Origin of the sequence: Phaeovulum sp. W22_SRMD_FR3 (genome assembly GCF_052113705.1) — a bacterium.
In the GTDB taxonomy this organism is placed as follows: domain Bacteria; phylum Pseudomonadota; class Alphaproteobacteria; order Rhodobacterales; family Rhodobacteraceae; genus JBGQOG01.
In genome coordinates this window covers 1-56,383 of sequence record NZ_JBGQOG010000002.1, presented here as the reverse complement: position 1 = coordinate 56,383, position 56,383 = coordinate 1, and the positions used below count along the sequence as shown (strand labels likewise).

Annotated in this window: 52 protein-coding genes (1 of these 52 cut by a window edge); 26 read left to right on the top strand and 26 right to left on the bottom strand. The window is 64.0% G+C overall.

The genetic code is table 11. The features are described from left to right. Positions 1-478: the 5' portion of a flagellar biosynthesis protein gene (locus ACEN2S_RS02530; RefSeq protein ID WP_441861982.1), read on the bottom strand. 125 nt of this gene lie to the left of the window's left edge; only the first 478 of its 603 coding nucleotides appear in the window; it begins with the start codon at positions 476-478; its stop codon lies beyond the left edge, outside the window. After that, positions 478-2,163 (bottom strand): flagellar basal-body MS-ring/collar protein FliF, encoded by a 1,686-nt coding sequence (gene fliF, locus ACEN2S_RS02525; RefSeq protein ID WP_441861979.1) that lies wholly within the window; start codon positions 2,161-2,163, stop codon positions 478-480. The genes ACEN2S_RS02530 and fliF overlap by 1 nt, the downstream gene beginning before the upstream one ends. A gap of 92 nt (positions 2,164-2,255) precedes the next feature. On the opposite strand from fliF, the gene ACEN2S_RS02520 reads away from it, so the two are divergent. The 10 genes from ACEN2S_RS02520 (at position 2,256) to ACEN2S_RS02475 (ending at position 13,298) form a co-directional block, all read left to right on the top strand. Next, on the top strand, positions 2,256-2,759 hold the full coding sequence (locus tag ACEN2S_RS02520; RefSeq protein ID WP_441861976.1) for a flagellar basal body-associated FliL family protein: 504 nt from the start codon (positions 2,256-2,258) through the stop codon (positions 2,757-2,759). Between the two features lie 10 nt (positions 2,760-2,769). Next, on the top strand, positions 2,770-3,177 hold the full coding sequence (locus ACEN2S_RS02515; RefSeq protein WP_441861973.1) for a hypothetical protein: 408 nt from the start codon (positions 2,770-2,772) through the stop codon (positions 3,175-3,177). Further along, on the top strand, positions 3,174-3,998 hold the full coding sequence (locus ACEN2S_RS02510; protein ID WP_441861970.1) for a MotE family protein: 825 nt from the start codon (positions 3,174-3,176) through the stop codon (positions 3,996-3,998). The genes ACEN2S_RS02515 and ACEN2S_RS02510 overlap by 4 nt, the downstream gene beginning before the upstream one ends. A gap of 62 nt (positions 3,999-4,060) precedes the next feature. Continuing rightward, a complete protein-coding gene (gene motA / locus ACEN2S_RS02505; RefSeq protein WP_441861967.1) occupies positions 4,061-4,927 on the top strand; it encodes a flagellar motor stator protein MotA in 867 nt (288 codons plus the stop codon). Continuing rightward, positions 4,924-7,827, top strand: coding sequence for a hypothetical protein (locus ACEN2S_RS02500; protein ID WP_441861964.1), 2,904 nt, complete (start codon positions 4,924-4,926; stop codon positions 7,825-7,827). Before motA ends, ACEN2S_RS02500 begins: the two co-directional genes overlap by 4 nt. 138 nt (positions 7,828-7,965) lie before the next feature. Further along, a complete protein-coding gene (locus ACEN2S_RS02495; protein WP_441861961.1) occupies positions 7,966-8,976 on the top strand; it encodes a lytic transglycosylase domain-containing protein in 1,011 nt (336 codons plus the stop codon). Continuing rightward, on the top strand, positions 8,976-11,063 hold the full coding sequence (flhA, locus tag ACEN2S_RS02490; RefSeq protein ID WP_441861958.1) for a flagellar biosynthesis protein FlhA: 2,088 nt from the start codon (positions 8,976-8,978) through the stop codon (positions 11,061-11,063). The genes ACEN2S_RS02495 and flhA overlap by 1 nt, the downstream gene beginning before the upstream one ends. Beyond that, positions 11,060-11,839, top strand: coding sequence for a flagellar biosynthetic protein FliR (locus ACEN2S_RS02485; RefSeq protein ID WP_441861955.1), 780 nt, complete (start codon positions 11,060-11,062; stop codon positions 11,837-11,839). The genes flhA and ACEN2S_RS02485 overlap by 4 nt, the downstream gene beginning before the upstream one ends. Continuing rightward, positions 11,836-12,921 carry an EscU/YscU/HrcU family type III secretion system export apparatus switch protein gene (locus ACEN2S_RS02480; protein ID WP_441861952.1) on the top strand — a complete coding sequence of 362 codons (1,086 nt, stop codon included), beginning with the start codon at positions 11,836-11,838 and terminating at the stop codon, positions 12,919-12,921. The genes ACEN2S_RS02485 and ACEN2S_RS02480 overlap by 4 nt, the downstream gene beginning before the upstream one ends. Then, a complete protein-coding gene (locus ACEN2S_RS02475) occupies positions 12,918-13,298 on the top strand; it encodes a hypothetical protein (protein WP_441861949.1) in 381 nt (126 codons plus the stop codon). The genes ACEN2S_RS02480 and ACEN2S_RS02475 overlap by 4 nt, the downstream gene beginning before the upstream one ends. A 117-nt stretch (positions 13,299-13,415) precedes the next feature. On the opposite strand, the gene ACEN2S_RS02470 is transcribed toward ACEN2S_RS02475, so the two are convergent. Genes ACEN2S_RS02470 through ACEN2S_RS02430 form a run of 9 tightly spaced genes read right to left on the bottom strand, consistent with a single transcriptional unit; the run spans position 13,416 to position 18,037 of the window. Then, positions 13,416-13,967 carry a flagellar basal body-associated FliL family protein gene (locus tag ACEN2S_RS02470; RefSeq protein ID WP_441861946.1) on the bottom strand — a complete coding sequence of 184 codons (552 nt, stop codon included), beginning with the start codon at positions 13,965-13,967 and terminating at the stop codon, positions 13,416-13,418. Between the two features lie 7 nt (positions 13,968-13,974). Beyond that, positions 13,975-14,700 (bottom strand): flagellar basal body L-ring protein FlgH, encoded by a 726-nt coding sequence (gene flgH / locus ACEN2S_RS02465; RefSeq protein WP_441861943.1) that lies wholly within the window; start codon positions 14,698-14,700, stop codon positions 13,975-13,977. A 12-nt stretch (positions 14,701-14,712) separates the two neighbouring features. Then, positions 14,713-15,111: a flagellar basal body P-ring formation chaperone FlgA gene (flgA, locus tag ACEN2S_RS02460; protein ID WP_441861941.1), complete on the bottom strand. Its 399-nt coding sequence runs from the start codon at positions 15,109-15,111 to the stop codon at positions 14,713-14,715. Between the two features lie 32 nt (positions 15,112-15,143). Beyond that, positions 15,144-15,929, bottom strand: coding sequence for a flagellar basal-body rod protein FlgG (gene flgG, locus ACEN2S_RS02455; RefSeq protein WP_441861938.1), 786 nt, complete (start codon positions 15,927-15,929; stop codon positions 15,144-15,146). 16 nt (positions 15,930-15,945) lie between these two features. Then, the gene (locus tag ACEN2S_RS02450) at positions 15,946-16,662 is read right to left on the bottom strand and encodes a flagellar hook-basal body complex protein (protein ID WP_441861936.1); all 717 of its coding nucleotides are present in this window, start codon (positions 16,660-16,662) and stop codon (positions 15,946-15,948) included. 4 nt (positions 16,663-16,666) lie between these two features. Next, the gene (locus ACEN2S_RS02445) at positions 16,667-16,936 is read right to left on the bottom strand and encodes a flagellar biosynthetic protein FliQ (RefSeq protein ID WP_441861935.1); all 270 of its coding nucleotides are present in this window, start codon (positions 16,934-16,936) and stop codon (positions 16,667-16,669) included. Continuing rightward, positions 16,936-17,229: a flagellar hook-basal body complex protein FliE gene (gene fliE, locus ACEN2S_RS02440; RefSeq protein WP_441861932.1), complete on the bottom strand. Its 294-nt coding sequence runs from the start codon at positions 17,227-17,229 to the stop codon at positions 16,936-16,938. Before fliE ends, ACEN2S_RS02445 begins: the two co-directional genes overlap by 1 nt. 17 nt (positions 17,230-17,246) lie before the next feature. Then, positions 17,247-17,639, bottom strand: a complete 393-nt coding sequence (gene flgC / locus ACEN2S_RS02435; RefSeq protein WP_441861930.1) for a flagellar basal body rod protein FlgC — start codon at positions 17,637-17,639, stop codon at positions 17,247-17,249. Positions 17,640-17,650: 11 nt separating this feature from the next. Beyond that, positions 17,651-18,037 carry a FlgB family protein gene (locus ACEN2S_RS02430; protein ID WP_441861928.1) on the bottom strand — a complete coding sequence of 129 codons (387 nt, stop codon included), beginning with the start codon at positions 18,035-18,037 and terminating at the stop codon, positions 17,651-17,653. 80 nt (positions 18,038-18,117) lie between these two features. Here ACEN2S_RS02430 and ACEN2S_RS02425 point away from each other — a divergent pair, with 80 nt between their 5' ends. Beyond that, complete coding sequence (locus ACEN2S_RS02425) at positions 18,118-19,461, top strand: FliI/YscN family ATPase (RefSeq protein WP_441861926.1); 1,344 nt, start codon at positions 18,118-18,120, stop codon at positions 19,459-19,461. Positions 19,462-19,533: 72 nt separating this feature from the next. Here ACEN2S_RS02425 and ACEN2S_RS02420 read toward each other — a convergent pair whose 3' ends face one another. The 6 genes from ACEN2S_RS02420 to ACEN2S_RS02395 all read right to left on the bottom strand — a co-directional run bounded on the left by ACEN2S_RS02420 (position 19,534) and on the right by ACEN2S_RS02395 (position 23,348). Beyond that, positions 19,534-20,382: a DUF1217 domain-containing protein gene (locus ACEN2S_RS02420; RefSeq protein ID WP_441861923.1), complete on the bottom strand. Its 849-nt coding sequence runs from the start codon at positions 20,380-20,382 to the stop codon at positions 19,534-19,536. Then, positions 20,379-20,786, bottom strand: a complete 408-nt coding sequence (flbT, locus tag ACEN2S_RS02415) for a flagellar biosynthesis repressor FlbT (RefSeq protein ID WP_441861921.1) — start codon at positions 20,784-20,786, stop codon at positions 20,379-20,381. Before flbT ends, ACEN2S_RS02420 begins: the two co-directional genes overlap by 4 nt. Beyond that, positions 20,783-21,160 carry a flagellar biosynthesis regulator FlaF gene (gene flaF, locus ACEN2S_RS02410; protein WP_441861919.1) on the bottom strand — a complete coding sequence of 126 codons (378 nt, stop codon included), beginning with the start codon at positions 21,158-21,160 and terminating at the stop codon, positions 20,783-20,785. Before flaF ends, flbT begins: the two co-directional genes overlap by 4 nt. 89 nt (positions 21,161-21,249) lie before the next feature. After that, positions 21,250-22,449 carry a flagellin N-terminal helical domain-containing protein gene (locus ACEN2S_RS02405; RefSeq protein ID WP_441861916.1) on the bottom strand — a complete coding sequence of 400 codons (1,200 nt, stop codon included), beginning with the start codon at positions 22,447-22,449 and terminating at the stop codon, positions 21,250-21,252. 205 nt (positions 22,450-22,654) lie between these two features. Continuing rightward, positions 22,655-22,999: a hypothetical protein gene (locus ACEN2S_RS02400; RefSeq protein ID WP_441861914.1), complete on the bottom strand. Its 345-nt coding sequence runs from the start codon at positions 22,997-22,999 to the stop codon at positions 22,655-22,657. Beyond that, entirely contained in the window at positions 22,989-23,348 is a 360-nt protein-coding gene (locus ACEN2S_RS02395) for a rod-binding protein (protein WP_441861912.1), read from the bottom strand. Before ACEN2S_RS02395 ends, ACEN2S_RS02400 begins: the two co-directional genes overlap by 11 nt. Before the next feature lie 111 nt (positions 23,349-23,459). Between ACEN2S_RS02395 and ACEN2S_RS02390 the strand changes: the two genes are divergently transcribed. Both ACEN2S_RS02390 and ACEN2S_RS02385 read left to right on the top strand, forming a co-directional pair. Beyond that, positions 23,460-25,730: a flagellar hook-length control protein FliK gene (locus tag ACEN2S_RS02390; RefSeq protein WP_441861909.1), complete on the top strand. Its 2,271-nt coding sequence runs from the start codon at positions 23,460-23,462 to the stop codon at positions 25,728-25,730. A gap of 14 nt (positions 25,731-25,744) precedes the next feature. Continuing rightward, positions 25,745-26,422: a flagellar hook capping FlgD N-terminal domain-containing protein gene (locus tag ACEN2S_RS02385; protein WP_441861906.1), complete on the top strand. Its 678-nt coding sequence runs from the start codon at positions 25,745-25,747 to the stop codon at positions 26,420-26,422. 9 nt (positions 26,423-26,431) lie between these two features. Here ACEN2S_RS02385 and ubiB read toward each other — a convergent pair whose 3' ends face one another. After that, a complete protein-coding gene (gene ubiB, locus ACEN2S_RS02380) occupies positions 26,432-27,964 on the bottom strand; it encodes a 2-polyprenylphenol 6-hydroxylase (protein WP_441861904.1) in 1,533 nt (510 codons plus the stop codon). Beyond that, positions 27,964-28,716, bottom strand: a complete 753-nt coding sequence (ubiE, locus tag ACEN2S_RS02375) for a bifunctional demethylmenaquinone methyltransferase/2-methoxy-6-polyprenyl-1,4-benzoquinol methylase UbiE (RefSeq protein ID WP_441861901.1) — start codon at positions 28,714-28,716, stop codon at positions 27,964-27,966. The genes ubiB and ubiE overlap by 1 nt, the downstream gene beginning before the upstream one ends. Before the next feature lie 76 nt (positions 28,717-28,792). Here ubiE and mutM point away from each other — a divergent pair, with 76 nt between their 5' ends. From mutM to gyrB, 8 genes are all read left to right on the top strand, one after another. After that, the gene (gene mutM, locus ACEN2S_RS02370) at positions 28,793-29,644 is read left to right on the top strand and encodes a bifunctional DNA-formamidopyrimidine glycosylase/DNA-(apurinic or apyrimidinic site) lyase (RefSeq protein WP_441861898.1); all 852 of its coding nucleotides are present in this window, start codon (positions 28,793-28,795) and stop codon (positions 29,642-29,644) included. 59 nt (positions 29,645-29,703) lie between these two features. After that, on the top strand, positions 29,704-30,480 hold the full coding sequence (locus ACEN2S_RS02365) for an enoyl-CoA hydratase (protein ID WP_441861896.1): 777 nt from the start codon (positions 29,704-29,706) through the stop codon (positions 30,478-30,480). Between the two features lie 91 nt (positions 30,481-30,571). Next, positions 30,572-30,838, top strand: a complete 267-nt coding sequence (rpsT, locus tag ACEN2S_RS02360; RefSeq protein WP_441861894.1) for a 30S ribosomal protein S20 — start codon at positions 30,572-30,574, stop codon at positions 30,836-30,838. A gap of 506 nt (positions 30,839-31,344) precedes the next feature. Next, positions 31,345-32,709, top strand: coding sequence for a chromosomal replication initiator protein DnaA (dnaA, locus tag ACEN2S_RS02355; protein ID WP_441861891.1), 1,365 nt, complete (start codon positions 31,345-31,347; stop codon positions 32,707-32,709). 153 nt (positions 32,710-32,862) lie between these two features. Next, positions 32,863-33,981, top strand: coding sequence for a DNA polymerase III subunit beta (gene dnaN, locus ACEN2S_RS02350; protein WP_441861889.1), 1,119 nt, complete (start codon positions 32,863-32,865; stop codon positions 33,979-33,981). A gap of 54 nt (positions 33,982-34,035) precedes the next feature. Next, entirely contained in the window at positions 34,036-35,115 is a 1,080-nt protein-coding gene (recF, locus tag ACEN2S_RS02345; RefSeq protein WP_441861886.1) for a DNA replication/repair protein RecF, read from the top strand. An 8-nt stretch (positions 35,116-35,123) separates the two neighbouring features. Then, a complete protein-coding gene (locus ACEN2S_RS02340; protein WP_441862902.1) occupies positions 35,124-35,558 on the top strand; it encodes a VOC family protein in 435 nt (144 codons plus the stop codon). Positions 35,559-35,639: 81 nt separating this feature from the next. After that, positions 35,640-38,057, top strand: a complete 2,418-nt coding sequence (gyrB, locus tag ACEN2S_RS02335; RefSeq protein WP_441861883.1) for a DNA topoisomerase (ATP-hydrolyzing) subunit B — start codon at positions 35,640-35,642, stop codon at positions 38,055-38,057. Between the two features lie 231 nt (positions 38,058-38,288). Here the strand turns inward: gyrB and ACEN2S_RS02330 are convergent, their stop codons facing one another. Next, positions 38,289-39,059 carry an NAD(P)-binding domain-containing protein gene (locus tag ACEN2S_RS02330; RefSeq protein WP_441861881.1) on the bottom strand — a complete coding sequence of 257 codons (771 nt, stop codon included), beginning with the start codon at positions 39,057-39,059 and terminating at the stop codon, positions 38,289-38,291. A 443-nt stretch (positions 39,060-39,502) separates the two neighbouring features. Continuing rightward, positions 39,503-42,277, bottom strand: coding sequence for a beta strand repeat-containing protein (locus ACEN2S_RS02325; protein ID WP_441861879.1), 2,775 nt, complete (start codon positions 42,275-42,277; stop codon positions 39,503-39,505). A 389-nt stretch (positions 42,278-42,666) separates the two neighbouring features. Between ACEN2S_RS02325 and ACEN2S_RS02320 the strand changes: the two genes are divergently transcribed. Beyond that, complete coding sequence (locus ACEN2S_RS02320; protein ID WP_441861876.1) at positions 42,667-43,608, top strand: glycosyltransferase; 942 nt, start codon at positions 42,667-42,669, stop codon at positions 43,606-43,608. Between the two features lie 9 nt (positions 43,609-43,617). Here the strand turns inward: ACEN2S_RS02320 and ACEN2S_RS02315 are convergent, their stop codons facing one another. After that, the gene (locus tag ACEN2S_RS02315; protein WP_441861873.1) at positions 43,618-44,733 is read right to left on the bottom strand and encodes a polysaccharide biosynthesis/export family protein; all 1,116 of its coding nucleotides are present in this window, start codon (positions 44,731-44,733) and stop codon (positions 43,618-43,620) included. 208 nt (positions 44,734-44,941) lie between these two features. Between ACEN2S_RS02315 and ACEN2S_RS02310 the strand changes: the two genes are divergently transcribed. Then, a complete protein-coding gene (locus ACEN2S_RS02310) occupies positions 44,942-45,364 on the top strand; it encodes a hypothetical protein (protein WP_441861871.1) in 423 nt (140 codons plus the stop codon). Positions 45,365-45,415: 51 nt separating this feature from the next. Further along, positions 45,416-47,824 (top strand): M10 family metallopeptidase C-terminal domain-containing protein, encoded by a 2,409-nt coding sequence (locus ACEN2S_RS02305; protein ID WP_441861868.1) that lies wholly within the window; start codon positions 45,416-45,418, stop codon positions 47,822-47,824. Positions 47,825-47,836: 12 nt separating this feature from the next. Here the strand turns inward: ACEN2S_RS02305 and ACEN2S_RS02300 are convergent, their stop codons facing one another. Beyond that, positions 47,837-50,305, bottom strand: a complete 2,469-nt coding sequence (locus ACEN2S_RS02300) for a glycosyltransferase (RefSeq protein WP_441861866.1) — start codon at positions 50,303-50,305, stop codon at positions 47,837-47,839. Between the two features lie 6 nt (positions 50,306-50,311). After that, entirely contained in the window at positions 50,312-51,127 is an 816-nt protein-coding gene (locus ACEN2S_RS02295) for an ABC transporter permease (RefSeq protein ID WP_441861864.1), read from the bottom strand. A 616-nt stretch (positions 51,128-51,743) separates the two neighbouring features. Between ACEN2S_RS02295 and ACEN2S_RS02290 the strand changes: the two genes are divergently transcribed. Both ACEN2S_RS02290 and ACEN2S_RS02285 read left to right on the top strand, forming a co-directional pair. After that, a complete protein-coding gene (locus tag ACEN2S_RS02290; RefSeq protein ID WP_441861862.1) occupies positions 51,744-52,883 on the top strand; it encodes a sugar transporter in 1,140 nt (379 codons plus the stop codon). 4 nt (positions 52,884-52,887) lie between these two features. Beyond that, positions 52,888-53,544, top strand: coding sequence for an ABC transporter ATP-binding protein (locus tag ACEN2S_RS02285; RefSeq protein ID WP_441861860.1), 657 nt, complete (start codon positions 52,888-52,890; stop codon positions 53,542-53,544). Between the two features lie 11 nt (positions 53,545-53,555). Here ACEN2S_RS02285 and ACEN2S_RS02280 read toward each other — a convergent pair whose 3' ends face one another. Both ACEN2S_RS02280 and ACEN2S_RS02275 read right to left on the bottom strand, forming a co-directional pair. Continuing rightward, a complete protein-coding gene (locus ACEN2S_RS02280; RefSeq protein ID WP_441861857.1) occupies positions 53,556-56,030 on the bottom strand; it encodes a calcium-binding protein in 2,475 nt (824 codons plus the stop codon). Between the two features lie 173 nt (positions 56,031-56,203). Next, on the bottom strand, positions 56,204-56,383 hold a 180-nt coding region (locus tag ACEN2S_RS02275), incomplete at its 5' end, for a hypothetical protein (RefSeq protein ID WP_441861854.1).

Below are 56,383 nucleotides of genomic sequence, written 5' to 3'. Positions count from 1 at the left end.
CTTCGCTGAGGCTGGGTTCCTCGGTGAAGGTAAACGGCAGGTTGGACGTGTCGCCCAACAAGGCCTGAATTTGCGGCAGTGCCACCGGGCTGGCCACCACGCCCAAAGGCGATGCGGCCATCGAGGCGGCAACGGGGCGCAGCTGCTCGAGCACGATCTGGCCCAGGGTTTCGCGCGCGATGGCGGGCAGAACCTTGGCGGTCATGTCAAAGAGCAGGGGCTCGAGCGCGCGCAGCACATGGGCGCGCGCCTCGTGATAGGTGAAGGCCAGATCCTGCAGGTTGCGGCCCAGATCGGCGCGCAGCCGGGCGGCTTCGCCGTCCTGTGCGGCCACGGCATCGTCCCAACCGGCGGCATATCCTTGCTCGAACGAGGCGAGTTTCACCTCTTCGAACTGGTTGCGCTCCAGTTCAACCTGCTCCAGCTGCTGCTTCGGCTCGGGCGCGTCAAAGGCTTCGAGTTTCAGACGACCGGCCATCAGGCTTGCTCCTCAGGTTCTTCCATCCAGCTGCGCAGGATTTCGACAGTTTCTTCCTGACGTTCGGAAATCAGGCGTTTCAGGCGGGCCACCGGATCTTCGCCGCCGCCCATGTCATCGCCGAAATTGCCCATCGCCATCGGCATTTGCATGCCGCCCATGTCAAAGTCGGACACAACGGTCATCGCGGGCAGCATGTCGCCATCGTCGATCTCGCCGGTCAGGGCGGGCAGGCCGCCCATTGCGGGCATGTCCATGGCGGCGGAGCTGGCGCCTTCGGGGGCGGGAAGGCCCGCGAATTGCGGTGCGGGGCTGCGGGTGAGGATCGGGCGCAGCACGAACAGGCCCAGCACCAGCGCCACGATCGACACGACCGCCAGCTGGATCAGGCTCATCATGTCGAGGCTGACGTTGGAGAGCATCCCGGCGGTGACGGTGGTGCCCGCTTCCGGCACCGGTTCAAACTGCAGGGATTTCAGGGTGATGACATCGCCGCGGTCGGCATTGAAGCCCACGGCAGAGGCCACCAGATCCTGCAGCGCGGTCATTTCTTCCGGGCTGCGCGGGGTCCAGGTCGGCGCGCCATTGGCATCCACGCCCTGCACGCCATCCACCAGCACCGCGACCGTCAGCCGCTTGACGGCACCGGGTTGACGCACCAGTTCGCGCGTGGTTTCCGAGACCTCATAATTCACCTTTTCACGGGTTTCCGAACCCTGGCTCGAGGATTTGCCGTCGCCATTGCCCGCCTGGCCCTGCGGCAGGTTGGAGGCCACGGTGACCGAGGCCGGGCGTGTCTCATCGGCCTTGTTCGACTTCTCTTCGGTGTCGGTCGAAATCGCCACCCGGCTGGCGGGGTCAAAGCTGCGCTCGGTGATCGCCTCATGTTCGGTGACGGTCTCCACCGCGACTTCGACCACGGATTTGCCATAGCCAACGCGGGCGGCCATCAGGCGCTCGACATTGCGTTTCAGCTCATCGGCCTTGTCCTTGCCATCGGGCGATTGCTGCGCATCATCGCCCGAGCCGACCAGACCGGTTTCGGTGTCGATCACCGAAACATCATCGGGCGACATGCCGGAGACGGCCGAGGCGACCAGATATTTCAGCGCCTTGGCATGTTGCGGCGTCAGCCCGCCATTGGTGGTGGCGACGGTGATCGAGGCGGTGGGGTGAATGTCGGTGCGGAAGGGCTGGTTGGTGGCGGCGGCAATATGCACGCGGGCGCTGCGGATGTTCTGATTGGAGACGATGGTCCGCGCCAGTTCGCCCTCTTTCGCGCGCAGATAGGCGGCATCAAACATTTGCGAGGTGGTGCCAAAGCCCGAAAGCGAATCGAGCAGCTCATAACCGGTGCCGCCGGTGGCAGGCAGGCCTTCTCCGGCCAGGGTCATGCGCAATTCGTCGCGGCGGCTGGCATCCACATAGATCGCGTCGCCGCGCACTTCGTATTTGGCGCCCTTTTGCTCAAGCGAAGTAACGATGTCGGCGGCCTGCGCACCCTCCAAGCCCGCGTAAAGCAAGGACATATTGGTTTTCGATGCCATCCCGCTCAGCGCCAGGATGGCGGCGAACATGGCGATTGTTGCCCCGCCGACAATCATGCGGCGACGGGTATCAAGGGCCTGCCAGACGGCAATCAACTGTTGCAAAGCGCACCTCCGTTGAGCGGACCTTCTGTCCATCTCGTCTGAGGGCATGTTTGGCGGATCGCGCTTAACAATCGGTTAGTGACCCCGGGTTTATACCAGTTTCACCGAAAGAATGCGGGGACGACATGGCAGAAGCAGCAACCGAGGCCGAAGAGGCCCCGAAGAAAAAGTCAAAATTGCCGATTATTCTAGGACTTGTGCTGATGCTCGTCCTCGGCGGCGGTGGATTTTACGCGGTGTATTCCGGGATGATTCTGGCCCCGGCGGGCGAACATGCGGCCGCTGAGCCGGATGCCCATGCCGACGAGCCCGCCCCGGAGGCCTTGCCCGACATTGCCTTCGTCCCGCTGGATCCGATGATCATTTCGCTCGGCGACAATTCTTCGGCGCGGCACCTGCGTTTTTCAGCGCAGCTTGAGGTGTCGAAAGCCTATCAGGCGGATGTCGAGCTGTTGAAACCGCGGGTTGTGGATGTGCTGAACGGCTATCTGCGCGCGGTGGATGTCTCCGAGCTGGAGGATCGCTCGGCGCTGATCCGTTTGCGGGCACAGATGCTGCGCCGGGTGCAGATCGTAACCGGCGAAGGCCGGGTGCGCGACCTGCTGATCATTGAATTCGTGATGAACTGAGGAGGCGGCCATGCAATTCATCTCAGATATTCTCTTGGGCGCGGGCGCGATTGGCGCGGCCATCTACTGCATGGTGCTCTCGCGGCGGCTCAAGCGGTTCAACCAGCTCGAATCGGGCATGGGGGGCGCGATTGCCGTGCTCTCGGCGCAGGTTGATGACATGACCAAGGCTCTGGTGCGCGCGCAGACCACCGCCGCCACCTCGGCCGAGCAATTGCAGGCGCTGACCCGCCGTGCCGAACAGGGCGCTGAGCGGCTGGAGCTGATGCTGGCCTCGCTGCACGACCTGCCCGAGCCGGGGCAGCCGCAGCCGCAGGGGCCGGTGGGCGCCAGCCTGCATGCCTTTGAAGAGGCCAGCCGCCCGCGCCGCTCGCTGCGCCGCCGGGCGCGCCCCGATGAGATGGAGGCCGCGGAATGATCGGCCAGACGCCTCCGGGACCGCGCGCCGAGCCACCGCTGACCGGCAAGGCCGGGGCGGCGCTTGATGCGGCCGAAGCTGCCGCTGCCGCGCAGGCGCGGGTGATGCAGGCGATGCTGGCCGCGGGTGCGAAAGCAACGGCGGCACAGGCCGCTGCCGCACAGATCCCCGCGGCGGCCCCGAAAGCCGCCAAACCCGGCAAGCCCGGCAAGGCACCGAAAGCTGCCGCCAAGCCCCGCAAACCGGCGCGTCGGCGTGCCGGGCGCGGCGCGCTGATGGTGCTTGCGGTGTTGCTGGCGGGTGCCGGTGCGATTCGGATGAGCGAAGCGGTGGGCGGTGCCTGGGCTTTGGCCTCGGAACATGCGGCGGAGACGGCCGATTCGGCACCGGAAGCGGCCATTTGCGCCACCGACTCCGGCACGATGGATCTGCTGAAGGCCGTGCAGGCGCGCGAGGCGACGGTAAGCACCCGCGAAGCGGCGCTGGCCGACCGCAGTCAGGCGTTGAAAATTGCCGAGGATCAGATCACCGAGAAACTCGCGGCGCTGACCAAGGCCGAGGATGACCTGTCGAAGATGGTGGCGGTGGCGGATCAGGCGGCGGATGCCGATGTGACGCGGCTGGTCACCATGTATGAAAACATGAAGCCTAAAGAGGCCGCACCGCTGTTTGAGGTGATGGCCCCGGAATTCGCGGCCGGATTCCTTTCGCGGATGCGGCCGGATGCGGCGGCCTCGGTGCTGGCCGGGCTGAACCCGAAAACCGCCTATACGATCAGTGTGATCATGGCGGGGCGCAACGCGGGCGTGCCGAAAAATTAACGATAATCAGACTTTGTTAACGCTGTTCTGCAACTCTGTGGGCGGCAACAGGAGAAGTGGGCATGGTTGGTATCATCGGCATCGTCGTCATCTTTGTGATGGTGTTCGGCGGCTACACATTGCACGGCGGCAAGATGGGGATCGTGCTGGAAGCGGCCCCCTGGGAGATGATCATGATCGGCGGCGCCGCCGTCGGCGCTTTCATCATTTCAAACGACATGCCCTCGATCAAACACACGCTGAAAGATGTGGGCAAAGTGTTCAAGGGCGCCAAATGGAAGCCCAGCGACTACCGCGATCTGCTCTGCCTTTTGTTCGAGCTGATCCGTCTGGCACGGCAAAATCCGGTGGCGATCGAGGAACATATCGAAGCGCCGGAAAGCTCGTCGATCTTCTCGAAATATCCCAAGATCGTGCATGATCACGAGGCGGTGGAGCTGATCTGTGACACGATGCGCTCGGCCTCGATGAACTATGACGATCCGCATCAGGTGGAAGAGGTGCTGGAAAAGCAGCTCGATGCCAACCTGCACCACGCGCTGCACGGCAGCCATGCGTTGCAACAGGTTGCCGATGGTCTGCCTGCGCTGGGGATTGTGGCCGCTGTGCTCGGGGTTATCAAAACCATGGCCTCGATCGACCAGCCGCCGGAGATTCTGGGCGCCATGATCGGTTCGGCTCTCGTCGGTACCTTCATGGGGGTGTTCATGGCCTATGGTCTGGTCGGCCCCTTTGCCGCGAAAGTGCAGACCGTGGTGAGCGAGGATGCGCATTTCTACAAGCTGATCCGCGAGGTTCTGGTGGCCAACCTGCACAACCACGCCACCAACATTTGCATTGAAGTGGGCCGGCAGAACACGCCGCATCACATCCGCCCCAGCTTTTCCGAGTTGGAAGAAGCGCTGAAGGCGGTGAAGGACGCAGCATGATCCGCCGGGGCCTTCTCCTTCTGGCGCTTGGCCTTGTGGCGCAGGCCGGTGATGCGACGGCGGAAACCATCCGCATCCGCTCGGGTGAGCATGCCGATTTTACCCGGCTGGTGGTGACCCCTGATCAGCCGACGGAATGGAGCTTTGGCCGCGAGGGCGACACCTATGTGCTGCGGCTGGCCCGGCCCGAGGTGCGCTATGATCTGGGCGAGCTGTTTGTCTATGTGCCGCGCGTGCGGCTTCTGGATGCCAGAGGCGGCGACAACGCCGATCTGACACTGGCGGTCAGCCCCGACACCCATGCAACCGCCTTCAACCTCGCGACGGGGTTGATCGTGGTCGATATCAAACCCGGCCCGGCTGATCCTGCCTCACCGTTTGAAAAACCGCTGGCGATGGCGCAGGCCTCGGCGTCAGCCGCCCCCGCGCCGGTATCAGGCAGTGCGCCGGTGGTCTCGCAGCGTCCGGCCGCCCGGCCGCAGGACGTGGCCGCCGCAGAGGCGCCGACGCCCGTCACCCGCACCGTACCGGCACCGACCGCAATGCCCGGCTCCACCTATCTGCCGGAACCGCGAAAAGACCCGCATCTTTCCCTCTATTGGCAAGGGCCCGGGTCAGTGCCCTTCGGCACACCGCCCGCGGCGGCCAGTGATCCGGCCGAGACCGCGCTGCCGGTTGCCGGTGCCGCCCCGTCCTCCGAGACCCCGGTGGCAACCCACCAGCCCGAGCCGAGCCTGCCCCCCAGCATCCTGCCGCTTCCGGGGCGCACGCAAACGGATCCCCGTATTGTTGATGCAGAGCAACAGCTGTTGCGGCAGTTGGGCCGTGCGGCGACTCAGGGTCTGATCGATGTGGACCCGACCAAGCTTCGGCATGCCAAGCCTGCTCCGGCGGTGCCGCATTCCGAGAGCGCCGCGGAGAGTGTCCCGCAGGCGGCACCTGCCGCAGAAACACCGGCAGCCCATGAGGCGGCGCCTGCGCCCGCGCATGGGGAGACGCCGGCAGCCCAGGAACCCGCCCGGACCGAAACGGCATCGGCGGAGCACGCGGCCGCCCCGGATGGTGCCGCGCATGACGCCGCGGTGATCGCGGACCCCGCAACGCCAGCCGCGGGCGCCGAAAGCCATATGGCGCCGCTGGCGATGGCCGGAACCGAGGATCCTTTGGCGCTGCTGTCCGAAACCGCGATCGACCGCGATTCGCTGTTCTCGATCCAGGGTCAGCCCTTGACGGAGAACGGGCTGGAATGCCTGCCCGACAGCTCATTTGATCTTACCAGCTGGTTGGGCGAGGGCAGCCCCTCGGAGAGGATCGCCAGCCTGCGCACGGGCTTGGTGGGCGAATTCGACACGCCGGAAGAAACCCCGGTGGTTGACCTCGCGCGGCTCTATGTGGCGCTGGGCTTTGGCGCCGAGGCCGAGCAATTGCTGGTCGAAATGAAGGTGCGCCCGCGCAAATCGGATTTGCTGCGCGACATGGCGCGTATCATGGACGGGCGCCCGGTGCGCCCCGACAGCCCGCTGCTGCAGATGACCGATTGCGATACGGCCGCCGCCCTTTGGTCGGTGCTGGCGCGTCCGTCACTGACCGCCTCCGACACGCTCAATATTCCCGCGCTGCTGCGGAGCTTTTCCGCGCTGCCGCTGGACAGCCGCCGCCTTCTCGGGCCGCAACTGGCCGATAAGCTGATGTCGGTCGGTGCCGAGGCCGCGGCCTATTCGGTGCGCGGTGCGATCACCCGGGCGACGGGCGAGCATGGTCCGGCCGTGCAGCTGATGGATGCCAAGTTCGATCTGGCGGCGGGCGAGGGGCACAAGGCCGCCGAAGTGCTGACGCCGCTGATTGCCGAGAACAGCCCGGACTCGCCGCAGGCCCTGATCCTCTATGTTGAGGCGCAGATGGAAGCGGGCAAGCCGGTGGAGACCAAGACCGTCGATAGTCTGGCGGCGCTGGCCTATGAACACCGCAAGGCCGAAGACGCGCAGGATCTGAACCGTGCCTATATTCTGGCGGCGGGCTCTGCCGGGCAGTTTGACCGAGCGCTGAAGGCCTTTGAAGGGTGGAAAAAACACGCCGATGGCCGCGAGCAGCTGGAGGTGGGGCGCGCGATGGCCGGGTTCCTGGCCGAAGCCGCGAAGACCAGCGGGCTGGATGCGGCTTTTGCAGCGCTGGGCAGCTGGGGGCCGGAGCTGCCGGTGGATCTGCGGCGAGCGGCGTTGCGCGGCACCATCCGCACCATGGCCGATCTGCCCGATGATGCGGAATTCCTGCGCAATGCCTTTGCCCGCAAGGATCTGATTTCCTCAGCCAGTCTCGACTGGCCGCTGCGGGCCGATCTGGCGCGGCGGATGCTGTCGCTGGGTTTTGGCCCGCAGGCGCGCGAGATGGCGGGGCTTGAGGCGCTCGACCATGAAGATGGCCGGATCATTCTGGGCAAGGCGGCACTGGCCGAGCATGACCCCGCCCGGGCCCTGACCGAGATTGCCGGGATCGAGACGCCGGAAGCGGCGGCAATCCGGGGCGAGGCCTTGGCCTTGCTGGGCGATCACACGGGCGCCAAAGAGGCCTATGCCGCGGCGGGCGATCAGGCGGCCGCGGTTGCTGAGGCCTGGCGCAGCGGCGACTGGGGGACCGTGGCCGAGCAGGGCACCGAGGCGCAGCGCGCCGCTTTGGCAGGGTTTGACGGCAATCTGCCGCCCGCCGATCCGGCGGCTCCGCTGGAAGCCACCGCGCCGACCGCAGCGGCGGATGCCGCAGCTGCGTCCGATGCGGCCCCGGCAGACAGCCCGCCGGGAATCGCCCCGCCCGCGACCCTTGCCCAGAACCGCGCGCTGATCGAGGAGAGCAAAGCCGCGCGGGAAGCGTTGCAGGCCCTTCTGGCTCAGGGAACCGGCCAATAACAAGGCCTTAGACGCAAGGCCCGGAAAAGGCCCGCCCCTGTGCAAGAGTATGGTCCGGGGCCTTGGTTACCAAATGTAAACCATCCCGGCTTAGCTAGGGATGAGAGGCAGCAAGAACTGCGGTCATCGGGGTAGCTTATGAAAGAATTTCTGCGCTTTCTGCGTCTGCATGCGCTGGGCCTGGCCTTTGTGTGTGGCGCCAGCCCGGCTCTTGCGGCGCAGGATCTGGCCGCCATGTGCGAGAATGTCTCGGTTGAAGTAGCGCGGCGGACCGGCGTGCCGGTCTCGGTCCTCAAGGCGATCTCGCTGAATGAAACCGGGCGGCGGCGCGAGGGCAGTTTCCGGCCCTGGCCCTGGACCGTGAACATGGAAGGCGCCGGGCATTGGTTTGACAGCTTTGCCGAAGCCCGCCGCTATGTTGATCAGGAATATCAGCGCGGGGCGCGCAGCTTTGACATCGGCTGCTTTCAGATCAATTACAAATGGCACGGGCAGGAATTTGCCTCGATCGACGAGATGTTCGATCCACTGGCCAATGGCCTTTATGCCGCGCGTTTTCTGACCGATCTCTACAATGAGACCGGCAGCTGGACCAAAGCCGCCGGTGCCTTTCACTCGCGCACCCCGGAACATGCCACGAAATATGCGGCGCGGTTTGAGGGGTTCCGGAACAAATTCCTTGCCGAAGACAATTTGCTGATGGCCTCGGCGCCGATGATCGGCATGCAGCCGGGCTATCTTCCGGTGGGCAATGCCACCCCCCCGGCGCGCTATGTTGGCGGCCAGTACATGCGCCCGCAGCGCGCGCCCCTGGGCCAATATGCCAATGCGCCGCAACAGCCGTTTCAGGACCCCTACCAACCCCAAGGCGCCGATGCGCCGCTGAGCGCGATGCGGGTGCAGCCGCAATTCGTGCCGCAGGGGCAGATGGCGGCGGATAACATTCCCGAGATTCCCGACATCGTTGCCGCCATGTATGGCGAAGAGGTGCCCGCCGTGCCGCCCGCGCCGCGGGTGAACAATTTCCCGCTGCTGCAGGCCGGAACCGGTGGTGGCACCGGTACCCCGGGCCGTGGCTCGCTGGTGCCTGTCGTTGCCAACACCGGTGGCAGCCTCTTCGCGCAATCCGCAAAACCGCTGGTGGAATGATGCCCAAACTCACGCTTGCCGTCATCTTCCAGCCGACCATCCTGCTCGCCCTCGCGCTGATGGCGGTGATCGTGATGATGATCCTGCCGATGCCGAGCTGGGTGCTTGACGTCGGTCTTGCCGCCTCGTTCGCGCTGGCGATCCTGATCTTTACCGTCACCCTGTTCATCGAGCGGCCGCTGGACTTCTCGTCCTTCCCGACGATCCTTCTGGCCTCGCTGATGCTGCGTCTCTCGCTCAACGTCTCCTCGACCAAGCTGATCATCGGCCAGGGCCATACCGGCACCAAGGCGGCGGGCAATGTGATCGAGGGTTTCGCCAATTTCGTCATGGGCGGCTCGGTGCTGATTGGGCTGGTGGTGTTTGGCGTCATCCTGATCGTGAATTTCATGGTGATCACCAAGGGTGCGGGCCGGATGGCCGAAGTCAGCGCCCGTTTCGCGCTGGACGCGATGCCCGGCAAGCAGATGGCGATTGACGCCGATATGAACGCGGGCGCCATCGACCATGCCGAAGCCCGCACCCGGCGTGAGCGTGAACAGGCCGAGACCACCTTTTTCGGCTCGCTCGATGGTGCGTCGAAATTTGTGAAAGGGGATGCGGTCGCCGGTCTGCTGATCACCATGCTCAACCTGATCATGGGGTTGATCATCGGCACCACGATGCATGGCATGGCGATTGGCGAGGCGCTGAAGACCTATGCGATCCTGACCGTGGGCGATGGTCTGGTGGGGCAAATCCCGGCCGTGATCATCTCGGTCGCCTCGGCGCTTCTTTTGTCGCGCGGCGGGGCCAAAGGCTCGGCCGATCTCGAGATTTTCCGCCAGTTGGGGAAATATCCCCCGGCTTTGTTCACCGTCTCGATCCTGATGGCGCTGTTCGCGCTGGTGCCGGGCCTGCCTTTCCTGCCGTTTATCGCAGGCGCGGGCGTGCTGGGCGGCACCGGTTTCATGGTGCTGCGCGCCAATGAAAAGATCCGCGTCCGCGAGGCGATGAAGATGCCCTCGGCCGAGGAGGCTGCGGCCCCGCGCAAACGGCAATTGGGCGATATCCTCGACATCGACGATATCCATGTCGAATTTGCCCCCGATCTGGTGGCGATGGTGCTGGACCCGGCCACCGGCCTTGATGCCCGCATCGCCAATATGCGCAACCATGTCGCGGCAAGTTACGGGCTGATCCTGCCCGAGATCCGGCTGACCGATGATGGCTCGCTGCATCCGGGCAGCTACCGCATCCGCATTCAGGGGGTCGAGCAGGCGCATGACCGGCTGTTCCCCGAGCGCGTGCTGGCGCTGATTGCGGACAACCGCGACTTCCTGCCCGACGGCGATGATGTGCGCGAACCGGTCTATGGCGCGCCCGCCCGCTGGGTGGCCTCGACCATGCAGGAAGAGGCGGCGCTGGCAGGCTCGACCGTGGTCGGGCCGACCGAAGTGCTGGCGACGCATCTGCTGGAGGTGATCAAACGCAACTTCAGCCGCCTGATGACCCTGCGCGCACTGCGCCGCCTGCTGGATGAGGTGGTGAATGTCTCTGATCCGCTGCGCGCCGAATCCAACCGCAAGCTGATGGAGGAGCTGGTGCCCGAGAAGGTTCCGGTCGACCTCTTGCTGCAGGTGCTGCGTCTCTTGCTGGAAGAGCGCGTCTCGATCCGCAACCTGCCGCTGATCCTGGAATCCATCGCCGAAGTGCGCGGCATGAACAATGCCGAGCTGATCTGCGAACATGTGCGCCAGCGGCTGGGCTTCCAGCTGGTGGCCGAGCTGAAACGCGCCGATGGCACTTTGCCGCTGATCCAGCTGACCCCGGAATGGGAGGAAACCTTCCAGACCTATCAGCTGGAGGGCAACAACGGCGATGTCGCGCTGCCGCCGGACAAGTTCAACCGCCTCGCGGGCAATATCGCCGAAAAGGTCGCGCGGGCGGGCGAGACCGGGGTGTTCCCCGCCCTCGTCACCTCGTCGCGCCGTCGGCGGTTCCTGCGGACAGTGGTGGGGGCCAAGGGGGTCAACGTCCCGGTGCTCAGCTATGAGGAAATCGGGCTGGAGGCACGCCCGGCGATGGTCGGCGTGGTGGCCGCATGAACGAGACGCTGGCGCAGGTGCTCGACATCTCCAACGGCTATCTGTTTCTGACCTTTGTGGTCTTCTTGCGGGTGGGCGCGGCCATGGCCATGCTGCCCGCTTTTGGCGAGCAAAGCCTGCCCGCGCGGGTGCGTCTGGCGCTGGGCCTGTGCTTTACCTTTGTGGTGATGCCGGCGGTGGCGCCCTCGGTGCAGGGCATCGTCGCGCAGGGCAAGATCCTCGGGCTGTATCTGTTCACCGAAGTGCTGATCGGCCTGCTTCTCGGCATCATGCTGCGGCTGTTCGTTCTGGCACTGCAAACCGCGGGGGCGATCATCGCCCAGGCCACCTCATTGTCGCAGATGTTCGGCGGCACGGCGGGCGAGCCGCAGCCGGTTGTGGGGCATATTCTGGTCTGGGGCGGGCTGGCGCTGGCGGTGATGAGCGGGCTGCATGTGAAACTGGCGATGCTGCTGATCGATTCCTATCAGGCGCTGCCGGCGGGCAAATTTCCCCGGCCGGAACTGGTGCGCGTCTGGGGCCTCTCGGGAGTGGTGCATACCTTTTCGCTGGCGTTTTCGATTTCGGCGCCGTTTGTCATTGCCTCGCTGGTCTACAACGCGGCAATGGGGGCGATTAACCGCGCAATGCCCTCGCTGATGGTCAGCATGATCGGCGCGCCCGCGCTGACGCTGGGCGGGCTGGCGCTGATGGGCGTTGCGGTGCCCTCGGCGCTGGTGATCTGGCATGGTGCCTTGAATGACTTCCTGCTCAATCCGTTTCAGGTCGCGCCATGAGTGGTGATGACGACGGCGAAAAGGAATTCGACGCCTCTGAGCGAAAGCTGCAAGAGGCACGCAAACGCGGTGAGCTCGTCAAATCCACTGACATCCATGTTGCGGCTTCCTACGGTGGCTTTCTGATTGCCGCCGCCGGGTTTGGCGGCGCGACGCTGATCGCCTTCGGGACCCGCTCCATGGTGTTTCTTGATCAGGCCGACAGTCTCTCGACGCTGTTTCTGGCGGGTGAAACCGGGCCGGTGGCGGGCGCGCTGGGCGGCATATTGTGGTCCGTCGCGCCGTGGTTCTTGATTCCGATGCTGGCGGTGGTGGCCTCGCTCGTGGCGCAGCGCGCGATTGTTTTCGCGCCGGAAAAACTGATGCCGAAATTCTCGCGCGTCAATCCGATCACCAATGCCGGGCAAAAATTCGGGCGCAATGGCCTGTTCGAGTTCGGCAAAAGCTTTGTGAAAATGATGATCGTCGGGCTGCTGCTCTGGTGGTTTCTGGTCAGTCACATGGACCGGATCATGATCACGCAATACATGGACCCGGCCATCTCGACCGCCGAGCTGGCGCAGATGATCGTCGATTTCGTGTTCATTCTGCTGATGCTGTCGATCGTTTTCGGCGGCGTGGACTACTTCTGGCAGTATTTTGAACACCACCGTCAGCAGAAAATGACCCGCAAGGAGATGACCGACGAGCATAAGGACTCGGAGGGCGATCCGCATATGAAAGGGATGCGGCGTCAGCGCGCGATGGAGATTGCCAACAACAAGATGCTGGCCGATGTGCCCAAGGCCGATGTGGTGGTGGTCAACCCGACGCACTATGCCGTGGCGCTGAAATGGGACCGTGCTTCCGGGCGGGCCCCGGTCTGCGTGGCCAAGGGCGTGGATGAGATTGCGGCGCGCATCCGCGAGGCGGCTCAGGCCGCGGGCGTGCCGATCCACCGCGATCCGCCCACGGCACGGGCGATGTTTGCCACGTTGAAAATCGGGCAGGAGATCAGCCCGGACCATTACAAACCCGTCGCGGCAGCGATCCGCTTTGCCGAGAAGATGCGGCGCCGGGCGAAAGATCGGAGGGGCTGGTGAGCAATCAAATCAAACGGCTGAAGGCGTTGCAGGAACTGGCCGCGATGCGCAAGGATCTGGCTCTGGGCGCCTTGGCCAAGGCAGGGGCGGCGCGCAATGCGGTCACAACGCAGATCGACGCGCTGGCCGATAGTCAGCGCGCCGCGCGGGCCGAACTGTTTGCCGCGCCCGAGGCGGGGATGCAGTCCGCGAAATACGAGCTCTGGGCGCGGCAGGAGGCAGATCGTCTGGCGGCGCTGCGCCGTCAGCGCGAGGCGGAATGGGCGCGTGAGCGCGAGGCGGCGGCTTTGGCGCATGGCCGGGCCGAAGCGCTGGAGCAGATCGGCAGCGAGCAGCGGCAAGAGGCCAAACTGATCCGGTCGCGCAAATCGCTCTGACCCGCCTTTTTTGCTGTAGAAACCTGCGTTTTTCCTTGGCGCGAAAAAAACAGCGCCTCTTTCGGAGGCGCTGTTGATTTGTGACGGGTGGTTTTGCCGCTGTGGTGCACCAAGGCGTCAGGCGGCATCCTGGCGGACGATGTCCGAGATAAGCACATTGGTCACCTCGGGCCCGACGGCTTTGATGGCCACCTCCAGAAGGGCGCGGCGCAGCGGATCAAGGTTGCTGGCCTCGGTGAAAGCACCACGGAAACCGCCGGAATTGGCGTGGTCAAACAGCACCTGCAGGAAATTGTCGCGCAGTTTCGGCTCCAGCGTATAGACCTTTTGCGTCGCGCCGATCTTCACCTCGAGGCTCAGCGAGAGGATCACCAGCGCGGCCACCTGCCCTTGCTCGACGACGGGCACGACAAACTGGTTGTTCAGCTTGACATATTCCCGTGTCGGCTCGGCAGCGGCCCCATCGCCTTCGCCGTGGCCCCCCTCGGCGGCGGCTGCATCGCCGTGGCCCTCCGCCGCGGCGGCATCGGCATGTTCTGACGGCGCGGTGCCGTCACCGCAGGGATTGATCACCACGGCTTCTTCCGGGGGCGGGCGCAGAAAGATCCCCGCGCCGACGCCGCCACCCAGCCCGATCAGGGCCAGCAGAATGGGAAGGATTTTACGCATGCTATCCTCAGAATGGCAGAATTATATCAGCCACTTGCTGGCCGACACGGGGTTGCTGGACATCGGTGATCTGGCCGCGTCCGCCATAGGAAATCCGCGCGCCCGCGATCTTGTCATAGGTAATCTCGTTCTGGCGGCTGATGTCTTCGGCGCGCACAAAGCCCTGCACCAGCAGTTCGCGCACTTCAAAATTCACCCGCACCTCCTGGCTGCCCTGAATGCGCAGCACGCCGTTCGGCAGACGCTCGGTCACGGTGGCGGCCACGCGCAGCGTCAGCTTTTCATTCCGCGCCACCGAGCCAGAGCCCTGATAGGCCGAGGTCGAGGAGGTGTTATAGGCATTGCCCATGCTGGCCCCTGCCGGCAGTTGCTGGTTCAGCCGCTGCGGAATCCCCAGCATCCCGGTGATGCCGACATTGTCCGAGCCGGTGCGGTTGCGGCCGGTGGTGTTGTTGATCTCGGCTTTTTCGTTGATCTCGATCACCACGGTCAGGATGTCCCCCGCCTGTCCGGCGCGGCGATCGCCCAGAAGCGAGCCGCGCTCCCCCGACCAGAGCGAGGCCTGCGACATGCCCGGCACCGGCGCCTGGGTTTCGGGCATCGGCATATTGGTCATGGCGTAATATTCATTGGAACCTTCAACGGGCGTGAAGGCGGGGGCCCGGCCGACCTGCTCGAGACGCGAGCAGGCCATCAGCGACAGGCCCGAGAGCAAAAGAACGGAAATGCGCATGGCGGCTCTACCTTAATTCGAAAAGACCTGCAGCGTCCCGTCGGGATCAACGCGTGCGGTCACGGTGGTTTTGGAGGCGATGTTCATCACCTTGATGATTTCCCCGACACCCGCACGCTGCATGGCGCGGCCCTCGGTCAGAATGGTCAGCGTGCCTTTGTGATAGATCAGCGGCACGGTCTGGTTCCGCTCCACCACCGCGGCGGGACCGATGTCCTGCAGGCGGATCGGGCGCTTGGCATAGATGGACACCTTGGTTTCCATGCCGATCACATCTTCGGCCGAGAGCGCGCCGGGGGCATCGCTTTCGGTGTATTCGAGATCTTCTGCGGTCAGTGTGGTTTGTGGCCGCAACGTGTGCGAGGCAATCAGCACATCGGCGCGGCTGCCGGTGGCGAGGCAAGCAAACATTAAGGTTAATGCCCAGAATTCACGTCCCAACATCAACGTACCTGCGTGGTTGCGCCGAGCATCTGGTCGGCAGCGGTGATGACTTTTGCGTTCAGCTCATAGCCGCGCTGGGCCTTGATCAGCTCGGTGATTTCGCGCACGGAATCGACAGAGCTCTCCTCAAGATAGCCTTGGCGCAGCGTGCCGAGGCCGTTTTCGCCCGGCGCAGAGATCAGCGCGGGGCCCGAGGCGGTGGTTTCGGTGAAGAGGTTCGAGCCAGTGGCCTCCAGGCCCTTTTCATTGGTGAAATTCGCCAGGGTGAACTGGCCCAGCAGGGTCGGATTCACCTGATTGTTGAAATAGGCATAGACTTCGCCGGTGGCATTGATCGCCACCGAGGCGGCATCGGTCGGAATTGTGATCCCCGGCACCACCGGATAGCCGTCGGAGGTGACGATCTGCCCGTCGGGCGAGCGTTTCAGCGACCCGTCGCGGGTATAGCCCGAAACGCCCGAGGGCATGGTCACCTCAAGATAGCCCAGACCATCAATGGCCACATCGAGATCACCGCCGCTCTGGCTGAGCGACCCCTGCGCCACGTTGACGGTGACCGAAGAAGGCCGCACCCCAAGGCCCAGCTGCACGCCCGTGGGCACCACGGTGCCATCGGCGGCGGTCACGGTGCCCGCGCGGGTCAGCTGCTGGTAATGCAGGTCGGCAAATTCGGCCCGGCGCGAGTTGTAGCCGGTGGTCGACATGTTGGCGAGGTTGTTCGAAATGACTTCGACCCGCATCTGCTGGGCACTCATTCCGGAAGCGGCAATCTGAAGGGCACGCATGGATCAGTTTCCTTGTTCAGCGGGACAAAGTGGAGACGACCGAACGGATCCGTTCGTCTTCGCGGTCTAGAAAGGTCTGGCCCATCTCATAGGCACGCTGGACCTCGATCATCCGGGAAATCTCCGTCATCGGATCGACGTTGGATTCCTCGACATAGCCTTGCAGGATCTTGCCCCCCTCCATCGGCTCGGTCCCCGCTTCGGCCTTGAAGCGGGTGCCGCCGGTATGGACGAGGCCATTCGGATCGGTCGGCAGGTACAGCCCGATCTGCCCCAGAGGCACGCCATTCGCGGAAAGGGTGCCGTCCTGCGCCATGCCGACATTGCCGGCGTCATTGGGCACGGTGATCGGGGTGCCGCCGGTGTCGAGCAGCTTGTAGCCATCTTGCGTCACCAGCTCGCCCTCGGGCGAGGGGGTAAAGCTGCCCGCGCGGGTCAGCTGATTGCCCTGCGGTGTCTCGACCATGAAGAACCCGTCGCCCTCGATCGCGAAATCGAAGGTGCCCCCGGTCTGGCTGAGCGGCCCCTGCGCCAGGTTGACCTGCCGCGCATCGCCATTGGCCATCGACAGCGAGGGCTCGGCGCCGTCCAAATCGGCGACATATTCGGCGAAGATCACGCCTTCCTTGCGAAAGCCGGTGGTCGAGACGTTGGCGATGTTGTTCGCCACGGTCTGCATCTCGCGCATCAGGCCCGATTGCCGGTTCAGCGTGGCATAGATGGCATTATCCATGGTCTCAGCCTCCGGCGATCAGGGGAATGATGCGGTCGGTGAAAAACCCGACCAGCGTCTGTGACATGAAGGACATCGACACCCAGAAGACGGCGAGCATCAGCCCGACCTTGGGCACGAAGGTCAGCGTCATTTCCTGCACCGAAGTCAGCGCCTGAAACAGGCCGACCGCGACGCCGACGATCAGCGCGACCGCGAGCATCGGGGTCGAGATCATCACCGCGATCCAGAGCCCGGCGCGCAACGTGTCGAAAAAGACGGCCTCGGTCATCATTACACCGGCATCCTCAGGATTTCCTGATAGGCCTCGACGATGCGGTCGCGGACGGTGACCGCGGTTTCCACCGCCATCTGCGTCTGCGACAAAGCCTCGACCAGGGCCTGAGGATCGGCGCCGCCGGACATGGCGGATTTTGCGGTGTCCTCGCCGTTGCGCAGGGTGGAGGCGAAATCATTCGCCGCCTTGGCAAAGGCGTTGTCACCGGTGTTTTGCGATTGCGGCTTGGGGGCGGCGGCCTGGCGGGCCTGACCGTATCCCTGCGTGGCAAAAGAGGTTCTGACGTCCATTCTGGACCTCCTCGGGGTTAACGGCGCAGAAGATCGAGCAGGGATGACGACATTTGCCGCGCCTGATCGAACATCTTGAGATTCGCCTCGTAGCTGCGCTGCGCTTCGCGCGCGTCAGCAATCTCGACCACCATGTCGACGTTGGAACCGTCATAGTAGCCGTCTGCATTGGCCAGCGGATTGCCCGGGTCATAGATTTCGGACAAGGGCGTCTGGTCGAGTTCAAGCTTGCCCAGGCCCACTTTGCCGGTGTGCTCACCGCCTTCGACCACCTCTTCGAAAGTGGCCATCTTGCGGCGGTAGCCGGGGGTGTCGGCGTTGGCGATGTTCTCGGACACATGGCGCAGCCGCATGGACTGGGCCTTCATGCCGGAGGCGGACAGGGCGAGTGTGCTGGAAAAGTCGGACATCTAAGCCTCCCTCACTTGCCAAGGCTGGTGCGAAGGATCGTCATCGAGGTCTTGTAGACCGCGAGGGCGAGATCATGTTCACGGCGGACTTCAACGCCTTTCACCATCTGATCTTCCAGCGAGACGCTGTTGCCGTTCGGCGATGTGGTGCCGGGCGAAGAATCAACGGTGACCGAGGCGTTGTACACATTCGAGCCGCCGATATGGCCGGATCGCGTCGTTCTGAGCGCGGTCGAACCGTCGGTGCTTTGATAGGTATCCGCAAAGGATGCGACGTCGCGGGCCTTGTAGCCCGGCGTGTCGGCATTGGCGATATTCTGCGATACAGCATTTTGCCGCAGGCCAGCATGGCTCGCCATTGCTTGCGCCATCTGCAGAATTTCAAGTTTCTCGAACATCGGGGTTTCTCCTCCGAACTATCAACTAAGCTTTAAGGCGGATTCGTTAAAAAAGGCTTCAGGGACGACAGGAGGCCAGAATGGCTCAAGGTGAATTCGAACTGCTGCGGGCGGAGATTTCCGAGATCGGGCTCGTGCATGCGATGGGCCGCGTGGTGCAGGTTGGCGGCGGAACCGTTGATGTTGCAGGACTTTCCAGCCGCGCGGCGCTGGGCGACCGGGTGGTCATCCAATGCCATGCCGGGATGGAACTCGGGGCAGAGGTGCTCGCCCTCAAGGCCGGAACCGTGACCCTGCTGACCGATGGTCCGGCGGATGGAATCGCCATCGGCGACTCGGTCGAGCTGATCGGGCAGGCGGGAATCGCCCCCGATGACAGCTGGATCGGCCGCATCGTTGATCCTTTCGGCCGCGCGCTGGATGGCCGCCCGCTGCGCCGCGGCGCGGTGGAGCGGAACCCGCGCGCAGGCCCGCCGCCCGCCGCCTCGCGCCGCCGGCTCGGCGCGCGGCTGGAAACCGGGATCGCGGTGTTCAACACGTTGCTCCCCCTCGTGCGCGGGCAGCGGATCGGCCTTTTTGCCGGATCGGGCGTTGGCAAATCCACCTTGCTCGCGAAATTCGCCAAGGGGGTCGATGCCGATGTGGTGGTGATCGCGCTGGTGGGCGAACGCGGACGCGAGCTGCGCGAATTCGTCGAGAGCACGATGGGGCCGGAGGGGATGGCGCGCACGGTGGTGGTGGCCGCCACCTCGGACACCTCGCCCCTCGTGCGGCGGCGCTGCGCCTGGGCCGCGATGTCGGTCGCCGAGCATTTCCGCGATCAGGGCAAACATGTGCTGTTTCTGGCCGACAGCGTCACCCGCTTTGCCGAAGCCCACCGCGAGGTGGCGCTGGCCGGGGGCGAACCGCCCAGCCTGCGCGGCTTTCCGCCCTCGACCTCGCATCAGATCATGTCGCTGGCCGAACGCTCCGGCCCCGGCCCGGACAGTGGCGAGGGGGACATCACGGCGATCTTCTCGGTGCTGGTGGCCGGATCGGATATGGAAGAGCCGGTGGCCGACATCCTGCGCGGTGTGCTGGACGGCCATGTGGTGATGGACCGCGCAATCGCCGAGCGCGGCCGGTTTCCGGCGATCGACCTTCTGCGCTCGGTCTCACGCTCGCTGCCGCATGCGGCGACGAAGGAAGAAAACACGATGATCGGCCTCGCCCGGCGGCTGTTGGGCGCCTATGACCGGGCCGAGATGATGATTCAGGCGGGGCTCTATGTGCATGGCTCGGACCCGATGATCGATGCGGCGATCAAGGTCTGGCCCAGCCTCGACAACTTCCTGTCGGAGGATGAGCCGGACGACACCGCCGCCTCGTTCCGGCGCCTGTCGGGTGCCTTGGGGCAGGCGGCACAGGCCTTTGTGAAACGCTGAGGGAAATGAAAACGGCGGGCCGCAAAGCCCGCCGTTTCGTTTGGGAATGCCGGTTCGACCCAGATTGCCGGTTCAGACCAGAAGCGACAGAATGCTCGCGCCGCCATCGCTGCTGAAGGCCGAGCCGCCCGCCGTGCCCTGCAACAGGCTCAGCGCGGCCGAACCGCCGCTGTAAGTTGAAGTGCCGTCCAGATCCGACCGCAGGAGATACATCTTGACCAGCTTGTCCATGCCTTCGGCATTGGCAAATTTCGCCGGATCGCTGGTGCCGAAAAAGGTCTTGGCCTTGGCTTTGTAGATGTCCAGCTGCTTGTCCACATCCAGCGCGCCGACGCTTTTGGGCAGGCCAAGCGCCGTTTGCACCACGGTCGACATCGGGCCGGAACCGATGATCGAATACCATTTGGCGTTTTCGGACATGTCCTTTTTCGCCAGTGCCGGAATTTCGCGCTGGGCATACATCGCCAGGCGGAAACTCTCGTTGTTCTCGCCCACCGCAACCTCGAAAGACTGCGTCTCGTATTTCTTCAGGATGGTATCCGCGAAATCCGACAGTTTGGTCGAGGGTGTCTTGTAATCACCAAAGCCAAAGGCCTGCGACATCGCCAGATAATTCTTGTTCGACAGCTTGTTGGCCAGATCGTTGTTGTCGAGCGTGCCGTCCGACAACACCTTCTTGATGAAGAACTTGTTGTCGATGTCGTCCTGCAGGCCAAAGGCCCCCAGCGCAACCTTCAGCAGGCGGCGGTCGGCCACCAGCTGTTCGGCCGTGTCGATCTTGCCGATGTTGTCGCGGAAATATTGCTCATCATTTTTGACATCCGCAGAGGCGACAAAGGCCGCCTTCTGCGTTTCCATCGTCCGGTTGAGAATCTTCCAACCGGAATAACCGCCGAAAGGAACAACCGGAGAATAGCTCATGCGTGCCCGCTTGCGGCCATCAACCGCTCTTCGCGCGGCAACAGGGTGCGCAGCGCTTTCAGGGCCTGATAATGCTGATCCTCCAGCACCGATTGCGTCGCGATGGTCAGCTGCGTGCGGCTGTCATAATCGGTCAGCACCTGGCTCAGCTGTTCGATACCGCGCAACAGCTGCATCTTCGCCTCGCCCGGATCGGCATCGCCCGAGAGCACCAGCTGCGCGATATAGCAGACGCGCCGCACCGGGGTGTTCACCTCCTCGGGGTGGATCGCATCGCGCAGGCGCAGGATATTGGCGTTGGGCGTCATGATCGCCAGACGCGAGCGGCGGTCGCCGTTCTCGATCACGGCACCATTGATCAGCACCCGCTCGTTCGGGGCAAGTTTGAGTACGAGGCCACTCATGCAGCACCGCCTTCCTGACGCAGGCCACGCATGATGGCGGTGTTGATGTCGATCAGCACTTCGGCGCTGGCCTTGCCGGACAGAACTTTGCTGGAATGTTGTGCGGTAAATTCAGCGAGATAGAACAGCCGCGCGCGCAGATCCTGCGGCAGCTGATTGCCCGGATCGGCAACATCGGTGGCAAGCACCGTCCACATCCGGCGATTTTCATGCAGGGCGGCGGCCATGGCGGCGAACCCTGCCTGGCCCTTGGAATGGGCAATCTTCAATTTGTGCGTGATGCGGGCGAACAATTCATATTCGGTGCCGCGCGCGGTCCTGTTGGGCTGCCCGGGGGCAGAATAGGCCGTTTTGGCCAGAGTCGTTGCGTTCACGGGAAATCCTTCCAGTGGCTGAATGCATCAGATCGCGGCTTTGCCGCGGGAGAAGTCGGGGGCGCTATTCAAGCGCCCCCACTTTGGTCTTAGCGGAACAACGACATGATCGAGGAAGGCGCCTGGTTGGCGATCGACAGAGCCTGAATGCCCAGCTGTTGCTGGGTTTGCAGGGCCTGCAGACGTGCCGAGGCTTCTTCCATATTGGCGTCCGTCAAGGTGCCGATCCCCGATTTCATGGTCGAGGACAGGTCCGAGATGAACGACGACTGCGACTGGATCCGGGATTCCATCGAGCCGAAGGCCGCGGTGGCATCAACTGCCGTTGCGATCAGCGTGCTGATGTTGTCCAGCGCCGTGGCGGCGTCACTGGTGACGTCGATGGTCGACAGCAGTGCCAGATCGCCAGCGTCGGCGTTCTTGTACTGTGCGGTCACCGAAAGGTCCGACGTGCCGCCATTGGTGAAGTTCAGCGTACCCGAGGTCGCGCCGTCAAAGTCGACGGTCAGATCCGAGACGCCCAGCTTATCAATGGCGTTTTTCAGGCCAAAAGCCACGTTGTTGTTGGGATCGGCCGAGTCCAGATCGTCCTGGGTCATGGTGTAGGACGCGGTCTTGCCACCGACGGACACAGAGATCTTGTCCCCCAGTGCCATCGAGCTTGCGTCGATAATCATGTCCCCGGTGCCGGTGGATTTGTCCAGCGTGATGGCCAGCGAGTCACCATCGGTCGAAGAACCGGCGGTGCTGCCCGAGAAGACGTCAACCGCAGTATAGGAACCTTGGGAGAAGTCCACGCCCGAGATCGAAATCGTCGCCGTCGAAACGGTGCCGCTCGAATCACGGTTCAGCGACGACAGAACGCTGGTCGTCGCCGTGCTGCCATCCAGCAGGTTGAGGCCGTTGAACTGGGCCGCGCCAACCACCGACGAGATCTGACTGGTCAGAGCGTCGATGTCGGTTTGGATTTTGGCTTTGTCAACGTTCTCGCCCTGCGCCGAGACGATCTTGTCTTTCATCTTGGTCAGCAGGTCGGTCACGGTCTCCGATGCCTGACGGGCGACCGCAACGGTCGATTCGCCCAGCGAGAGAGAGTCGGAGATGCCTTGAAAGCTCGAAGCATCCGATTCCATGACTTTCGAGATGGCCCAGACGGCCGCGTTGTCCTTCGAGCTCGAAACCTTTTTACCGGTCGCAATCTCGGATTGCGTGGCGCCGAGGTTCGAGTTGATGGATTTCAGCGTTTTCAGCGCAACCATTGCGCCGTTGTTCGTGTTGATGCTGGTCATGATAATTCCTCACAGGTTCAGCGCTTTGCGCCGGATTTTCAAAAGCCACCTGTCGGCGGCGCGCTTGGCATTCTGACCGTCGTAGAGGGGGTGTGCCCCTCCTCCGAACCCTTCTGGGATATGGGTTCACATTGCAGAAGAAGGGCTAACAGATCGCTAAGCACTGCCGGTTTTTTGCGGCCAAATCGTTACATTTTATGGTGAATCAGGCGCGGCTATCGATGCTGGAGGGGCCGGAGCCAATAATACGGGCCCGCCCGAGCGCGTCGTAAGAGTTCAGGCTGCGACTCGCGCGTTGAATCATCTCGAGTCGTCTTTGCGCCGCCCGCACGCCTTTCAAGGCCGCCGACAGCAGCCGCTGATTCGTCTCGGCCTTGCTGCGCAGGTGCCGCAACGCTTCCGGCGGCGTGCCTTCCAGACGCTCGAGCAGTTCGGCCTTTTTCAGGGCCAGACCCGGCAGGGCGTCAAAGTCACCCGTGCGAATCGTGTGCCGTTCGACCTGAAACAGGTCCTCCATCTCTTCGAGGGTTTGGGCCAGTTTACTGTCCATCAGAGGCGCCTTTATTGAGGGATTTGAAGATCGACTCAGCCAGGCCGATACCGCCCGCCTTGGCCATTGCCGTTGCCTGTTCCTGCACCAGGAACGAGGAGAATTGTTCTTCGCCGATGCCGCCGCCAAAGCTTTCGCGGCTTTTGCCCAGACCTGCCTGCTTCAACATTTCCTGCAAAAACGTCGCCTCCAGCGCGGTCGCTGTGGCGCGCAACTTGGCCTCATGGCTCTCGGGCGCGGGCTTTGGCCCCGCGGCGGTGCCGGAGGGGGATGCAGAGGCCGTGCCCGCGCCAGGGGTGCGGGATCCGGTCAGATGAGTGACCTGCGTGAGCGAAAGCGGATCTGCCATCGAGATGTCTCCAATTGCAGCGATCGCCCCCACTATTGCGGCAAAGCGGTAAAGAAGCGGTAACCTCCTTCCGGCTATGGTTTGCGGGTAACGGCAGAAGTCGTGAGGAACATGAACCAGATTCTTTCCAGTGATGCCCTGCTCGGGGCCACCGTTCGTCCTTCCGCAGGGCGCATCGCAACGGCCTCCCAGTCCGGGATGCCCGACAGCGGTTTTGGCGCGCTGATTGTCCCTGAAAAGGACGTGTCGGCAGGGGGCGACGCGGTGACGGCGGTGACGCCGCCGGTGCAGACCGCCGCCGCGCCGGTGGCGCAGGCGCGTCCGGCGCTTGCCTTCTGGTCGCAACTCTCCCCAGACGAATCGCACGGGGCGGACCCTTTGGCGACACCGGCTGCGACGGCGGCAGCTGTTGCGGTGCCGGAGGCATCCGAAGCCGCTGCGGGTGACCTGCCGGTCGATTCAGAAACATCGGGCGATGCGGCAGAGACAGCACTGATCTCTGTGCCGGTGCAGCCGGGCATCTTGCAGGCGATGTCGCTGATGCAGCCGCAAATGGACCTCACCCCGCGTGGTCAGAAGCTGCCGGCCGCGCCGGAAATGCCGGTGGCGGCTGCCGCTCAACCCGTCGCGAAAGATACAAACATTCTGCCAGCCATGCCAGGTCAGGCCGCATCCGGCCAGAGCCCGGCAGCCGTGACTGCCGCTGTTCAAGCCGAATCGGCCGTCGCGCAGCCTTCTGGTCCGGTACTTTCAGCGCCGCAATCTTCCCCCATTCAGGCTGAGCGGGCTTTGCCGACAACGGCGGCCTCGCGCCCCATGGCTGAAGCCAGCGCGGGCGCGCAGGCCGTGGAAGCGAATGCTGTGCCCTTGGCCCCGGTGGCAGGCGCCAATGGTAGCGTTGCCGATTCGGATGTGCCGCGGAACGGGCCCGATGCGCTGGCGGCCGACGCGCTGGGGGCCGATGGGCCGCCGAGGATGAAAAAAGACACGGCAGCGCCACGGCAGCCGCAAGCGGCTGGGGCTCAGCCCGCCGCGCCATCGGCAATGGCTGCTGCGGCAGGGGCCACGGCCGTGCTGTCCTCCCTGCCCGGCGGCACGCCTGTGGCAGCCCCGGCGAACATGGTAACGGGCGGCGTGAAAGCTTCGGGTGCCGCGGGCCAGTTCACCCGCGCACGGCTGCCTGACGCGGCCGCAGCGGTGACATCGCAAGCCGCATCCATCATGGGCACATCCACGCCTGCCCCCGCTCCCACACCGGCTTCTGCGCCGTTCAGCGCGGCCATTGCTGCGCCGGAGGCGCAGGATCCCAGAGCAACGACCGCCGGGGCCGCTGCCGCGCAAACCGCGACTGGCAAAGAATCACAGGCCGGGACCGCGGCCGTCGGGGCCGCTGGCGATTCTGCCTTTGGCGCCGCAGCGTCGCCGCAGAGCTCCGTCGCCGGTGCCGTGACGGGTGATCCGGCTGCATCGGCTGACCCTGATGCCGCGGCATCTGCGCCCCAGCCCAGCCCAGCCACTACCGGGCCGGTGCCGACCGGTGCCGCGCCCGTGGTGCCCGCGGCGACCGCGGCGCGGGCAAGCGGCGCCCTGCGCATCGCCGGAGCCGAGACGGCGGACAGCACGGTGAAAGCCAGCGCAGAGCATGGCGCGCGGCGCCGGGCCAAGGATGTTGCCGCCGATGATGCGGCGGTGACACAAACCCGCATGACCGAAACGCGCAGCCAGGATCACCCGGCAGGCGCCCCCGCGGCGGCGCAGGCGGATGATGCCAGCGCCGCGCCCAAAGATGCGCCCTCCCCGCTTGGCGGAACGGTCAACAGCAGCATGGATACCGGACGCGGCCCGGAAGGCGCGCGCTTTGACGCCCTCAGCGGCATGTCAACCGCGTCGGCGGGCCCCGACCGCAGCGCGGCCGGGGCGCCTTTGACCACCGCTGCGGGGGTGCCGTTGCATGGGCCCGCCACGGCGCAGGCCGTCGCGGTCCAGATCGCCGGTGCGCTCTCCTCGCTGCCCGACCGCCCGGTCGAGCTGGCGCTTTCGCCTGAGGAGTTGGGCAAGGTGCGGCTGACGCTGTCGCATGGACATGATGGCGGCATCAGCGTGGCCGTTCAGGCCGAACGCCCGGAAACGCTCGATCTCATGCGGCGCAACATCGACCAATTGGCGAGTGATTTCCGTGACATGGGCTACTCGTCGATCGACTTCAGCTTTTCCGGTGGGCAAAACTCACCCGGGCAGCAACATCCCGAAGCCCCGCCCGAGAGCTTTGCCGCCTCGGGTGACCGGGGCAATGAGACCGCCGCCACACCGGTTGTGGCCACCGCTGCAGACCCCATTCGCCTTCGCCTCGCTGATGACAGCGGGCTTGACATGCGCCTCTGAAAGGACCCCCTCAGATGGTTACCTCAGCCACTTCCGCACCCTCGACCACCGGCACCACCTCCGGCGCCAGCGCCACCAGTACCTCGGCCAAGGGGGTCAGCTCGGATTTTGACACCTTCCTGAAGATGCTGACCGCGCAGATGCAGAATCAGGATCCGCTGAACCCGATCGACAGCACCGATTACGCAACGCAGCTCGCGACCTTCTCGGGGGTTGAGCAATCGGTGAAAACCAACGACCTGCTGGCGGCCATTTCCTCGCAGATGAGCGTGATGGGGATGACGCAGCTGGCCGGATGGGTGGGCATGGATGCCCGCGCCGTGGCGCCGGGCTATTTCGACGGCGAAAACCCGATCACCGTTTCGCCCAACCCCGCTGTCGGCAGCGACAAGACGGTGATGGTGGTGACCAATGCCGCCGGTGCCGAAGTGGACCGGGTCGAGATCCCGGCCACCACCGCCTCGTATAACTGGAACGGCATGGATGCGAGCGGCAACCCGCTGCCGTCCGGGGCCTATACGTTCAATCTGGAAAGCTATGGCAGCGACAAATTGCTGTCGACGGATCAGATGGAGGTCTACGTCCCCATTGTTGAGGCGCAGGGCAGCACCGATGGCACGATTCTCGTGCTGAAAAGCGGTGCAGAAGTGCTGTCGAGCAAGATCAGCGCCCTGCGTGATCCCACGGTCTGATCTGTCGCGCTACAGCAAGCGAACCAAGGCCACCCCGAGTGCGACGCAAGCCGCGCCCAATCCCATCATCCCCAGATCGCGGCCAAAGCTGCGGGCGGGCGGTGGCGGTGCGGGCGGGGTATGTTGGCGTTCGAGCATCGCCTCGACCATCTGCGGCAAGCGCGGGCCAAAACGGCCCAGCACCCGTGCCGTGCGCCCCAGATCGCGGATCATCGCGCGAGGCCCGAGATTCTGGCGGATGTAGGTTTCCACCACCGGCCGCGCCACTTCCCAGATGTTGATCGACGGGTGCAGCGAGCGCGCCACCCCCTCCACCACCACCATGGTGCGCTGGAGCAAGATCAGCTCGGTCCGGGTTTCCATGCCGAAACGCTCTGTCACCTCAAACAGATAGGCCAAAAGCCGCGCCATCGAGATCTGGCTGGCATCCATGCCGAAGATCGGCTCGCCCACCGCGCGCAGGGCGCGGGCGAATTCATCGACATCACGGTCGCGCGGCACATAGCCCGCCTCGAAATGCACCTCGGCGACCGAGCGGTAATCCTTGGCGATAAAGCCCATCAGGATTTCGGCATAGACGCGGCGGGTGTATTCGTCGATCTGCCCCATGATGCCGAAATCATAGGCGATGACATCGCCGTTCGGTGCCACCTTGAGATTGCCGTGGTGCATGTCGCCGTGGAAATAGCCGTCGCGCAGCGCATGGTTGAGGAACAGCTGCAGCACCCGCTCGCCGATCACCGCCGGGTCATGCCCCGCGGCGCGGATCGCGGGCACATCGCCCATCGCCACGCCCTCGGCCCAGCTCATCGTCATTACGCGCTTGCCCGAGAGGCCCCAATGCGGCGTCGGCACCGCAAAGCCGGTGTCATTCCTGGTATTGGCGGCAAACTCCGAGGCCGAAGAGGCCTCAAGCCGCAGGTCCAGCTCGCCCAAAACCACGCCCTCGAAATGCGCGATCACATCGGTGGGGCGCAGACGACGCGAGGCGGGCGAGAGGAATTCGATCAGATGTGCGGCAAAGTGAAAGGCATCAAGATCCTTGCGGAAGGCCTTTTCAATGCCGGGGCGCAGCACCTTGACCGCCACCTCTTCGCCGGTGTCGGCGCGCCGGGCCCGGTGCACCTGCGCGATGGAAGCGGCCGCCACGGGCTCGGAAAACTCCATGAACAGCGCATCCACCGGACGTCCCAGCTCCGCCGCGACCGAGGCCTTGGCCACGGAGAGGGAGAACGGCGGCAACCGGTCCTGCAGCATCCGCAGCTGGTCGGCCAGCTCCGGCCCCACCACATCGGGGCGGGTCGAGAGCACCTGGCCAAATTTGATATAGGCCGGCCCCAGCGCGGTGATGGCGCGGGTGATCGGCGGCAGATTCGGATCGCCCTGATAGCCCAGCCATTTGAACGGCCAGCCCAGGATGCGGGCGGCGAGGCGCAGGCTGGGCGGGGCATCCATCGCCTCCAGCGCCACATTCATCGCGCCGGTGCGTTCGAAGGTGGCGCCGGTGCGGATCAGACGCCACAGATTATGCGGTCCGCGCATCAGATCTTCCAGCCGGAGTGCAGGGCGGCAATGCCGAGCGAGAGGTTGCGGTAGCTGACCTGCTCAAACCCGGCGGTGCGGATCATCTCGGCAAAGACCTCTTGCTCGGGGAATTTGCGGATCGATTCCACCAGATATTGATAGCTGTCGCGGTCATTCGCCACGATCTGCCCCATCACCGGGATCACATTGAAGGAATAGCGGTCATAGGCCCATTGCAGCGCGGGCACCGGGATCTGGCTGAATTCCAGCACCATCAGCCGCCCGCCCGGGCGCAGCACGCGGTAGGCCTCTTTCAGCGCATCGGGGATACGGGTGACGTTGCGGATGCCAAAACTGATCGTATAGACGTCAAAGCTGTTGTCGGCGAAGGGCAGCGCCATCGCATCGCCCACCACCCAGTTCAGACGCTCGGCCATATCCTCGGCCTCGGCGCGCTTTTGCCCTTCGATCAGCATCGATTCCGTCATGTCGCAGACGGTGGCCCGGGCCTCGGGCGCGCGGGTGAGAAAGCGGAAGGCCACATCGCCGGTGCCGCCCGCCACATCCAGCAGCTTTTGCCCCGGCCGTGGTGCCAGCCAATCCATCATCGCATCTTTCCAGACGCGGTGGATGCCGACCGACATCAGATCGTTCATCACGTCATATTTACTGGCGACGCGGGAAAAGACCCCATGCACCATCCCGGCCTTGTCATCCTCGGCCACGGTCTGAAAGCCGAAATGGGTGGTGTTTTCTTGCGTATCGCTCATGTGCTCTTGCCGTTCCCGAACTGCTCCCCCTTCTTATAGGCGGCGCGCGCGCCATGACAATGCGACAGGAACAACAATGCCCGAACTGCCCGAAGTCGAAACCGTCCGCCGCGGCCTTGCCCCCGCCATGGAAGGCGCGCGGATCGCCCGTGCCGAGGTGAACCGCCCGGACCTGCGCTGGCCCTTCCCGGAGCGGATGGCCGAGCGGCTGACCGGGGCACGCATTCTGGCGCTGCGGCGGCGGTCGAAATATCTGCTTCTTGATCTCGACACCGGCGAGACCTTGCTGATCCATCTGGGCATGTCCGGGCGGATGCAGGTGTCGGGCGCGCCGGTGGGGGACTTTTATCACCCGCATCCGGCGCCTTTGAAACATGACCATGTGGTGTTTCATCTGGATGGCGGCGCGCGGGTTACCTTCAACGACGCCCGCCGCTTCGGCGCGATGGATCTGATGGAGACCGCGCAAGAGGCCGGGCATTGGCTGATCCGCGACATCGGCCCCGAGCCTTTGGGCAATGATTTTCACGAAACCTATCTGGCGGCGCGGCTGGCGGGGAGGGCTAGCCCGCTGAAAACCCTGCTGCTCGATCAACAAATTGTCGCAGGATTGGGCAATATCTACGTTTCCGAAGCACTTTACCGTGCGTCACTCGATCCGCGCCGCGCAGGCCGCTCGGTCACATCCGCCGAGGTTTCCCGCCTGGTGCCGGTGATCCGGCAGGTGCTGGGCGAGGCGATTGAGGCGGGCGGCTCCAGCCTGCGCGATCACCGTCAAGCCGATGGAAACCTTGGGTATTTCCAGCACACCTTCCGGGTCTATGACCGCGAGGGCGCCCCCTGTCCCACCCCCGGCTGCAGCGGTCATATCCTGCGGATCGTGCAGTCGGGGCGCTCGTCTTTCCTCTGTCCGCTCTGCCAGAGATGACTTGAATTAGGCGGCGGTCCTGCTAGGACTCCCCCCGGACAACGGAAAGGCAAAGCCAGATGGCCTACCAGACCCTGATCGTCGAGATCGATGACTACGTCGCTCTGATCCGGCTCAATCGCCCCGAAGCGCTGAACGCCCTCAACTCGCAGTTGCTGAGTGAGCTGGCCGATGCGCTGAAAGCGGCGGATGCGAATGACAAGGTGCGGGCGATCGTGCTCACCGGCTCGGAAAAGGCCTTTGCCGCCGGGGCGGATATCAAGGAAATGGCGGAGAAATCCTTTGTCGACATGTTCGACCTGGATTATTTCGCCGGGGATACCGATGCGATGCTGCGCATCCGCAAACCGATCATTGCCGCCGTTTCGGGCTATGCTTTGGGCGGGGGCTGCGAGCTGGCGATGATGTGCGATTTCATCATCTGTTCGGAGACCGCGAAATTCGGCCAGCCCGAGATCAACCTCGGGGTGGTGGCGGGAATCGGCGGCACGCAGCGCCTGACGCGCTTTGTGGGCAAGTCGAAATCCATGGATATGCATCTCACCGGACGCTTCATGGATGCGGCCGAGGCCGAGCGCTCGGGGCTGGTCAGCCGCGTGGTGCCGGTGGCGAAATTGCTGCCCGAGGCGATGGCCGCGGCGCAAAAGATCGCCGAGAAATCGGCGTTGACGGTGAAAGTGGTGAAAGAGACGGTCAACCGTGCCTATGAAACCACGCTGCGCGAGGGGCTGCTCTATGAGCGCCGCATGTTCCACGCGCTGTTTGCCACCGAGGATCAGAAGGAAGGCATGAGTGCTTTCCTGGAGAAACGCGAGCCGCAATTCCGCGACCGCTGACGCAAAAACTTCACATGTCAGGTTGACTTAAAGCCGACTCGGGCATAGTAGAGCGGCTTCAAGATAGACCGACCAATTCGGAAAGCGACTCATGGCCAATACGCCCCAATCCAAGAAGCGCGCACGCCAGAACGAGCGCCGCAATGACATCAACACGGCACGCCGCTCGCGTATCCGCACCTTCGTCCGCAAGGTCGAAGAGGCGATCGCTTCGGGTGATGCCGCTTCCGCACTGGCAGCGTTCCGCGCCGCTCAACCGGAAATGGCACGCGGTGTGACCAAAGGCGTTCTGCACGCGAACACTGTCTCGCGCAAAATCTCGCGTCTCGCTGCCCGTGTGAAAGCACTCGCTGCCTGATTGACTATCGGCTTTCGAGCCTGCGGCAAGGGCGCACCTACGGGTGGCGCCCTTTTTGCATTTCTGCTGTAAAATCAAGCATAAAAGATGCCTGTATCCTTTTGAGCATAGGCCGCAGATTCGATTCAGCAAAGACCCCGTCAAGCGCGAAGTTCGGTTGCGAAGGCTGCCCGCCGCTTGCTACCGTCATCAGGCGATTCACGTCGTCTGGGGGACAATGACGAATCCATTCAGATCAAGGTGGGGTTCCGGCCTGCCTTGAAAAGAGCGCTCCGTCGCAAGGCGGGGCAGGGTTTTGTTTTCGGTACGCTGACCTTGCCAGGTCAGCTTGTCGGGCCATTCACGGCCACAGGGCTGCTATCCTGTGCCGCGTAGGACTGTCCTATTCTGAACTGCGCCAACGGGCGAGGACTGCCGAACTTCGGTTGCGGCACCCTTATTCTGTTGCCTGCGCGGATCTGAGACCGGGCGGAATCGCTGGGACAGTGAGCGAATGGGCAAGAACAATGACCGAAGAAACTTGGGGGCAGGTGCGTGATGAGTTACTCAGGATTGTGGGGAAGAACAATTTCTCAACCTGGATTGCACCGCTTCAGCTGACCGGTGTGGACAGCGGCATTGCGCGCTTTGACGCTCCGACCCGCTTCATGCGGGATTGGGTGTCGCGCAACTATGCTGACCATATCCTGCGGGAGCTGACCAAGCTGGGCGCGCCGGTGGACCGGGTCGAGATCCGGGTGCCGGAGCTGCGGCCGATTCCGGCGAAAGCCATCACCGAAAAGCCCGAGCCGAAGCCGCGCAAAGTGGCGCGCGCCGCGGATGAGGCAGAACTGCCGGGCGCACCGCTCGATGCGCGTTTTACCTTTGACAGCTTTGTCGTCGGCAAGCCGAACGAGCTGGCCCATGCCGCCGCGCGCCGCGTGGCCGAGGGCGGCCCGGTCACCTTCAACCCGCTGTTCCTCTATGGCGGCGTTGGTCTGGGTAAAACGCACCTGATGCACGCCATCGCGCATGAGCTGAGCCTGCGCTGCCCCGAGAAGCGGGTGCTCTACCTCTCGGCAGAGCAGTTCATGTACCGTTTCGTGCAGGCATTGCGTGAGCGGCAGATCATGGATTTCAAAGAGCTGTTCCGCTCGGTTGACGTGCTGATGGTGGATGATGTGCAGTTCATCGCCGGCAAAGATTCGACGCAGGAAGAGTTCTTCCACACGTTCAACGCGCTGGTCGATCAGGGCAAACAGATCGTGATTTCCGCCGACCGTGCGCCGGGCGAAATCAAGGATCTGGAAGAGCGGATCAAAAGCCGTCTGCAGTGTGGCCTGGTGGTCGATCTGCATCCGACGGATTATGAGCTGCGTCTGGGCATCTTGCAGACCAAGGCCGAGAATTACCGCGCGCAATATGCCGGGCTGAAACTGGCCGATGGTGTGCTGGAATTCCTCGCGCACCGCATCACCACCAACGTGCGGGTGCTGGAAGGCGCGCTGACGCGGCTCTTTGCATTCGCCAGCCTCGTGGGGCGCGAGATCAATCTCGATCTGGCGCAGGAATGTCTGGTGGACATTCTGCGCGCCTCCGACCGCAAGGTCACGATTGAAGAGATCCAGCGCAAGGTGGCCGAGCATTACAACATTCGTCTGTCGGATATGATCGGGCCTAAGCGCGTGCGCACCATCGCCCGGCCGCGGCAGATCGCCATGTATCTGGCCAAGCAGATGACCACCCGCTCGCTGCCCGAGATCGGCCGCCGCTTTGGCGGGCGTGATCACACCACGATCATGCATGGCATCCGCAAGGTCGAGGAGCTGAAAGGCGCCGACCGGCAGATGGCGGAAGATCTGGATCTGTTGCGCCGTCTGCTGGAAAGCTGAGCGTCTGCCAAAAGGCACAGTCGCGCGCCCGATATGGCGCGCGACGGCCCTAGGGGTTGACGCCCCCGTCATTCCAGATGACATTCCGTCAAACTTCTTGTGATCGCGGGGAAAACTGGTAGGTTTCCCCTCCCGGCAGGATGGGGGAAGAAAATGAAATTCAGCATTGAACGCGCGGCTCTTTTGAAAGCAGTGGCGCAGGCGCAGTCGGTTGTCGAACGGCGCAATACGATCCCGATCCTGGCCAATGTGCTGATCGAAGCCGAGGGCGAGCATGTCTCGTTCCGGGCCACCGACCTTGATATCGAGGTGGTGGACAAGGCTTTCGCGCAGGTCGAACGGGCCGGGGCGACCACGGTCTCGGCGGTGATGCTGCATGAGATCGTGCGCAAATTGCCCGATGGCGCGCTGGTCAGCCTGACCGATGATCCGGCGGCGGGCCGCCTCTCGGTGCAGGCGGGGCGGTCGCATTTCAATCTGGCCACCCTGCCGCGCGAAGATTTCCCGGTGATGGCCTCCTCGGAATATTCGGCGAATTTTGCAGCGCCTGCGGGCGTGCTGCGGCGACTGTTCGATAAGTCGAAATTCGCGATTTCCACCGAAGAGACACGCTATTACCTGAATGGCGTCTACATGCATGTGGCCAGTGCCGAAGAGGGGCTGATGCTGCGCTGTGTGGCGACCGATGGTCACCGTCTGGCGCGGATCGACGCCAAGCTGCCGGTGGGTGCCGAGGAAATGCCGGGCGTGATCGTGCCGCGTAAGACCGTGGGCGAGCTGCGCAAACTGCTCGATGACGATGAGATGCAGATCGCGGTCTCGGTCTCGGAGACGAAAATCCGTTTCGCGACCCCGGCGATCACCCTGACCTCCAAGGTCATTGATGGTACCTTCCCAGATTATACCCGCGTGATCCCGACCGGGAACACCCGCCGTCTGGAAGTCGATGCGGCAGAATTTGCCAAAGCGGTGGACCGGGTGGCGACGGTGTCGTCGGAACGGAGCCGCGCGGTGAAGCTCAGCCTCGATGAGGACCGTCTGGTGCTCTCGGTCAATGCGCCGGATGCCGGGGCGGCCGAGGAAGAGCTGGCGGTGGCCTATTCCGACGAGCGGCTGGAGATTGGCTTTAACGCGAAATATCTGCTGGAGATTGCCAGCCAGGTCGACCGCGAGAATGCCGTGTTCCTGTTCAACTCCTCGGGCGATCCGACCCTGATGCGCGAGGGGAATGATACCTCGGCGGTCTATGTCGTCATGCCGATGCGCGTGTAACCGGCGGCGGATGCCTCCGGCGGGGATATTTACAACGAAGCAAATGAGGGCGCGGTGCTGACGGAGCTGACCTTGTTGCAGTTCCGGTCGCATGCGCGCGCGGTGCTGCCCCTCGATGGGCGGCCGGTGGCGCTCTATGGGCCGAATGGCGCGGGCAAGACCAATATTCTGGAAGCTTTGTCGCTTCTGAGCCCCGGACGCGGGCTGCGGCGGGCGGGGGCCGAGGAATTGGCGCGCGGCCCGGGGGAACTCGGCTGGAAGATCCGTGCGGGTCTGCAGCTTGACGGGCAGATGCATGACATCGAGACCTCGGCACAGCCGGGGCAGGGCCGCGAGGTGCGGCTGGACGGCAAGGCGGTGCCGCAGCTGATGCTGGGGCGGATGCTGCGCGTGGTCTGGCTGGTGCCGGCAATGGACCGTTTGTGGATCGAGGCACCCGAGGGGCGGCGGCGGTTTCTCGACCGGATGGTGATGGCGTTTCTGCCGGGCCATGCCGAGGCGGTGCTGGCCTATGAAAAGGCGATGCGCGAGCGGAACCGGCTGTTGAAGGATATGGTCCGCGATGCCGCCTGGTACCGCACGCTGGAGGCGCAGATGGCCGAGGCGGGGGCGGAGATTGCCCAGAACCGCCGTCAGGCGCTGGCGCGGCTGGCGGAGGCGCAGGCGGATGCCGCCACCAGCTTTCCGGTGGCCGATCTGAGCCTGAGCGCGGAGGGCCCCGAGGATCTGGCGGCGGCACTGGCCGCGGGGCGGGGCCGCGACATGGCGGCAGGGCGCACACTGGAGGGGCCGCACCGTACCGATCTGGAGGCGGTTTTTGCCGCCAAGGGCATGGCCGCGGCGCGTTGCTCGACCGGCGAGCAGAAGGCGCTGTTGATCAGCCTGATCCTCGCCAATGCGCGGGCGCTGAAGGCCGAGGGGGTGGCGATGGTCGTGCTGCTCGACGAGGTGGCGGCGCATCTGGATGCCAGCCGCCGCGCGGCGCTTTATGACGAGATCTGCGGGCTCGGTGTGCAGGCCTTCATGACCGGCACCGGGGCGGAATTGTTCGACACGCTCGGGGCGCGCGGGCAGTATTGGGAAATCACCGAAACCGACGGCACCTCCGTCCTGACTGAAAGGCCCCCGCCATGACCTCTCCCTTGCCGGTACAACGGGTGACGCTGATCACGCTGGGGGTCGAGGATCTGCCCCGCGCCCGGGCCTTCTATGAGGCTTTGGGCTGGCGGGCGGCCGAGGCGCAGGAGGGTGTCGCCTTTTACGCGATGAACGGGCTGGCACTGGGGCTGTTTGGCCGGGCGGCGCTGGCGGCGGATCAGGGGCGGCCGGGCACGAGCCTTGGTACCGGAGCGATCACGCTGGCGCAGAATTTCACCAGCCCGGCGGAGGTGGATGCCGCCTTTGCCGCTGCCCTGGCGGCGGGGGCCACCACGCTGAAGGCACCGGAGGCGGTGTTTTGGGGCGGCTATTCCGGCTATTACGCCGACCCTGATGGCCATGTCTGGGAGCTGGCCCATAACCCCTTCTGGCCGCTGGAGGCGGACGGTCGCCTGAACCTGCCCTTATCGACCGGCTGAGGGGTCAAAATGCCCTCGCGGGCGTGACATTCCCGCCTGCAAAGCCTATAAACCCGGCAGGTAAAAGCAGGATGGGCAGGCATGAGCGACATCGATCTCCAGCCGGAAGAGTACGGCGCGGATTCCATTAAAGTTCTCAAAGGCTTGGAGGCTGTCCGCAAACGTCCCGGCATGTATATCGGTGATACGGACGATGGCTCGGGCCTGCACCATATGGTCTATGAAGTCGTTGATAACGGCATCGATGAAGCGCTGGCCGGGCATGCCGATTTCGTGCAGGTGAAAATCCACGCCGACAGCAGCATTTCGGTGCGCGACAACGGCCGTGGCATCCCCACCGATATCCACCAGGAAGAGGGGGTTTCGGCGGCCGAGGTCATCATGACCCAGCTGCATGCGGGCGGCAAATTCGACCAGAACAGCTACAAGGTTTCCGGCGGTCTGCACGGCGTTGGCGTTTCGGTGGTGAACGCGCTGTCGGATTGGCTGGAGCTGCGCGTCTGGCGCAATGGCAAAGAGCATTACGCCCGTTTTGAGCGCGGCGATACGGTCGAGCATCTGCGGGTGGTGGGCGAGACGCCGGGGCAAAAGGGCACCGAAGTGCGCTTTCTCGCCTCAACCACCACCTTCTCCAACCTCGAATATTCGTTCAAGACGCTGGAAAACCGGCTGCGCGAACTGGCCTTTCTGAATTCCGGCGTGCGGATCATTCTGGAAGACGAACGCCCGGTAGAGCCGCTGAAATCCGAGCTCTATTACGACGGCGGCGTGCGGGAATATGTGCGCTATCTCGACCGCTCGAAAACCTCGATCATGGCGGAGCCGATCTATATCACCGGCGAGCGCGGCGGCATCACCGTCGAGGTGGCGATGTGGTGGAACGACAGCTACCATGAGACGGTGCTGCCCTTCACCAACAACATTCCCCAGCGCGATGGCGGCACCCATATGGCGGGTTTCCGCGGCGCGCTGACCCGCACGATCAACACCTATTCGCAGACCTCGGGCATTGCGAAAAAGGAAAAGGTCGATTTCACCGGCGATGATGCGCGCGAAGGGCTGACCTGCGTGCTTTCGGTGAAAGTGCCGGACCCGAAATTCTCCAGCCAAACCAAGGACAAACTGGTCTCCTCCGAGGTGCGTCCGGCGGTGGAAAACCTGGTGAACGAGAAGCTCTCGGAATGGTTTGAGGAAAACCCGGCCCAGGCCAAGATCATCGTCGGCAAGATCGTTGAGGCGGCTTTGGCGCGGGAAGCGGCGCGCAAGGCGCGCGAGCTGACCCGCCGCAAGACCGCGATGGATGTGGCCAGCCTGCCTGGCAAACTCGCCGATTGTCAGGAAAAAGACCCGGCTTTGTCCGAAATTTTCCTCGTCGAAGGGGACTCGGCGGGCGGCTCTGCCAAACAGGGGCGCGAGCGGAAAAATCAGGCGGTGCTGCCGCTGCGGGGTAAAATCCTCAACGTCGAGCGGGCGCGGTTTGACCGGATGCTCGGCTCGGATCAGATCGGTACGTTGATCACCGCGCTCGGCACCAGCATCGGGCGTGATGAGTTCAACCTGGCCAAGCTGCGCTACCACAAGATCGTCATCATGACCGATGCTGACGTCGACGGCGCGCATATCCGGACGCTGCTTTTGACCTTCTTCTTCCGGCAGATGCCGGAGCTGATCGAGGCGGGCTACCTCTACATCGCGCAGCCGCCGCTTTACAAAGTGGCGCGCGGCAAATCCGAGGTTTACCTGAAGGATCAGGCCGAGCTGGAAGACTTCCTGATCCAGCAAGGGGTTGAGGGCGCCCTGCTGCGTCTGGGCGACGGGCAGGAGATCATGGGCGCCGATCTGGCGCGGGTGGTCGACGAGGCGCGGGTGGTGCGCCGCATCCTGCAGGCCTTCCCGACGCATTATCCGCAACGGATCCTGGAGCAGGCGGCGATTGCCGGTGCGCTGGTGCCGGGCCGGGTGGATGCCGATGCGCAGGGCGTGGCCGATGAGGTCTGCGCGCGTCTCGATCTGGTGGCGCTGGAATATGAGCGTGGCTGGCAGGGCCGCCCGACGCAGGATCATGGTCTGCGTTTCACCCGCAGCCTGCGCGGCGTCGAAGAGGCGCGGACGCTGGATGGCCCGGTGCTGCGCTCGGGCGAGGCGCGGCGGCTGTCGAGCCATACCGAGTCGCTGCGCGAAGTGTACCGCACACCCGCCAAACTGGTGCGCAAAGACCGCGAGCAGTTGATCCACGGCCCGCTGGAGCTGTTGGCGGCGATCCTGACCGAGGGCGAAAAGGGCCTCAGCCTGCAGCGCTATAAAGGTCTGGGCGAGATGAACCCGGAGCAGCTGTGGGAAACCACGCTAGACCCCTCGGCGCGGACGCTGCTGCAGGTGAAGATCGACGATGTGGCCGAGGCTGATGACATCTTCACCAAGCTGATGGGCGATGTGGTCGAACCGCGGCGCGAGTTCATCCAGCAAAACGCGCTGAGCGTGGAAAATCTGGATTTCTGAGTCTGTGAAGATGGCAGATGACAACGCGCGGCGCCGGTGGTGCCGCGCGTTTTTTTGGGGGATGGCGCACGGGGTGCATGCGGCGGTACCGGGGCTTTGGTGCATCTTCGGCAGGTCAGCTGCGCTTGCGGATATGGCGCGTGGGGCCGGGGCAGCCTGGCGGGCGGCGGCTCCGTTCAAGGGGCTGCGGCGGCGGTCATGACGCCAGGTCCTGCTGTGCCAGTACACCGGCTATAGCTTCGCGGGCAGGCCAAGGCGCGGGCGAAATGCGTCGAGACCTTCGCGCAGCTGATCGTTCATTCCGGCCGCGCGCATGTGCTCGCGCAGCGTTTGATTGAGCCCTCCTTCGGTGTCGAGGCTCGCCAGAGCGGCATCTATCCGGCCCGCCCCGTCGGCGGGCGTCCCGGCCAGAAATCCGGAGAGGCAGGCCACGACATAGGATTCGGCGGCGCGCGGATCCCCCGTCAGCCCGCCAAGCCACTGCGCCCCGGTCCTCAACTGGTCGAAAACGGTAGAGCAGAGGGCGGTGGCGGCGAAATGTGGGCTGAGGGCAGCCTCTTCGGCGAGGGGAATGACGATATTGCGGGCGCCGAACAGATCGCGGAGCATGGCACTGTCAGGATAAACAGGCAGCGGACAGCCGCCCGATTGAATGAAGGCCAAGGGAATGGTGATCGCAATCTCGCGTGCCGGAGCGCAAAGCCGGGTCAGTGTCGCGAGGTTAACGCCCAACATGACAGAGACGACGCGCTGTCCCGGGCGAAACGCAATGCGGCGCAGAACCTCATCCGCATGATCGGCCAGCAGGCAGAGAAACACGTCATCAGACCTGTCCAGAATGGCTTGATTTTCCATGACCTGCACATCGCTGAACGCCTCGGCCAGCCTGGAGGATATCGCGGCGCTGCGGCGTGAGATCGCGATCTCATGCCCTCGCCCCGCGAGGCCGCGCACCATGGCCTCTGCGATTGCCCCCGTCCCGATGAACCCGATCCTTGCCACGTCAATTCCCCCGTCTTTGCGCGGCTGCAACGGGGCTGGTCCGAAGTGCCTGCGCCGCGTTCACCGGGCCACGCCCGGCGCGCAGCTTTGGCGATGAGGCTAGCACAGGGGAAAAACGGCGTCGATCTGGCGGCTGTGCTGACGAATGGGCGGCGACGGGGGAGGGGCCCTTGGAAGGCGGGCGCCATCCGAGGGGGCCCCCGTATCCATCGCCCGGGTGGACCCGAAAAGCGCTGCCGCCGCATCGTGACACGCGCCGGGGGGCATGACGGCGGATCTTTCCGTGCCCGGCCGCGCAAGGCAGGCCGGAGCAGAGCCAGAGGGGGACCAGGCTGGCTCAGCCGTTGCCCCCCAAAAAAACCAAAGCCGATCCGCGCGGGACCGGCTTTGGCAATCTTATCTGGGCTGTCCGCGCGCGATGCGCGGGGCCAAGCTGACCCGGATTACAGAATGAAATCACTCAGGGTCAGGGTCGGGGCACCCGTCAGTTCCAGCGCAAAGTCCTGCACGCCATTCCCGTCGATGTCACCGACGAGCACCCCTCCCGCGTACCGGAGTTCGCCCGCCGTCTGGCTGAAGGCGGCGCTGCCGATGAAGCTGGTCAGGTCCATCCCGCTCAGGTCGATCTGATCCACGCCATGGGTGAAATCGGTGATGACATCGCGGCCCGCGCCAATTCCCGCATCTTCGGCGCTGGCAAAGACGAAGGTATCCGCCCCGGCTCCCCCGGTCAGGACATCCGCGCCGGTGCCGCTGACGATGGTGTCCGCCCCCGCACCGCCGACCAGAGAGTCGTCCCCCGCGCCGCCATTCATCAGATCGCCACCGTTGCCACCGAAAATGGTGTCATTGCCGTTGAGACCGTAGAGGGTGTTTGACGCGTTGCCCTGGCCGTGGATTTCGTCATTGCCGGTGCCGCCCTGAACCGTATCACTGCCGTTGCCGGTCCAGATCCGGTTGTTGCCAGCCGTGCCGTAGATCAGGTCATTGCCATTGCCGCCGCCGACGGTGTCATTGCCGCCGCCTGCATAGATGGTGTCGGCGCCATTGCCGCCCAACAGAACGTCATTGCCGCCATTCCCGGCCAGAACGTCACCGCCCGCTGCGGCGTTGATGGTGTCGTTGCCATCGCCGCCATAGAGCGTGTTGGTGTCGCCGCCGCTGCCATAGATCAGGTCATTGCCAGCCCCGCCATTGGCCGTGTCATTCCCGGCACCACCGTAAATGCTGTCGGCCCCGTTGCCCCCGGTGAGTGAATCGTTCCCGGCGCCGCCCGCGATCAGATCGCCGCCATTGCCTGCAAAGATCGAGTCATTGCCGTTATTGCCGTAGAGTTGGTTGCCTTCATTGCCCTGGCCATAGATCACATCAATGCCGGTCCCCCCCTGGACCGTATCAGCGCCCGCGCCGCCATAGATCTCATTGCGGCCCGCGGTGCCGTAGATCAGGTCAGCCCCGGCCCCGGCCCCAATCGTGTCATTGCCGCCGCCGCCATAGATCGTATCGGCCCCGACGCCCCCCAGCAGACGGTCATTGCCGGCATTGCCCGCCAGAAGGTCGCCCCCGGCGCCCGCGGTCAGAGTGTCGTTGCCGTCATTGCCGTAGAGCATGTTGCCGATGCCGCCACTCGCATAGATCAGATCGCCGTCGAGGCCGCCCTGAATTGTGTCGGTTCCCCCACCCCCATAAAGCGTGTTGGCGCCGGAATAGGCCGCGATCAGATCGTTGCCCGCGCCGCCCGACGCAAAATCATCGCCACCCCCGGTGTAAATGATGTCGTTGCCATCCTCACCTTCCAGACGGTCATGGCCACCACCGCCGTTCAGCTCGTCCGCGTCGGCGCCGCCATAGAGCGTGTCATTGCCGGTGTCGCCGATCAGCGTATCTGCGCCATCGTTGCCATAAAGGATGTCATTGCCACCCCGGCCGTTGAGCGAGTCATCCCCGCCCATGCCGAGGAATGTCTCGGCGGTGGCGCTGCCAAGAATGGTATCGCCAAACCCATTGGTGCCCCGCACCACTTCAATCCCGGCGAGGGTATGGGAGAAACCACTGCCGCTCCAGGTGCCGGTGGCCGTTCCGGCCGCCAGATCAACCGCCACGGCGGCGGTCATCTGATTTCGGTCGTAGCGCAGCGTGTCGGTGCCGCCTCCGCCGTTCAGCGTGTCATTTCCGGCGCGCAGGATGAACATTTCGTTGCCCGCGCCGCCGGTGATCGAATCCGCGAAATTGGTGCCCTGGATCTGCAGCGTCCCATTGGTGCCGCTGACGGAAATCGTGTCGCTGTTGCCTGTGCCATCATTTGCGATGGTGCCGGTGGCCAGGTTGATGACCGCGCCCTGAAAGGCCGCTTCTTGGAACGAAACGCGGACCGTACCGTTTTGTGCCAGGTTGATCGTGTAGCTGTCGCTGCCTGCCGCGCCGACCAGATTGACCCATTGGTTGGTCCCGATGGTCACGTTGTACGTGTCATTGCCGGCAGAGCCGAGGAGCGCCAGACCCTCGGTTGTATCTGCCAGAATGTTGTTGACAGCTATCAGGGTGTCCGTGCCCTGCGAATTGCTGATGCTGCCGGTATTCGCCGCACCATTGATGGTAAAGGTCGTGGCGCTCGCATCTTCATAGCTCAGCACGACATCGCCGTTGCTTCCGGAAATATCCGAGAAGTCATAGGTGTCATTGCCCGCGGTGGCGAAAATGTAATCCGTTTGGTCGGCCGGGGCGGTTCCCGTCATGATCGTGTCATTGCCAAGCGCACCGGCCAGCGTATCGCCAAAGGCCGATCCGGTCATTGTGATGGTAGAAGAGACCAGATCGAGGAAATACAGATCGGCGCCAGAGACGGATTGGCTCGCATCGACTTCAATCGGTTGCAGATTCAGCAGCGCAATCATCCCGCTGTCGTCATCGTTGTCGTAAATGTTCACCACCGCCCCGAGAAAGGCGGCATTCGACCACGAGAAATCTGAGAAGCTGTAGAGGACATTGCCCTCGCCATCACTGATCGACAGCCCCGTCAATGTGCCGGAGAAATCATTTTCGGGATCGTTTGAGAAACCAAAACCACTGAAGGTCGTGATGGCGCCGGTGGCTGGATTCTCTACCACGATCTGCGTGGCGCTGTTCGAGACGATGCCAACATTGACGGAGTCGATTTCGGGGTCGTAAAACGCAAAATCAAGAAGATCCCCAGCGTTCCCGAAGATAGAGATGAGCATTACGTGCTCCTTTTCACTGTTAATTTATTCGATGCCAAAGGATAAAAAGCCCACCCCGTCAGGCAAGCTAAAATTGCCCGACGATTTCTGCAGCCCCTAATATCTAACGATATTTTTTTGCGCATTTCAGAAGTGCGGTGCATCTGGTGTGGCTCAGAGGGGAACAAGAACCGTCCCCGGGTGATATTCACGGTGACGCTCCGGGAGGGCGGAAGCAGCATCAACTGCGCTGAACGGCGCAGCGCAAACCTGTCTGGCGAGAGGGCCTTCGCGCAGATCCCCGGGGGGCTTGCACGCGCCGGACGCGGTCAACAGGCGGTCCGAGATGCCTCGACAGTGGCGGGTTGCGGCCGCATAGAGGGGCAGGAATGCCAGATGAGCCGGTAGCAATGTCAATGTCCCCCGAGGTTACGATCTTGATGGCCCTGCACAATGCGGGCCCGTATCTGCAGCCGCAGTTGCACAGCATGTTGCAGCAAACCATGACCGGTTGGTCGCTGCTCGTTGGCGATGATGGCGCCACCGATGGCAGCGTCGTGCAGGTCGAGGCGTTCGCCCGGCAAAACCCGCAGCATTCGGTGCAGATCCTCCCCGGGCCGCGGCGGGGGTTTGCGCAAAACTTCCTGGCGCTCCTGCGCGCGGCCGGACCCGATGTGCCCTATGTGGCGCTTGCTGATCATGACGATGTCTGGTTGCCGGAGAAACTGACGCAGGCAGTGGCGCGGATACGGCAGGAGGGCGGCGCGGTGCCGGTGCTCTATTGTGCCCGCACGATGATCTGCGACGCAGCGCTGACGAAGATCGGACCCTCGCCGATCTGGCCTCGCCCGTTCAGTTTTGCCAATGCATTGGTGCAAAATGTCGCTGCGGGCAACACCATCGTGCTGAACCGTCCGGCGCTTGATCTGGTGCAGAAGGCGGCGGCGGCGGCGGATCATGCCGGGATCATCGCCCATGACTGGTGGCTGTATCAGCTGATCATCGGTGCCGGGGGCCGCGTGGTGCGCGATGATCGGCCGGTGCTGCTCTACCGCCAGCACGCGCGCAACCTGATGGGACGCAATGACACGCTCAGGTCGGCGCTGGTGCGCAGCCGCGAAATCCGGCGCGGCGTGTTTCGCGACTGGATCGGCCGGAATATCGCTGCGCTTGCGGCATGTGAGTCCCTGCTCACCCCGGAGAATGCGCGCCTGCTGAGGGAATTTGCCGCGATGCGACAATTGCCGGGGGCATGGGCCCGCGTGCGGGCGCTGCGGCGGTTGGGCCTGTACCGTCAGACGCGTCTGGCCGGACTGGCGGTCTGGCTCGCTGCCTGGCGCGGCCTGCTTTAAGCCTCTGGTTTACAGCCCGTCGAGGCGGTCGGCGACAACCGCCCCCTGCGTGACCAGCCCCATGATCGTGCGCAGACCGTTGACCGGCGATTCCGTTGCGAGCACGAGGTCATTCGGTTCGATCGGGAAGCGCCCGGCGCTGAAGAGCCCGTCCGCCGAGGTCAGATCGAGCGAAAAGATCACCCGATCCCGGTCCGGGCCGCTGGCATCGTTGCGCAGCGCGCTGGCGGGATATTCCCGCAAGATCAGCACGCCCTTCGGATTTCCCCGCTGCGCCTGTACGCCACCGATCAGCGTCACCGCATCCAGCGCCGTGACCTTGTCCTGCGGGAAATAAATCTGCTTTTGCGAGCTGGACGCGCCCAATGCGAGGAAATACCGGTCGTCTTCCGTCACGATCACCTTGTCGCGGCCGCGCAGCACGGTATCGAGCGAAGGGTCGGACATGAGGTCCTTGGCGGAGACGCCATAGATCGCGCCGCTGCGCACGAGGCGCAGTTGCGGGTTGCGCAGGGCGCCGGTGATGCCGCCGCCGGCGCTGAGCAGGCCCAGCACGGTGAAATTCTGATCGGGCAGCGGATAATTGCCGGCGCGCGCCACGCCCCCCACCAGATCCACGGTGTTCTGCCGCCCCTGTTTCACCGTCAGCTGCACCTGCGGCGAGGTCAGCACGCCGGTCAGCTTTTGCTGCAGGGAATCGCGCGCCGCCTCCGGGCTTTGGCCGCTGACCCGCACGGATCCGAGATAGGGCAGAAAGATCTTGCCCGTGTTGTCGACGATGATTTCATTCATCTCGACGGATTTTTGCGCGCCCGAGGTCAACAACGGATTGTCGGCGTTTTCCCAGATCACCAGATTGAGCGTGTCGCCCGCGGCGATGATCGGGCTCATGCCGCCCCGGCCACTGCGGGGCCAGCTGCGGTATTCCACGCTCTGCGCCCGCGGCCAGAGGCTGACCTTGGCCACATTCTCCCGCGTCACCGGCACCACACGGAAGTCGGCATTTGCCGAATTGGCGGACCGGAGGATTTCACTTTCCATGGCAGCGCCCCGCGGCAGCGAGCAGCCCACCAGGAACAACACGGCAAACAGGGGCAAAACACGGCGGGCGCGAAGTCTTTTCATTACCGATCCAAGTTCCTAGTGGCCCAGCCGGAAGGCGCGGACAGCCATACCCCGCAAGATAACGGGATGATGGGGCAGGTCAATGTTCTTGGTCTTCGGGTAGCAGGGGAGGCCCGCTGCGTCGAGAGGTTTCCCGCCCCTCGCAAACTTGATCTGCAACTTTCTGCCCGTTAATGCTACCCTGCGGCCGAGATCAGAGGATAGACGGATGCGGCATATGCTGGTGGCACTTTGGAGTATGGCGGTGGCATCTCAGGCCGCGGCGGGGGGCACTGCGGATGCCACCGTGCCCTGGCAATGCGCGCCGCGCCCGGCGGCCGCACAGGCGGGTGCCGCGGCAGATCTGTGCCGCGATGTTGCGCAGGCAATCAGCGCACGCTACGGCGTCCGCATGATGCCGCTGGCGCCCGATGCCGCGCTGACGGAAGGGGCGGTCGGGCTGGAAATCCTGACCTTGGCCGATCATCATATTTCCGCCAGATTGCTCTGGCATCAGGGGGGCACGACGGTTTTGGGCCCGGTGCTGGATTTGTCGGTGACAGACGCCGCCTCGATGCCGGCAGCGGTGCTGCGAAATTACGCGGGCAGCCTTGTCACGGCGGCGAATTTCGCACTGACTGCGGCGCACTAGCTGACGACACTGACGTGACTGTTGATTTTTTGAAAGGCCTCTCTTTTGTGTGTGATTTGCCAAGCTCTGCGCCCTTACGATCCTGATTGTGCCCTGGAGGCGGCAACGGGACCGGGCGTTGCCTCCGCTGCCTATTCCGAAGCGAGTGATGCGGCGGCCTCCGTCGCGACCCTCTACAGCATGGGCGTCGGCGACAGCTTTTCCGGCACGCTCAGCAGCGCGGGCGACCGCGACTGGGTGCGGGTTTCGTTGGTGGCGGGGCAGAGCTACACGATCAGCCTGACGGGGGCGGGCGCGACGCCGGTCAGCGATACCTATCTGCGGCTCTATGACAGCGCGGGCAACCAGATCGGCTATGATGACGATGGTGGGGTCGGCCTCAATTCCATGCTGACCTATACGGCGGGCGTGACGGGGACATATTACGTCGAGGCCGCGGCCTATGCGGACAGCCGCACCGGAGGCTACACGCTCGGCCTGGCCGCGGGTGCGACGGGTGTGCCGATCTACACCGCCCAGCAAATCGCCGACCAGCTGACCACCGGCTATTGGCAAAACAGCGGGCAATCCGTCCGGTCCTATGACATCGCGGCCGGAGATGTGCTGACCGTTGACCTCTCGGGCCTGAGTGCCGCGGGGCGTGAGCATGCGCAATGGGCACTGGAAGCCTGGACCACATTGACCGGCATCCGCTTCAACACCGCGCCCGCCGGGGGCGCCAGTATCGACATCACCATCGATGATGATGACAGCGGCGCCTATGCCGCCTCCACCACGTCGGGGACGCGTGTTGTCAGCTCCTTCGTCAATGTCGACAGCAACTGGCTTGTTTCGCAGGGCAGCGGATTCAACAGCTATTCGATGCAGACCTACATGCACGAGATCGGTCATGCTCTGGGCTTGGGTCATGCGGGCAATTACAACGGCTTTGCCAATTATGGCATCGACAATGACTATCTGAACGACAGCTGGCAGGCGACGGTCATGTCGTATTTCGACCAGAGCGACAACACCTATGTCAACGCCAGCTATGCCTATATCGCCACACCTATGATCTCGGATCTGCTGGCCATGCGCGATCTTTACGGCAGCAGCGGCACCTTGCGCACCGGCAATACGGTTTACGGTGACAACAGCACTGCGGGCGGGACCTACTCCCGGCTGAGCACCATGCGCGCGGCGGGAACGCTGGGGGATGAAATGGCCTGGACCATCGTCGATGACGGTGGATATGACACGCTGGATCTGCGGTCGAGCGGTGCGGCGCAAACGGTGCGCCTGGCGCAGGGCGGCATCTCGGATGTCTATGGCCTCGTCGGCAATCTCTCCATCGCCTTCGGCACTTTGATCGAGCGCGTCTATACCGGCGCGGGCGATGACCGGATTTTCGGTAATGGCGTTGATAACCGCTTGTTCGCGGGCAATGGCAACGACAGTTTGGCCGGACGCGACGGCAATGACTCGCTCTATGGCGAAGCCGGGAACGATACGCTGGCAGGGGATGGCGGCAATGACATGCTGTCGGGCGGTAGTGGCAATGACCTGCTGACCGACTCCAGCGGCCTCAACAGCCTCTATGGCGGCACCGGTGACGACACGATCCAAGGGGGCACCCAGGCCGATCTGATCGTCGGCGGCGGTTCGGGCACCAACCGGCTGTACGGCAACAACGGCAATGACAACATCACCGCGGGCACCGGGGGGGATTTCATCGCCGGGGGCAATGGTCTGGACCGCATCACCGGCGGCAGGGGCAATGACACGATCTATGCCGGGGCGGGCGATGACATTGTCGGTGCCGGAAACGGCAATGACATTGTCTACGGGCAGGCCGGGAACAACCGCGTTTGGCTGGGGAACGGTCAGGACAGTTTCGTCGGTGGAGCCGGGAATGAGACGATCAACGGCACCGGCACGGGCCGCAACACGATCAGCGGCAATGCGGGCAATGACCTGATCCAGGCGGGCAGCAGCGGTGACTGGATGTCGGGTGGTGCGGGCAATGACACGATCTACGGCGGGGCCGGACGCGACACCATCTGGGGCGGTGGTGGCAATGATCTGCTGTCGGGTGGCTTGAACAACGATGAAATCCACGCGGTTGCCGGGAACAACACCATCTATGGTGGCGGCGGCGACGACCAGATCTGGGCGGGCACCGGCGCAGATGTCATGACCGGCAGCGTGGGGGCTGACAGTTTCATTTTTGCGACCGGTACCGTCGGGCTGGGCAGTCTGCGCGATACGATCACCGATTTCACCTCGGGCGTCGACCATATCGACCTGCAGGGGCTGGGCGTGACCAATTTTATCGATGCGGCCGGTTTCCACGGCACCGCTGGCGAAATGCGCTACGATGGTGGCCTGTTGAGCGTGGATCAGGACGGTGATGGCGCGGCCGATTTCGCCATCCTGCTCAGCGCAGCGCCCGGGTTGACCTCTGCCGATTTCATTTTGTGAACGCGGCGGCGCTCAGGAGAAATCTTTGCGCAGGCGGGCGATGACCGCCGCCGCCTGCGCCGCCGGATCCTGGTGCAGGGCGATCACATGATCGCCCTGACCGGCGGCACGCAACGCCTCGGCCTGCGCGCCCAGATCCAGGCAATAGACCGGCAGGCCCGTCGCGAGGGCTTCATGCGTCGTGTAGGAAAAGGTCTCGGGCCAGATGGAGGGGATCAGCCAGCCCTGCACCCGATACCGACGCGTCAGAACGGGCACATCCGCGATCGTGTAAGGGCCATGCACCTTCAGGCCCGGTGCGCGCGGTGCGGCGGGATCGAAATCGCCAATGACCACGAGCGACAGGCCTTCCGTGTCACGGGACAACTGCCGCTGCATTTCCGCAATCAGGGCGCTGCCTTTCTGGCTGTTCAGGTTCCCCAGAACGGCGATCACCGGCGGCGTGCCCCTGACAGGCTCGATCATAGGCACGGGGTGGTGCAACTGATGCGGGGTGACGCAGAGCTTGGCCAGGTGCTGCGGCCAGGCTGTCAGGACATGCTGGCGGCTGTCTTGTGAAAAAACGGTCAGGCGGTCGGCGCGATCGGCCAATGCCCCCCAGGCCGCCCGCCATTCCGACAGCGGCACCTCAGTGCCGTCCGCCCGCCGGAACTGATGTGCGGGATTGCGGTCCTCCGGACCCGGCACTCCGTGAAAGCGCTGATCTGCCGAGAGCAGGGTGAAGGAGGGCGAGAGCGGCAGGAAGTCGTGGAAGAGGATTTCCAGCTGATCGCTGTCACGTATGAGGCGCAAAAGATGCGCGGGAACCGAGACCGGATCCCGGTCCGCCACGGCGCAGGCATAGAGGATATGGCGGTGGCGCAGCGGCGCCAGCAGTGCCTCGATCAGCGCGAAAGACTCGGTCTCGCCGCGGGTGACGCCCTGCGCGCAATGCAGTTCCAGCCGCCAGCGCAGCCGCCCGCCCACGCGCAGCACCACCGCCGCGCCGCCGCGCGCAATATCCTGCGCGATGCGCCGTGTCTGATACATCTCAACCCCGCCGCCCATGGCGTGGCACAGATAGATCGGCAGCGGCCCGCCATCGCGCGCGCGCCACTCCTGCGCCGCCCATGCCAGCCCCAGCGCCAGACGGGGCGAGGCCAGCGGATCCTCGGCCAGAAACTGCTGCACGGCCGAGTCAAAGCCCGGGTGCCGCTGGGCGATGAGCGCTGCATGCCCGGCGATCAGCTTTTGCTTTTTCACCGATCCGAACGAGGCCCCGCCCCGATGCTCGACAAAGACATTGCCCAAGCCCAGATGGCGCCCGCCAAGCGCGATGACCTGCTGACACCAGTCAACCTCTTCGCCGTAGCCCGGGTGAAAGGCCATGTCGAACTGCGGCACCCGGCGCAGCCAGTCGGCACTCATCGCCATGCAAAAGCCGACGCCGGTGGGGACGGTGGCCGATGCGGCTGCGGGCGACAGGTTGCGGGCGTGCCGGTCGATCGCGTCGCCCATCCCCGGGCGCAGCGGCAGGCCCTGACAGATCACCGGCGCGGTGAAGATCTCGGCCTCGTTCGACATCGGGGTGACCGAGGCGATCTGCGGATCCGACATCAGCGGGGCGATCATCCGGCTGGCGTAGCCCTCGGGCAACATCGCATCGGCATTGATCAGAAGCACCGGACCACCCCGTGTTGCCGCCAATGCCAGTCCCCGGTTGGCGCTGGCCACAAAGCCGAGGTTCTCGGCATTCTCGATCAGCGTCACGGCACCGGGACGCTCCACCGCGCGTGCGGCCACCCAATCGCGCAAATAGGGCAGCACCTGCGGGTCGGGCGATGCATCCTCGATCAGGATCAGATGCCAGGGCAGATCGCTATTGCGGGCAAAGCGGTCCAGCACTTCGGGCAACAGATCAAACCCGTTGTAGACCGGAATGACCGCCGTGACCTCCGGGCGCGGGGCGGGGACTGCCGTCTGGGGCAGGTCAAAGAGCGCCTCCTGCAGCGCACCCGTGGCGGGCTGCACCCACAGGCCCAATGCCGCGCGAATGTCGGCACGCAGGGCCGGATCGCGGGTTTGCCGCCAGCGCCAGATCAGCGGCAAAGCGGTAATCAGCCGCCGGAGCAATTGCGCCACCAGCTTGGCCTCGGCCCAACGGCGCGCGGCGGCCGCCGGGGCGCGCAGCGGCACAATCTCGGGCGGGTGGCCCGGCTCTTCGAACTGCACAGACAGCGCGCCGGGGCCCTGCGGCAGATCCAGCGCAAAACCGGTGCCCGGTGCCGCGCTCCCGGGCCGTTGTGACACGGTGTCCGTGCCGCAGTGCAGGCTGACGAGCGGGGCGGTGCTGACACCCTCAACATGCAGGCGGTTGCCGATCATCGCATATCGGGTGACCTGCCCCCTGCGGGCGGCCCCAGATGCGGGCAATGGCCCATTGATCCGCAGATTTTGCGCGCGAAAGCGCTGATACAGGCGGGTCACACGGTACAGGATCATCCGGTGTCAGCTTTCCAGCAATTGCCGATGATGACGCCAGAGCAGCAGCATGCCCATCGTCAGACAGCCCAGCGACAGCGCGGTGACATAGGTTACGCTCACATAGCTGGCATCATAGGTGGCATAGATGCCCTGCCGCATCATGCCGACCACATGGATCAGCGGATTGTACCAGATGATGTCCTGGCCCATGGCGGGAATGTCGTCGTAGATGAAGAAAATACCCGAGATGATGAACAGGGGCCGCGTCGCGATCTGCCAACTGCGCTCCCAGATCGGGAAGGCGGTCATCAGATAGCAGTTCAGCGTGCCAATGCCGATCCCGAGAATGGAGGCCATATAGAGGCTGACCAGAATGGCGCCGAAATGGATCTGCACCGGCACATCCATCAACAGGATGATGCCGGTAAACACCAGATAGGCCACCATCAGATGCGTCAGGACATTCAGCAAAAAGCGCGCGGCCAGCGCATCGACGAAAGTGACCGCCGGATAGGCCAGCAACGGCCGCGAGAAGTTGATCGATGTCGCCATCTTGTTGGCGACATCGTTGAACATCATGAAAGGCAGGTAGCCCGTCGCGTAAAACAGCGGAAAGCTCGTGCCAATCGAAGGGGCGCTGAAGGCCAGTGAAAAGATGATCGACAACAGGGCCAGCGCCAGAACCGGATCAAGAATAGCCCAGAGATAGCCCCCGGGGGAACGCCCATAACTCGTTGCCATCTCACGCAATACCAGCGCAAAGATCGTGCGCGACGAGCGGAAGCGACGGGCCCGCAACGTATCCTTTTCCAGAGCCTCGAGGATCGGTGGCGCCTGCATCGTCGCATCTCCATGAACGTGACTGGAACTAGCACGCCAGATCATGCAATAAAACACCCGGCAGCGGATTTCCACGTTTCCGCATTCTGGAGTGAGAACACCTGTGACAGATGCCCCGAAATCCGCCGGACGTGCCGGTGGTTCCGCCCCTCTTCATGCGATCGACACTGCCGGGACCCCAGCACCACGGGCCACCACCGCGTCAGAGGCAACAGGCGCGAGCGGACCTGCGGCACAGCAACCGGCGTCGGCGGCAACGGGCACAGCCCAATCGGCGGCCGCGCCTGTGCGGGCAGCGGGGCAGACTGCCGAGCAGACTGCGGGGCAGAGCGCTGGTAAGGCGGCAGCCCCCGGCGGCGGTGCCGGGCAAAAAGCGGCTGGGGCGCAGGGCGGCGCACCGGCTGGCGCACAACGCGCACAAGGCGGTGCGCAGGGCGCAGCGGCAGGCGGGGCAGCGCGTGGTGCCGGGCCCGGCGCAGCACGTCAGCCGGGCACAGGGCCCGCCGCGGCCTCGCGGGCACAGGCCCCCGGTGCACAAGCGGGTGCAAAAGCGGGCGGCGCAGGTGCTGCTGCGGCTGGCGGACAGCGGGCCAATCCCGCGCCGGTTGCGCCCAAAGTGATCGAGACCCGGCCCGTCGCCGGACCCGCGAAGATTGAGCGTCGTCACCGCGGGCTGGCGCTGAGCTTTCTGGCGGTGGTGTTGGTGCCGAGCTTTCTCTGTCTGGCCTATCTGTGGATTTTCGCCCGCGATCAATATGCGTCCACCGTCGCCTTCTCGATCCGCAAAGAGCAATACCAAAGCTCGCTGGATCTCCTGGGGGGGATTTCCAAGCTCTCCGGTGCCTCCAGTTCGGATGCGGATGTACTTTATGAGTTTATCCGCAGTCAGGAACTGGTTGAGCGGATCAATCGGAAACTGGATCTTGTGACGCTCTATTCCAAGGCATGGCCGCAGGACCCGGTCTTCGCCTACAACCCCAGCGGCACGATCGAGGATCTGCAAAAGCAGTGGGAGCATTCGGTCAAGATCACCTATGACACCTCGTCCGGGCTGATCAGCTTGCAGGTGCTGGCCTTCGATCCGGAGGATGCGCAGAACATTGCGGCGGCGATCCTCGAGGAAAGCACCCAGATGATCAACGATCTGTCCAACGAGGCGCGCGAGGATGCCACCCGCTATGCCCGGGAAGAGATGGATCGGTCGGTCGAGCGGCTGAAACAGGCGCGCGGCGATGTCACCGAATTCCGTCTGCGCAATCAGCTGGTGGATCCGCAGGCCGATCTGCAGGGACAGATGGGGGTGTTGAACACGCTGCAAGAGCAGCTGGCCGCCAGCCTGATCGAACTGGACCTGCTCATCGCCTCGGCGCGCGCCGATGACCCGCGGATCACCCAGGCGCAGCGGCGGATTGATGTGATCGAAAGCCGCATCACGCAAGAGCGCCAGAAGTTTGGCAAAGGCGGGCAGGGTCCCGGCGGGGAAGACTATGTTACCCTGATGGCGGAATATGAACGGCTGAGCGTCGACCGGCAGTTTGCCGAGGAATCCTATCGGGCGGCGCTGGCGGGCTATGATGGGGCACTGGCTGAGGCGCAGCGCAAATCGCGGTATCTGGCGGCGCATATCCAGCCAACGCGGGCCGAGCGTTCGGAATTCCCGCAACGCTGGACGCTGGGCGGCATGGCATTTTTCTTTTTGCTGATGGCATGGTCGATCGGCGTGCTGATCTATTACAGCGTGCGCGACAGGCGGTGATCGCATGATCCGACTGGAGAATCTGACGAAAACCTTCCGGGTGCAGGGGCAGGTGAAAACGGTGGCGGATGGCATCAATGCCGTCTTGCCCGCCGGGGTTTCCATCGGGCTTCTGGGGCGCAACGGTGCGGGAAAATCCACCCTTTTGCGGATGATTGCGGGCACCATGAACCCCAGTTCGGGCCGCGTGGTCTCGGACGGCTCGATTTCCTGGCCGGTTGGCTTTGCCGGCAGTTTTCACCCGGATCTGTCGGGCGCGCAAAACACCCGCTTCATCGCGCGGATCTATGGGGTGGATACCGATGCGCTGGTCGCGTTTGTCGAGGATTTCGCCGAACTTGGCCCGCATTTTCACCTGCCGTTCCGCACCTATTCCTCGGGGATGCGCTCACGGCTGGCTTTTGGGTGCAGCATGGGCATTCGTTTTGACACCTATCTGGTGGATGAGGTGACGAGCGTCGGCGACGCCGCTTTCAAGGAAAAAAGCGAGGCGGTGTTCCACCATCGGATGAAAAGCAGCGGCGCCATTGTCGTGTCGCATTCGATGCCGATGATGCGGCGGCTCTGCACCATCGGCATGGTGCTTGAGGAGGGGCAGTTGCACATGCATGACAACATTGACAGCGCCATTGCCCATCACATGGACATCATGCACGCCTGAAGGGTGCCGCCCTATCCCAGGATGAGATCGGCGGCGCTGAGTTGGGCAAGGCCCGTCATATCGACCACGAAGTCGGGGATGCCGTCGCCATCGACGTCGCCAATCAGCAGATTGGCGGCAAAGCGCAGCTCTCCCTCGGTGTGGTGAAAGCTCTGCCCCCCGATATAGGTCATGTGCAGTGCCGACAGGTCCAGCCGGTCGATGCCGGGTTGAAAATCGGTGATCATGTCGCGGTCTGAGCCGATGCCCGCGCGGGCGGCAGAGGTGAAGACGAAACAATCCGCGCCCGCACTGCCCGTCATCACGTCATGTCCGGGTCCTGCCACCAGGGTGTCATCACCCGCGCCCCCGTAGATGCGGCTGCTGCCCGGCCCGCCGTAGATCACGTCATTGCCGTTGCCGCCGCTTGCGAAATCAGCGCCCGCCCCAAGGTAGATCACATCATTCCCGTCGGCCCCGTAGCAGCTGTCATTGCCGTCGCCCGCCGAGAAAAAGTCATTGCCGCCGCTGCCGTAGAGCCGGTCATTGCCGTCGTTTCCATAAAGCCGGTCATTGCCACCGCCCCCGGCCAGAACATCATCGCCCGACGCACCATAGAGCGTATCCGCGCCCGCATAGCCGTACAGCCTGTCATTCCCGTCGTTGCCGTTCAGAAAGTCAGCCCCGATGTCGCCGTAAAGGCTGTCATTGCCACTGCCGCCGATCAGCGACGCATATCCTCCGCCGCCCCCGTGCAGCTGATCATCACCCCCGCCCCCGATCAGCGTGTCATTGCCCGCGCCGCCCCACAGCTTGTCGCTTCCCTCGCCGCCATCAATCCAGTCATTCCCGTTTCCGCCCCCGATCACATCGTCACCATAGCCACCGCGCAAGGTGTCATTGCCGCCATAGCCCAGGATCGTGCCATAGGCGGTGGTGAAGGCCAGCGCCTCGGCATTTGCGGTGCCGGTCAGCATTTCCGCCGCCGACGGTGGCGCGTAATGCGCCAGGGTGATCAGCGAATCCGTGGTGAACAGTGCCGGGCTCAGGCTCATGCCGCTGTCCGAGATCAGGTTGATCAAGGTCTGTCCGAATTGCAGCATCGCCCCCTGCGCGGTCATCGTCACCTGCAATTGCGCGACAGTGTAGAGCATCGGAAACAGGCTCAGGTCCAGGCGGTCAATGCCCGGCTGGAAATCCATCACCGTTGTGACATGGCCATTGGCCTGCAACGCAAAGATATCGGCCCCGTCACCGCCCCAGATTTGCAGGTCGCCCAGAGCGGTGGCGCAAGCGATCAGAATATCCTCGCCGGCCCCGCCCGACAAAAGGGAGGTGCCGGCGCCCGCCATCAACATGTCATTCTGGCCGCTGCCGGTGATCTGCGCCGCATTGCTCCAACGGGTGATGCCAAGATCGCCGACCTCAAGATCAAACTGGCTGATGCCCGTTTCGGTGCCGCTGGCGGCAAAAACCTGCACGCGGCCATCGGTTTCGGCAGCCGCCAGGGCACTGACATGCGCCAGACTCAGCGCGGCGTCGTCCACCAGTGTCTGCAGATGCAGCAGGTGTCCATCCGGGAGCAGGGTGAACAGGCTCAGCCCGTCATCCCCGCCTCCCGCCACCACAAAGACGCGGTCGTCGAGGGTGACCGTGGCGACATCGGTCAGATGCTGAAACCGGGTCGTCAGCCCGTCGATCACATGATCCTGCGGCACCAGAACCCCCTGTGGGGTCACCCGAAAAACGGTCAGCGAAGAGCTGCCCGCCCCCGCCACCACCGCATAGGTCAGGCCCAGCATCTCTGCTGTCGCCACCGCGGTCGGGGCGTCAAAACCGATGCCGCTGCTTTGGCTGCCGATCTGAGAGGCCAGCGCCAGCTGACCATCGGCCGAAAGCCGGTAGCTTTCAATCCGGTTGCCCGCCTCAGACACCCCCAGAATCAGCGTTTGGCCCGCAATTTCGGTCACATGCAGTTCCGTCAGCGGCGCGCCCGGCCCGGCGCTGTTCGCCGAAGAGAGCAGCCGCAGCGCCATATCGCTTCCCGGCGCATAGACCTGCAGTCCGGCCTGCCCTGCCCGGGACGCGACGACATAGTCGACCCCGCCCACCGAGGCGGCGGCCACGGCTTCCAGATCGCTGGGGGGGAGGGCGCCGCTGACAAATTTGGCGCGGCTGCCGAAGCTGCCGTCATCTTGCAAAACATAGGCGCCGCAATAGCCTTGCGCGACGCCGCTGGGCAAAATCACATCCTTGCCACCGATGTGCAGGATCTCAAGCCGGGGTGTCGACTGATAGAGGACGCCGCTGCCGTAGAGTTGCTGATCCAGCGCCGCCGCCGCCCCTGTCTGCTGCAGGGAAAAGGCCGCCAGACCGCCGCTTCGGGCATGCGAGGTGGCAAAAAGCTGTACACCATCGCCGATCCGACCAATTTCGAGATCCGTGATCCCGGACATAAATTCCACGCCGCCGCTTTGCAGCGTCGTGACATGGCGTAACCCAGCCATCCCCTTACCCTTCAACAATGCACCAATTTCACCGCCATCAGGTCTAGCGAAAAGTGGTTAAGGCGGTGCGCAGGGCGGTCGGGAACTTCTCTCGAATTGAGAGTTTTATGGTGAGGATTTGCTAAGCAAGCCCGCGGCTGTTTTGTGCTTTCTAAGCCGTTTTTCTGCTGTTTTCAGAGCTGCTCACAGGCCTGATCGACGGCATTTTGCATGTCTTTTGAATAGGTTTTGCTGTCGACGAAAGGGGGTGTTCTGGCGGCGTCGCGCAGGGCTTCGGCGAGGGCGCGGCGGGCGTCGGGGTCGGCGGCGAGGGCTTGGGCCCGGGCGATATAGGCCTCGGGGCTGTTGACCAG

Coding starts and splice junctions, on each gene's coding strand:
- flgH (WP_441861943.1), bottom strand. CDS start 14,700: ATGCGCATTTCCGTTCTTTTGCTCTCGGGCCTGTCGCTGATGGCCTGC.
- ACEN2S_RS02470 (WP_441861946.1), bottom strand. CDS start 13,967: ATGCGTAAAATCCTTCCCATTCTGCTGGCCCTGATCGGGCTGGGTGGC.
- flgA (WP_441861941.1), bottom strand. CDS start 15,111: ATGTTTGCTTGCCTCGCCACCGGCAGCCGCGCCGATGTGCTGATTGCC.
- ACEN2S_RS02325 (WP_441861879.1), bottom strand. CDS start 42,277: ATGCTCATCTCTATCTTCGGGAACGCTGGGGATCTTCTTGATTTTGCG.
- ACEN2S_RS02310 (WP_441861871.1), top strand. CDS start 44,942: ATGCGGCATATGCTGGTGGCACTTTGGAGTATGGCGGTGGCATCTCAG.
- dnaA (WP_441861891.1), top strand. CDS start 31,345: ATGACCGAAGAAACTTGGGGGCAGGTGCGTGATGAGTTACTCAGGATT.
- flbT (WP_441861921.1), bottom strand. CDS start 20,786: ATGAGTGGCCTCGTACTCAAACTTGCCCCGAACGAGCGGGTGCTGATC.
- motA (WP_441861967.1), top strand. CDS start 4,061: ATGGTTGGTATCATCGGCATCGTCGTCATCTTTGTGATGGTGTTCGGC.
- ACEN2S_RS02420 (WP_441861923.1), bottom strand. CDS start 20,382: ATGAGCTATTCTCCGGTTGTTCCTTTCGGCGGTTATTCCGGTTGGAAG.
- flhA (WP_441861958.1), top strand. CDS start 8,976: ATGCCCAAACTCACGCTTGCCGTCATCTTCCAGCCGACCATCCTGCTC.
- ACEN2S_RS02495 (WP_441861961.1), top strand. CDS start 7,966: ATGAAAGAATTTCTGCGCTTTCTGCGTCTGCATGCGCTGGGCCTGGCC.
- ACEN2S_RS02500 (WP_441861964.1), top strand. CDS start 4,924: ATGATCCGCCGGGGCCTTCTCCTTCTGGCGCTTGGCCTTGTGGCGCAG.
- ACEN2S_RS02300 (WP_441861866.1), bottom strand. CDS start 50,305: ATGATCCTGTACCGTGTGACCCGCCTGTATCAGCGCTTTCGCGCGCAA.
- ubiE (WP_441861901.1), bottom strand. CDS start 28,716: ATGAGCGATACGCAAGAAAACACCACCCATTTCGGCTTTCAGACCGTG.
- ACEN2S_RS02520 (WP_441861976.1), top strand. CDS start 2,256: ATGGCAGAAGCAGCAACCGAGGCCGAAGAGGCCCCGAAGAAAAAGTCA.
- flgG (WP_441861938.1), bottom strand. CDS start 15,929: ATGCGTGCCCTTCAGATTGCCGCTTCCGGAATGAGTGCCCAGCAGATG.
- ACEN2S_RS02510 (WP_441861970.1), top strand. CDS start 3,174: ATGATCGGCCAGACGCCTCCGGGACCGCGCGCCGAGCCACCGCTGACC.
- gyrB (WP_441861883.1), top strand. CDS start 35,640: ATGAGCGACATCGATCTCCAGCCGGAAGAGTACGGCGCGGATTCCATT.
- ACEN2S_RS02365 (WP_441861896.1), top strand. CDS start 29,704: ATGGCCTACCAGACCCTGATCGTCGAGATCGATGACTACGTCGCTCTG.
- ACEN2S_RS02280 (WP_441861857.1), bottom strand. CDS start 56,030: ATGGCTGGGTTACGCCATGTCACGACGCTGCAAAGCGGCGGCGTGGAA.
- ACEN2S_RS02395 (WP_441861912.1), bottom strand. CDS start 23,348: ATGGCAGATCCGCTTTCGCTCACGCAGGTCACTCATCTGACCGGATCC.
- ACEN2S_RS02480 (WP_441861952.1), top strand. CDS start 11,836: ATGAGTGGTGATGACGACGGCGAAAAGGAATTCGACGCCTCTGAGCGA.
- ACEN2S_RS02430 (WP_441861928.1), bottom strand. CDS start 18,037: ATGTTCGAGAAACTTGAAATTCTGCAGATGGCGCAAGCAATGGCGAGC.
- ACEN2S_RS02315 (WP_441861873.1), bottom strand. CDS start 44,733: ATGAAAAGACTTCGCGCCCGCCGTGTTTTGCCCCTGTTTGCCGTGTTG.
- ACEN2S_RS02385 (WP_441861906.1), top strand. CDS start 25,745: ATGGTTACCTCAGCCACTTCCGCACCCTCGACCACCGGCACCACCTCC.
- ACEN2S_RS02445 (WP_441861935.1), bottom strand. CDS start 16,936: ATGATGACCGAGGCCGTCTTTTTCGACACGTTGCGCGCCGGGCTCTGG.
- ACEN2S_RS02450 (WP_441861936.1), bottom strand. CDS start 16,662: ATGGATAATGCCATCTATGCCACGCTGAACCGGCAATCGGGCCTGATG.
- ACEN2S_RS02285 (WP_441861860.1), top strand. CDS start 52,888: ATGATCCGACTGGAGAATCTGACGAAAACCTTCCGGGTGCAGGGGCAG.
- ACEN2S_RS02400 (WP_441861914.1), bottom strand. CDS start 22,999: ATGGACAGTAAACTGGCCCAAACCCTCGAAGAGATGGAGGACCTGTTT.
- mutM (WP_441861898.1), top strand. CDS start 28,793: ATGCCCGAACTGCCCGAAGTCGAAACCGTCCGCCGCGGCCTTGCCCCC.
- ACEN2S_RS02485 (WP_441861955.1), top strand. CDS start 11,060: ATGAACGAGACGCTGGCGCAGGTGCTCGACATCTCCAACGGCTATCTG.
- ACEN2S_RS02405 (WP_441861916.1), bottom strand. CDS start 22,449: ATGACCAGCATCAACACGAACAACGGCGCAATGGTTGCGCTGAAAACG.
- ubiB (WP_441861904.1), bottom strand. CDS start 27,964: ATGCGCGGACCGCATAATCTGTGGCGTCTGATCCGCACCGGCGCCACC.
- fliF (WP_441861979.1), bottom strand. CDS start 2,163: ATGGACAGAAGGTCCGCTCAACGGAGGTGCGCTTTGCAACAGTTGATT.
- ACEN2S_RS02515 (WP_441861973.1), top strand. CDS start 2,770: ATGCAATTCATCTCAGATATTCTCTTGGGCGCGGGCGCGATTGGCGCG.
- dnaN (WP_441861889.1), top strand. CDS start 32,863: ATGAAATTCAGCATTGAACGCGCGGCTCTTTTGAAAGCAGTGGCGCAG.
- ACEN2S_RS02390 (WP_441861909.1), top strand. CDS start 23,460: ATGAACCAGATTCTTTCCAGTGATGCCCTGCTCGGGGCCACCGTTCGT.
- ACEN2S_RS02295 (WP_441861864.1), bottom strand. CDS start 51,127: ATGCAGGCGCCACCGATCCTCGAGGCTCTGGAAAAGGATACGTTGCGG.
- ACEN2S_RS02425 (WP_441861926.1), top strand. CDS start 18,118: ATGGCTCAAGGTGAATTCGAACTGCTGCGGGCGGAGATTTCCGAGATC.
- ACEN2S_RS02320 (WP_441861876.1), top strand. CDS start 42,667: ATGTCAATGTCCCCCGAGGTTACGATCTTGATGGCCCTGCACAATGCG.
- rpsT (WP_441861894.1), top strand. CDS start 30,572: ATGGCCAATACGCCCCAATCCAAGAAGCGCGCACGCCAGAACGAGCGC.
- fliE (WP_441861932.1), bottom strand. CDS start 17,229: ATGGACGTCAGAACCTCTTTTGCCACGCAGGGATACGGTCAGGCCCGC.
- flgC (WP_441861930.1), bottom strand. CDS start 17,639: ATGTCCGACTTTTCCAGCACACTCGCCCTGTCCGCCTCCGGCATGAAG.